Raw genomic sequence first — 57671 nt, 5'->3', positions numbered from 1 at the left:
CTCCGGCTCGACGGGCAGGGCGCTGCCCCCGACTTCGGGCGCGGCGGGCAGGGGGTGCTGCCCCGGACCCCTGCCGCGCGAGGCGGCCGGCTCCTCCCGGCCGCCCGTCAGCCCACCCCCTCCGCTCCCAACTGCCCGGCCAGATAAGTGAGTTTCTCCGGGTTCAGCACCGCCCGGATCTGCGTGATCCCCTCGGCCCCGCCCGAGATCTGCACGACCCCGGCGAGCCGTCCGTCCGCGAAGATCACCAGCGCCGCCTCCCCGTTGATCTCCGCGGGCCGGAACTCCGCGCCCACGAGCCCCTTCTCCAGCGCCTTCCGGAGCAGCCCCGTCACCCGCTCGCGGCCCACGACGATCTTCCGGGCCGCGGACACCCTGCCGCCACCGTCCGACCACCAGCTCACTTCCTCGGCGAGCAGCGACACCAGTTCCCGCACGTCGCCCGCGCGCGAGGCGGCGAGGAACGTCTCCACGAGGGCCCGCTGCCGCTCGCTCTCCACCGCGTACCTGGCCCGTTCCTCCGCGAGCCGCGCCCGCGCGCGCCGCAGGTGCTGGCGGGCGCCCGGCTCGGAGAGCCCGAGCATGCCGGCGATCTCGCGGTGCCCGTACCCGAAGGCGTGGCGCAGCACGTACACCGCGCGCTCCGGAGGGCTCAGCCGTTCGAGCAGGAGCAGCAGCGCCGAGGACACCTCCTCGCGCTGTTCCGAGCTCTCCATCGGCCCGAGCGCCCCGCCCGAGGTCAGCACAGGTTCCGGCAGCCACGGACCCACGTACCGCTCCCGCCGCGCCCGCGCCGAGTCGAGGACCGTCAGGCACAGGCGCGTCACCGTCGTGGTGAGCCAGGCCGCGGGCGTACGCACCGCCGCCCGGTCGGTGCCCGCCCAGCGCAGGTACGCCTCCTGCACCACGTCCTCGGCCTCCTGCGCCGACCCCAGCATCCGGTAGGCGAGCCCGAACAACCGCGGCCGCTCCGTCTCGAACTCCCGTACAGAATCCGTGATCACGCGCTCAGCGTGCCACCGCGCGCCCTCGCGTCGCGTCATCCCGCCCTCGCTGTGAGTCATCCCACCCCGCGCCCCCCTTCCCGGCGTGGCACACTGGTGCGCGTACCAGCAACAGCGCACTCCGGGGTCGGTGTAATTCCGAACCGGCGGTAACAGTCCGCGACCCGCTCGCTTCCAGTGAGCGGTTGACCAGGTGGAACTCCTGGACCGACGGTGAAAGTCCGGATGGGAGGCAGTGCGCGGCGGGTCGCACGCAGCAGTGCGCCGCCGTAGGCCGGGCCGTCGTCTTTCGGCGTCGCCCGGTCCGCGTCCGGCGCTCCCCGCGTCCGTGTGCGTCCGTACCAAGCCTGTCCTCGCGACAGCGCCCCGGAGTCCGTGCCCGAGAGGCAGGAGGACCCGGTGGCCACCGCAGCCGAAACCGCCGCCATGTGCGAGGCGATCGCCCTCGCCGCCCGCGGCCTCGGCCGCACCCGCCCCAACCCCGTCGTCGGCTGCGTCGTGCTCGACGCCTCCGGCGAGGTCGCCGGAGGCGGGTGGCACCAGCGCGCGGGCGGCCCCCACGCGGAGATCCACGCGCTGCGCGCGGCGGGGGAGCGGGCCAGGGGCGGCACCGCGCTCGTCACCCTCGAACCCTGCGACCACACCGGGCGTACGGGGCCCTGCTCCCGCGCCCTGATCGCGGCCGGTGTCCGCCGCGTCGTCTACGCGGTCGCCGACCCCACGGCCCAGGCCACCGGCGGCGCCGACACCCTCCGGGCCGCGGGCGTCGACGTCGAGCACGGACTCCTGGAGGCCGAGGCCGCCGACGTCAACGCCGCCTGGCTCACCGCGGCCCGCCTCGGCCGCCCGCACGTCACCTGGAAGTACGCCGCGAGCCTCGACGGCCGCATCGCCGCGCGGGACGGCACGAGCCGCTGGATCACCTCGCCCGAGGCCCGCGCCGACGTCCACCGCCTGCGCGCCACGTGCGACGCCGTCCTCGTCGGCTCCGGCACCGCCCGCACCGACGACCCCCACCTCGCCGTCCGCGGCGTTCCCGGGGCGCCCCAGCCGCTGCGCGTCGTCCTCGACACCGAGGGCACGGCGGTACGGAACGGGGCACGCGTCCTCGACGCCGCCGCCCCGACCCTCGTCGCCCTCGCCGAGGACGCCCCGGCCCCCGCGCACGACGCCGAACTGCTGCGCCTGCCGCGCGCCGCGCACGGCGGGCTGGATCTCACCGCCCTCCTCGCCGCGCTGTACGCCCGCGACGTGCGCGGCGTCCTCCTGGAGGGCGGCGCCCGCCTCGCCGGCTCCTTCGTCGCCGCCGGGTACACCGACCGCGTCGTCGGCTACCTCGCCCCCGTCCTGCTCGGCGCCGGGCCCGCGGCCCTCACCGAAGCGGGAATTGCCACCCTCACCGCCGCGTTGCGGCTCGACGTGCGCGAGACCACGCGGCTCGGACCCGACCTGCGGATCACCGCCGTCCCCACCACCGCACCCAAGGAGCGCTGAAGTGTTCACCGGAATCGTCGAAGAACTGGGTGAGGTCGTCGCGGTCGAGGAACTCGCCGACGCCTCCCGCTTCCGGCTGCGCGGCCCCGTCGTCACCGAGGGTGCCCGCCACGGCGACTCCATCGCCGTCAACGGCGTCTGTCTCACCGTCGTCGAGCACGAGGGCGCCGAGTTCACCGCCGACGTCATGGCCGAGACACTCAAGCGCTCCAGCCTCGGCGCCCTCGCCCCCGGCTCCCGCGTCAACCTCGAACGCCCCACCCCGGTCGGCGGTCGCCTCGGCGGCCACATCGTCCAGGGCCACGTCGACGGCACCGGCACGATCCTGCGCCGCGAGCCCTCCGCGCACTGGGAACTCGTCACCGTGTCCCTGCCGGGCGACCTCGCGCGCTACGTCGTGGAGAAGGGCTCCATCACCGTCGACGGCATCAGCCTCACCGTCGTGGACGTCACCGAGGACACCTTCAGCGTGAGCCTCATCCCGACCACGCTCGCCCTCACCACGCTCGGCCACAAGCAGCCCGGCGCTCCCGTCAACCTGGAGGTCGACGTCCTCGCGAAGTACGTCGAGCGGATGCTCCGGTACGGGACGGCCCCCGAACAGCCCGCACAGGAGGGGTGATGTTCGACCAGCTCAACACCGAGGCGTTCACCGTCTTCGGACAGCACGTCATCTGGTCCGACGCGGTCGGCAACACGATCGGGCTGCTCGCCCTCGCCCTCGGCTGGCGCCGCTCGGTGTGGACCTGGCCCGCCCAGTTCCTCTCCGGTGTCGTCCTCGTCGCCGCCTACCTCTCCGCGCACCTCAGCGGAGGCGTCGGCAAACAACTCCTCGTCATCGTCGTCGCCCTGTGGGGCTGGCGGCAGTGGACCAGGGGCAGCAGAGCCGCGCAGGACGGCAGCCTCGCCGTGCGCTTCGCCACCTGGCGCGAACGCGGACTGCTCCTCGGCGGCACCGCGCTCGGCACCCTCGCGGTCGGCGGCCTCTTCGCCGCCGTGCCCGGCCTCTCGTGGAACCCCTGGCCGGACGCCTACATCTTCGTGGGCACCCTGGCCGCGATGGTCGCCCAGGCGAAGGGACTCGTCGAGTTCTGGGCCGCCTGGCTGCTCGTCGATGTCGTCGGCGTCCCGCTCGCCTTCACCAGCGGGCTCGCCTTCTCCGGCCTCGTCTACGTGATCTACCTCGCGCTCGTCCTGTGGGGCCTGCGCGACTGGTGGCTGCGCTCGCGCCCGAACGCGGCCCCGGAAGTCGCCCCGGAAGGAGCCCCCGCATGAGCGGCAGCCACGAACCCACGCCCGGCAGCACACCCCGGACCCCCCACGAGGGCCCCTGGCCGCACGAGGAGGAACTCTCCCTCGCCCTGGACCCCGTCGTCCGGGCCGTCGCCGACATCGCCGCGGGCCGCCCCGTCGTCGTCGTGGACGACGAGGACCGCGAGAACGAGGGCGACCTCGTGATCGCCGCCGAGAAGGCGACCCCGGAGATCGTCGCCTTCATGATGAGCGAGTGCCGCGGTCTCATCTGCGCCCCCCTCGAAGGCCCCGAACTCGACCGCCTCGACCTGCCCCAGATGGTGCGCCGCAACACCGAGTCCATGGGCACCGCCTTCACCGTCTCCGTCGACGCGAGTCGCGAGCACGGCGTCACCACCGGCATCTCCGCCGCCGACCGCGCCACGACCCTGCGCCTCCTCGCCACCGCGAGCAGCGAGCCCGACGACTTCGTGCGCCCCGGGCACGTCTTCCCGCTGCGCGCCCGCCCCGGCGGTGTCCTCGCGCGCAACGGCCACACCGAGGCCGCCGTCGACCTCGCCCGTCTCGCCGGACTGCGCCCCGCGGGCGCCATCGTCGAGATCGCGGGCGAGGACGGCGTCATGCTGCGCCTGCCCGAACTCGTCCCCTTCGCCCGTAAGCACGGCCTGAGCATCATCTCGATCGCGGACCTCGTCGCCTACCGCCGCGCCGTCGAGGCCGCGCCCCTGGAGGCCGGGCCCGCCGTGCGCCGCGAGGCCGAGGTGCGCCTGCCCACCGCGTACGGCGACTTCACCGCGTACGGCTACCGCTCCGGCGCCGACGGCGTCGAGCACGTGGCCCTCGTCCACGGGGACATCGGCGACGGCGAGAACATCCTCGTCCGCGTCCACTCCGAGTGCCTCACGGGGGACGTCTTCGGCTCGCTGCGCTGCGACTGCGGCCCCCAGCTCGAAGCCTCCATGCGGCGCGTCACCGAGGAGGGCCGCGGCGTCGTCGTCTACCTGCGCGGCCACGAGGGGCGCGGCATCGGGCTGCTCTCCAAGCTGCGCGCCTACGAGCTCCAGGAGCGCGGTCGCGACACCCTGGACGCCAACCTCGAACTCGGCCTGCCCGCCGACGCCCGCGACTACGGCGCGGGGGCGCGCATCCTCGCCGACCTCGGCGTCCGCTCGCTGCGGCTGCTCACCAACAACCCGGACAAGAGCGAGGCCCTCACCCACGACGGCCTCTCCGTCCTCGCCCGCGAACCCATGCCCGTCCAGGCCGGCGAGTACAACCTCCGCTACCTGCGCACCAAGCGCGACCGCATGGGCCACGACCTGCCCTGGCTCGACCCGGCCCCGGCCACCTGCGCCCAGCAGTGACCGGGTACCCGAACCCCGTACACCCCATGGACCCCATCTACCGAGGAGCAGCGCGTGAGCGGTAAAGGCGCACCCGAGCTGAACGTCAAGAACTGCGGCGACCTCCGCGTCGCCGTCATCGCCTCGCAGTGGCACGAGCAGATCATGAAGGGCCTCACGGACGGCGCCCTGCGCGCCCTCGCCGAACTCGGCATCAGCGAGCCGACCCTGATCCGCGTCCCCGGCAGCTTCGAACTCCCCGTCGCCGCCAAGGCGATGGCCGCGCGCGGCTACGACGCCGTGGTGGCACTCGGCGTCGTGCTGCGCGGCGGCACCCCGCACTTCGAGTACGTGTGCCAGGGCGTCACCCAGGGCCTCACGCAGGTCGCCGTCGACACCGGCGTGCCCGTCGGCTTCGGCGTCCTCACCGTCGACACCGAGGAGCAGGCGCTCGACCGCGCGGGCCTGCCCGGGTCCACCGAGGACAAGGGCCACGAGGCCGTCACCGCCGCCGTCGCCACCGCGACGGTGCTGCGCGGCGTCGTCGAGCCCTGGCGCTGAGCCCCCGCGCCCCCGGCACGGGCGGACGCGTCCGCATGATGAGAGACGGCGGCCCCGGCTTCGCTCCGGGGCCGCCGCGGCGCGTATGGTGAGGAAACCATGTCCCAGAAGACCTTCGAAGAGCTGTTCTCCGAGCTCCAGCACAAGGCCGCGCACGCCGACCCGGCCACCTCCCGCACCGCCGAACTGGTGGAGAAGGGGGTCCATGCCATCGGCAAGAAGGTCGTCGAGGAGGCCGCCGAGGTCTGGATGGCCGCCGAGCACGAGAGCAAGGACGCCGCCGCCGAGGAGATCTCCCAACTCCTCTACCACGTGCAGGTCATGATGGTCGCGCGCGGCATCTCCCTCGACGAGGTCTACGCGCACCTCTGAGCCGTGCCCACGCTCCCCTTTCCCCGCACGGCCCCCGCGCCCCCGCGCGAAGCGCGCCCGCCCGGCGCGGGCCCAACCCCTTTGTCACCCACAGAAGGACGTCACCGTCATGCTGCGCATCGCCCTGCCCAACAAGGGTTCCCTCGCCGGACCTGCGTCGGCGATGCTCCATGAGGCCGGCTACCGCCAGCGCACCGAGCAGAAGGAACTCGTCCTGGTCGACCCGGCCAACGAGGTCGAGTTCTTCTACCTGCGCCCCCGCGACATCGCCCTCTACGTGAGTGCGGGCCGGCTGGACATCGGCATCACCGGGCGCGACCTCCTCCTCGACTCGGGCGCCGACGCCGAGGAGATCCTGCCGCTCGGCTTCGCCCGCTCCACCTTCCGCTTCGCGACCCGTCCCGGCACCGCCGAGGGCCCCGAGGACTTCCCCGGGCTCACCATCGCGACCTCCTACGAGGGCATCGTCGCCAGGCACCTCGAAGAGGCCGGGATCGACGCCTCCGTCGTCCACCTCGACGGCGCCGTCGAGACCGCCATCGAACTCGGCGTCGCCCAGGTCATCGCCGACGTCGTCGAGACGGGCACGTCGCTGCGCAACGCGGGCCTCGAAGTCATCGGCGAACCGATCCTCACCTCCGAGGCCGTCGTCATCCGCCGCACCGGCGCGGAGAGCGACGACGCCCGCGTGCAACGCTTCCTGCGCCGCCTCCAGGGCGTCCTCGTCGCCCGCGGCTACGTGATGATGGACTACGACTGCCGCGTCGAGCACCTGGAGCAGGCCGTCGCGCTCACCCCCGGCCTGGAGTCGCCCACCGTCTCGCCGCTCCACCACGAGGGCTGGGTCGCCGTACGGGCCATGGTGCCGACGAAGGGCGCCCAGCAGGTGATGGACGACCTGTACGGGCTCGGCGCGCGCGCCATCCTGACGACGGCGATCCACGCCTGCCGGCTGTGACCGGAGCGTGGGGCTCCGCCCCGCGCCCCGCTCCTCGAACGCCGCAGGGGGCTGGATTTCCGGTGCCGTATGCTCGCAGCGCCAGTCCCTCCGCGAAAGACGAGTGCCCCGCATGAGCGCCCCCGCCGACCTCCCCCCGCTCCCGGCGACCTTCCGTCCTTCCCTCACCCGGGCCATCCTCATCGGGTGCGGAATCGGGATCTTCGTCGTCATCACGACGATCGCCTGCCTGCTCGGGATCGGCGGCGGGGAGGCGGCGAGCTTCGTGCTCACCGCCGTGCTGCTCGCCGGGGTGTGCTTCCTGCTCGCGCGGCCCAAGGTCGTCGCGACCACCGAGGGCGTCACCGTCGTGAACCTCACCACCCGCCGTACCCTCGGCTGGGCGCAGATCGTCCGGGTGACGCTGCGCGGCGGCGACCCCTGGGCCTTCCTCGACCTCAGCGACGGCACCAGCCTGCCCGTCCTCGGCATCCAGCCCGGTCTCGCCCGGGAGAAGGCCGTCTCCGACGCCAGGGCCCTCAGCGCGCTCGTCGACGCGCACACCCCCGTACACGACTGAACGCCCCGACCGCACGCCCCGCGGCCGCCCGGTGCGATCCGGGCCCCCGGGCCTGCCCGTCAGGACGGAATCGTGATTAATCTGGTAGGGCGGCACACGCCGAGTGCCGCCGCCGCCCGCGCCCTCTTCCGGCGCGGGTGACCCATCGAATAGAGGAGTGAACCTCTCCGGCAATGGACGGATCGTCCGGTAGTACGTGCGCCGCCCCCTTCCCTCACGGCACGGAGGCGGCGGCATGACCACATCGCTGCTGCTCCTCGGGGCGGCTTTCCTGCTCATTCTCGCCAACGGCTTCTTCGTCGCCGCCGAGTTCGGGCTCGTGACCGTGGAACGCGCGGAGGCCGAGCGCGCCGCCGAGGCCGGGGACCGCCGGGCCGGCGCCGTCGCCCGCTCCCTGAAGGAACTCTCCTTCCAGCTCTCCGGCACCCAGCTCGGCATCACCGTCACGTCGCTCGTCGTCGGCATGCTCGCCGAACCGGCGCTCGCCGACCTCCTCGAAGAGCCCCTCACGGCCCTCGGCCTGCCCGAGGCCGCCGCGCCGGGCGTCTGCGTCGTGCTCGGGATGCTCCTCGCCTCGGCCGTGCAGATGGTCGTCGGCGAACTGGTCCCGAAGAACTGGGCCGTCGCCAAGCCGCTCCAGGTCGCGCGCTTCGTCGCCGGGCCGCAGTACGCCTTCGCGCGGCTGCTCCGGCCCGTGATCGCGCTCCTGAACACCGCCGCGAACGCCCTGGTACGGCGCTTCGGCGTCGAGCCCGCCGACGAGATGGCCTCCGCCCGCACCCCGGGCGAACTCGTCTCCCTCGCCCGCCACTCGGCGCTCGCCGGAGCCTTGGAGAAGGACACCGCCGACCTCTTCGTGCGCACCCTCTCGCTGGAGGACCTCGCCGCCCAGCAGGTGATGACCCCGCGCGTGAGGCTGAGCACCCTCCAGTCCTCCGCCACCGCGGAGGACGTCGTCAACCTCACCCGGGCCACCGGCCTCTCGCGCTTCCCGGTCTACCGCGAGCGCATCGACGAGATCACCGGCACCGTGCACCTCAAGGACGCGCTCGCCGTGCCCCCGCACGAGCGGCTGCGCACCCCCGTCAGCCGCATCAGCCGGACCCCGCTGCGCGTCCCCGAGACGATGCCCGTGCGCACGCTGCTCGCCCTGCTGCGCACCGAGCAGCCCATGGCCGTCGTCATCGACGAGTACGGCGGCACCGCCGGGGTCGTCACCCTGGAGGACATCATCGAGGAGGTCGTCGGCGAGGTGCGCGACGAGCACGACGGGCAGGACCTGCCCGAGCTCGCCCCGCTCCCCGCCGAGGAGGGGCGCCCCGCCTGGGAGGCGGACGGCGGCATCCGCGTCGACCAGCTCCGCGCGATCGGCCTCGACGTCCCCGAGGGCCCGTACGAGACCGTCGCGGGCCTCGTCGCCGACCTCCTCGGCCGCATCCCCGCCCCCGGCGACCGCGCCGAGCTGCCCGGCTGGCGGCTCGACGTGCGCCAGGTCGGCCACTACCGCGCCGAGCGCGTCCGCCTCGTGCGCACCGCGCCCGTCCTGGAGGCGGCCCGATGAGCGTGCTGCAACTCCTCCTCGCCGCCGTGCTGATCCTCGCCAACGGTTTCTTCGTCGGCGCCGAGTTCGCCCTCGTCTCCGTACGGCGCAGCCAGATCGAGCCCCTCGCGGCGGACTCCGCGCGCGCCCGCCGGGTCCTGCACGGCCTCGAACACCTGCCGAAGATGATGGCGGCGGCCCAGTTCGGGATCACCCTGTGCTCCCTGACCCTCGGCGCCGTCGCCGAGCCGACCGTCGCGCACCTCCTGGAGCCCGTCTTCACGGCCGCGCACCTGCCCGAAGGGCTCGTGCACCCGCTCGGTTACGTCATCGCGCTGCTCCTCGTCGTCTTCCTCCACCTCGTCATCGGCGAGATGGTCCCGAAGAACCTCGCGATGGCGGCGCCCGAGAAGGCCGCGCTGTGGTTCGGGCCGGGGCTCATCGCCTTCGCCCGCGTCTGCGGCCCCGTCACCGTCTTCCTCGCCGCGTGCGCCCGGCTCGTCCTGCGCGCCTTCCGCGTCGAGCCGAAGGACGAGGTCGAGGCCGTCTTCACGAGCGACCAGCTCAGCCACCTCGTCGAGGACGCCGGCCAGGCGGGGCTGCTCGACGCGGAGGCCCAGGAACGGCTGGAGGACGCGCTCGAACTCGGCACCCGCCCCGTCACCGACGTCCTCCTCGACCGCGGCCAGCTCGTCACCGTCGATCCCGCCGTCACCCCGCGCCGCATCGAGGAGCTGACCGTCGCCACCGGCTACAGCCGCTTCCCCGTCCTCGGCGCGGGCGGCGTCTTCATGGGGTATCTGCACGTCAAGGACGTCCTCGACCTCGACGAGCCCGACCGCGCCGTCCCGCAGCGCCTGTGGCACCGCATGATCACGCTGCGCGCGGAGCTGCCGCTCGACGACGCCCTCACCGTGATGCGCCGCGCCGCGACGCACCTCGCGCAGGTCGCCGACGCGAGCGGCCGCGTCCTCGGGCTCGTCACGCTGGAGGACGCCCTCGAACTCCTCGTCGGCGAGGTCACCGACCCGGCCCACCGTCTCCCCGAGCCCGCGCGGGGAACCGCCCCCGTGCGCGCCCGCGTGAAGGCCGAGCCCCTCACGGTCCAGCCGCGCCCCGGGGAAGAGGCCCTCACCGGCTAGGGACCGCCCGGCGACCCCGTGCGCCGCCGCCCCGCACGACCGGGCGGCGGCACACGGGGGTCCGCGGTCTCAGAAGTCGTCCTCGGCCGTCGGTTCGTGCGGCCCCGGGGTGCGCCCCGACAGGACCTCCCCGTACGCCTGCATGAGGTCCGGCAGGCGCAGCGTCGCGAGGTCGTCGCGGCTCGGCGGGTCCGGGTAGCCCATCAGGCGCAGGTCGCGGTAGGCGCAGGACTTCTCGTAGAGCGTGCGCAGGAAGCGGCCGTTGCCCAGCTCGTCGATCCAGCCCTCCTCGACGACGTGCCCCGCGATCGACGCCAGCTCCTCGCGCGCCTCCTCGTCCCAGTGGTCCCCGTTGGCGTGCGCGAGCACCTCCCCGATGCGGGTCAGCTCCGCCGGGCGGTACGAGGGGAAGTCGACGCGGCTCGTGAAGCGCGAGCCGAGGCCGGGGTTGGCGGCGAGGAGCCGGTCCATGCCCTCCGGGTAGCCCGCGAGGATCACCACGAGGTGTCCGCGGTTGTCCTCCGCGCGCTTGAGGAGCACCTGGAGGGCCTCGTCCCCGTACGCGTCCCCGCGCCCGTACCCGGAGTTGGAGAGGCTGTACGCCTCGTCGACGAAGAGCACCCCGCCGAGCGCGGAGTCGATCAGCTCGTTCGCCTTGACCGCCGTCTGCCCCAGGTACTCGCCCACGAGGTCCGAGCGCTGCGCCTCCACGAGATGGTCCCCGCCGAGCAGTCCCAGCGCGTAGAAGACCCGCCCCAGGATGCGCGCGACCGTCGTCTTCCCCGTGCCCGAGGGGCCCGAGAAGATGAAGTGCCGCTTCGGCGGCTGCACCGGCAGGCCCTGCTCCGCGCGCAGCCGCGCCATGTTCAACTGCGCCGACAGCGCCCGGACCTGACGCTTGACCGGGTCCAGGCCGACCATCTGCTCCAGCTCGGCGAGCGCCGCCTCCAGGAGCGCGGGATCGGCCGGACCGGTCGGCATCCGCTGCGGTCCCGGCTGCGCGGGCAGGACGGCCTTCTCGCGTACGTCGTCGGCGGGCCCGCCCGCCGGAGGCTCCCCGCCCAGGTGCGGCGGCTCGGCCGCGGCCGGGTCCGGGCCGAAGAGCGGCTCGCCGCCGTCCCGCGCCGCCGCCGTGTCCTGGCCCCCGCCGCCGAGGCTCACGGCCGCGTAGTCGAGGGGGGAGGCGAGGTCCTGGTAGCCGTCGCCCTCGGAGATCGCCGCGAGCCGCGCCGCCGTGTCCATGAAACCCGCGTCGACCCGGTGCACCGCCCGGTACAGCGGCAGCGCCGCCGCGCTGCGCCCGCTGCCCTCGCGGGCCCGCGCCAGCCAGTACCGCAGCTCCTTGCGCTGCGGCTGCTCGCTGCGGCAGCGCATGAGCGCCGCCGAGAGCAGCGGCTCCGCCTGCCCGTACATCTCCAGGCGGACCCGCGCCATCCCGCCGAAGAGTCCGGCCTCGATGCCGAGGAGCGGATCGTCGAGCAAGGGGTCTGTGTGCCGGGCCAGTTGCTCCCAGTCCTTGACGAGGTAGGCGCGGCACGCGTGCAGGAAGCGCACCTGCCGGTCGCTCTCCGAGGGCGGGAGCGCGCCGAGCGCCCGGTCGAGGTCGGGGACATGGCGCCCGTCGAGCCAGTGCGAGGCGTGGGCGAGCAGCAGGTCGCGCGTCGTCTCCAGCACCGGCTGCACCCACCAGCCCAGCCAGTACCAGGAGTTGAGCGGTCTGCGGTGCCGGGCCCGCTGCTCGCCGAAACGGTCGCGGTGCTGGAACATGCGCAGCAGCGCGGCCGGAGTGTCGATGCGCAGCGCGTGCAGGCCGAGCCAGCCGTCCGCCATACCCGGATCGAGGCGCACCGCCGTGCGGAACTCCTCCTCCGCCTGCGGGTACGCGCCCATCGTGTAGGCGTCGACGCCGCGCAACCAGGCGAGATCGGCCGGGCCCGGTGCGCCGTGCGTGCCGAAGTCCATCACGTCCCCCACAAACCCTGCCCCCGTGGCCCTGCCGCCGGACCCGTCGTCGGCCGCGCGGCCGAACCGCCGCGCCGCGAGCGGCTCTTGCTCCCCCGTGCGGATGCCGCCCGCCAGGGGACGGGCCGCACTGCGGCATCGTACCTGCGAAGACGTGCCCCGCCGAAGGGTGTCGCGGGCACCGCGGAGGCAGCGCCGGGCGCACGGGGCGCACGCGGAGGCGTCCACGCATGATCACCCACCGTGAGAGTGCGAATGCGTCAAGTAGGGTGAAAGTGGGGGGTGCGGGACAGAACGAAGCCCCCGGTCACGGGGGAACAACCGGGGGCTTCGTGTCGGAGGTGCGGCCCGCAGGCCGCACCTCGTGAACGTAAGACCGAGGCGGGCCCCGGGTCAAGACGCTTCGGGGAAGTCGCGGGGGCCTCTTTTCGGCTCCTTTCCGCTTCGTCGGCGGAGGTTGACGCTCCGTCACCGCGGAGCGGGCCGCCCGCTCCGTCCCGGCTCACTCGCGCAGCACGTACCCCTCGCCGCACTGCCGTACCAGGGCGTCCGCGAAGGGGCGGGAGGGATCGGCGCGGAAGTGCGCGGCCTCGGCCCGTTCCCAGTCGTCCCAGAAGTCCGCGAGGCCGGAGCCGTCCCTTTCGCGCCCGCGTTCCCAGGCGGCCTCACCGGCCAGATCCATCCACCACAGCAGCGAGAGCGACGGCCGCAGCGCCCGGCGCCCCACCCCAACGCCCTCGACGAGCACGACGGGGGCCGCCGCGACGGTGCGGGTGCGCCCCGGGCGGCGCGCGTCCCAGTCGTACGGCCGGAAGACGGCGGGCTCCCCGCGCGCGAACGGCGCGAGCACGTGCGCGGCGAAGCACTCCGTCCAGCCGAAGAAGCGCTCGTGCGAGGCGAAGTCGTCCAGGTGAAGCACGGGCGCCCCGCCGAGGGCCGCGGCGAGCGCGCGCGCGAGCGTCGACTTGCCCGAGCCCGCATGCCCGTCGATCCCGACGAGCCGCACCGGGCCGCAGGAGGGAGCGAGGCCACGCAGGCGCTCCGCGAGCACGGCCGCGCCGACGGCGTCGCCGACGGCCGGGGGCGGGGGGCCGGGGGGCTCAGCCGTCTCGTCCTGGGCGTTCACGGCGGCAAGCCTACGGGGAGCGTGCGCCGGGAGCGCACGGGCCCGCCCCGCACCTCGTGCCCCTCGCGCACCACCGCCCGCCGCCCCCGCGCGGCCCGTCCGTTCCGCCGCTCGGAGCAGTCCCGTACCTCTCAGAGGTCCAGGCCAATATTGGTGCCCGCCCCCGACCCGGAAAAGCTGGTCCCTGAGGGCCCCGGGGGCGATAGTGGCCCGGACGCGCACCTGTCCGTCCGGGCTCTCCCCAGCACCGCGCCCGTACGGCGGGGCCGCACCGCCGACCGAGATGGACCCACACAGAGGGGGGACCCCCGCCCATGACCGGCTCCACATCCCGTCGCACCGTCCTCACCGCCGCCGTCGCCGTCGCGGCGGGCGTCGCCGCCTCCGGGCCCGCTCTCGCGGCACCCCGCCCCACCACCGGCCCCCACGCCGCCCCGCCGCGGACGGCCGAGTACCACGGCTTCACGAGCGCCGCCGACTGGCGCTCCGGCCGCGCCGAGGGCGTCCGCGTCCTCGCCGGCCGCCGCCCCGGCCTCACCCTCGCCCGCGCCGTCGGGGAGCGCGACTACGCCGACCCGCACCTCGGGACCACGACGCGCTACGAGTACGCGCGCTGGACCTCGCCGCGCCACCGCCTCACGGTCCCCGCGACCGAGGTCATCGCCTCCTGGAACGCCCACACCCCCACCGGGACCTGGATCGAGGTGGAGCTCTCGGGCACGTACTCGGACGGCGCCGAGACCCCCTGGTACGTCATGGGCCGCTGGACCGCCGGCGACGACCCGGAGCGGGACATCCGCCGCACCTCCGTCGACGACCAGGGCGACGGCCGCAGCAGCGTGTGGACCGACACCTTCGCCATCGACGACGCCGCCTCCGGGCTCCGCCTCGCCTCGTACCGCCTGCGCCTGAGCCTCTACCGCCGCCCCGGCACCCGGCGCGCGCCCACCGTATGGCGGCTCGGCGCGATGGGCTCCGACGTGCCGGACCGCTACACCGTGCCCGCCTCGACGCCCGGCCTCGTCGCCGAACTCCCCGTGCCGCGCTACTCCCAGGAGATCCATTCCGGGCAGTACCCGCAGTACGACAACGGCGGCGAGGCGTGGTGCAGCCCCACCTCCTCGCAGATGATCATCGAGTACTGGGGCCGCGAGCCGAGCGCCGCGCAACTCGCCTGGGTCGACCCCTCCTACGCCGACCCCCAGGTCTGCCACGCGGCCAGGTACACCTTCGACTACCAGTACGACGGCTGCGGCAACTGGCCCTTCAACGCCGCCTACGCCGCGACGTACCCCGATCTCCAGGGCGTCGTGACCCGCCTCGGCTCGCTCACCGACATCGAGACCCTCATCCGCGCGGGCATCCCGGTCATCACCTCGCAGTCCTTCCTGAAGACCGAGCTGACCGGTGCCGGGTACGGCACGGCGGGCCACCTCATGACGGTCATCGGCTTCACCGCCGAGGGCGACGTCATCGCCAACGACCCCGCCTCCCCGGACGACCCCGCCGTGCGCCGCGTCTACCGACGAGCCGAGTGGGAGACGATCTGGTTGCGCACCAAGCGCAAGACCGCCTCGGGAGCCGACGCGAGCGGCACGGGGGGCGTCTGCTACCTGTACTTCCCCGCCGAGCCGAGCCCGCGCCAGCGCAGGGCGCTCGCGGCGGTGGGGGTGCGCTGAGCCGCCCCCGGCGGGCGCGCCCGCACGCGCGGCGCGGGGTGAGGCGCGCCCGGCGGTTCCGGGCGCGCCTCACCCCGCACGCGCCCGAACCGCCCGCGCCCGTACGGCCGCACGAGCGACTTCCCCGTCGAGCGCTACCTGCGCGAGGCGAAGGTGCTCCAGATCGTCGAGGGCACCAACCAGGTGCAGCGCATGGTCATCGGCCGCCACCTGCTCGGTCCTGAGGGCCGCTGAACCAGGGCACGGGCGGGGCGGCGAGGCGCTCCCACTCCGGGTCCCCGCGCAGCGGGAGCGTCGCGCCGCGCTCCGTCCAGCGGGCGAGCAGGGCGCGGTAGAGGGGCGGGTCCTGGCCGTCCCCAGGCCCGGCGCCCCGCCCCGGGGACCGGAGGCCGGCGCGCCGCCAAGGGCCCTGCGGGTACGTGGCGTGCCGAACCGGAGCCTCACGGTGCGGCGGGGACGTCTCGGCACGCCCCCACGCGCTCGCGCGCGGGGGCGGCGGGACATCGGCGCGGGTCGGCCCGGGCGCGCTCGTCCGCACGCTCTCACGCGGCGCGGCGAGCGGCGCGTGGCCGTGGGCCGGTGCCTCCGGCTGACGGGGCCGCCCGGTGGACTGCTCCAGGCGCGGGTGTGGGGACGTCATGCCCGGCCCAACGCGGGGCGCGCGGACCGGTCACCGAAGGAGCGGTTCGCGCATGTGTTCCGGCCGTGCCCGGGGCACCCCACGGGGTGCCCCGGGCAGGACATCCCGTCCGGCGGTGCGGCGCCGGGGTCCTGGAGCGGGGGTGCGGCGGTGCGAGGTGAGGAGGGCTCAGGCGGCCCGGTGGTACGTGCTCAGCGGGCGGCGGGGCGCCTTGATGGGGCGTGAGCCGGGGCCGCCGACGTGCGAGAAGGGCTGGGTGCGCCAGTCCAGGCCCTGCGGGAGCGTCAGGAGCACGCCGATCTCCTGCTCCTCGGCGCCGCCCTCGTCGGCCGGACGGGCACTGGCGGCGGCGCGTCCCGTACCGGCGCAGACGGTGAGCCCGAAGGGGTCCCACGGCGAGGCGCACAGCGCGTGCTCGGGCAGGACGTCCTCGTCCGCGAGCAGCGCGATGGGCTGGGCGCAGTCCGGGCACACGACCCGGTAGATCTCGAAGGTGTCGTACGCGTCGAACTCCTCGTCCTCGACGGGTTCGACGCCCTCCGGGGCCGGCGGCTCGGCGAGCTGGCGGCGGGCGGCACGGGCGCGGCTGGACCGCTTGGGATTCTGCATTCGGGTTTCTCCCCCTCGGGTGGGCCGACAAGGCACTGCGGCCTCGACCACAGCAAGCACTTCCCCCCGGCCCCGCCCGGTAATCGCGACACCTGTGCGGACACGGCTCCCCGGGTGTGGTATTCGTCACACGAGGGTGTGAAAGTGGGGGTGAGGAGGCGTCCGGGGGGCGTACGGGGGCACGCGCGCCCGAGCTGTCCACGGTGCGAGACGGGGCACCCGCGCCTGTCCAGGGCCCGCGCCGGGCGGTAGGTTCAGCGGCATGGAGGACCTCGACCGGCAGATCGTGCGGTTGCTCGTCGCCGACGGGCGGATGAGCTACACCGACCTGGGCAAGGCCACGGGCCTGTCCACCTCGGCGGTGCACCAGCGGGTGCGGCGGCTCGAACAGCGGGGTGTCATCCGGGGGTACGCGGCCGTCGTCGACCCGGAGGCCGTCGGCCTCGCCATGACGGCGTTCATCTCCGTCAAGCCCTTCGACCCCTCCGCCCCCGACGACATCGCCGAACGCCTCGCCCCCGTCGAGGAGATCGAGGCGTGCCACAGCGTCGCCGGCGACGAGAACTACATCCTCAAGGTCCGCGTGCAGAGCCCCCACGACCTGGAGAACCTCCTCGCCAGGGTCCGCTCCCTGGCCGGGGTCTCCACCCGCACGACGGTCGTCCTCTCCACGCCGTACGAGTCCAGGCCCCCGCACATCTGAGGGGCGCGCCCCTCCGAGGGCGCGCCGCCCGGGGGTTCGCCGTCCGAGGCCCCGCGTACCCGGCAGGGCCCGCCCCCTCCGCGCGCGCCCCCTCGTACCGGCGCCCCCGCCGCACGCGCCACACTGGGTCCATGAACCGCACGACACCCCCGCCGCCCCCTACCGTCCTGCTCCGCGGTGGCGAGGTGCACAGCCCCGCCGATCCCTTCGCGACCGCCATGGTCGTCGAACGCGGTCACGTCGCCTGGGTCGGCTCCGAAGGCGCGGCGGACGCCTTCGCGGACGGCGTCGACGAGGTCGTCCACCTCGAAGGCGCCCTCGTCACCCCGGCGTTCGTGGACGCGCACGTGCACGCGACCGGCACCGGACTCGCCCTCACCGGGCTCGACCTGAGTGAGGCCGCGAGCCTGGAGGAGGCACTCGACCGCGTCGCCGCGCACGCCCGCGACCGCGCCGGGGACCGCGTCCTGCTCGGCCACGGCTGGGACGCGGCGCGCTGGCCCGCTGGCCGCCCCCCGACCCGTGCCGAACTCGACCGCGCCACGGGGGGGCGCCCGCTCTACCTCTCGCGCATCGACGTGCACTCGGCGCAGGTCACGACCGCGCTCCTCGACCTCGTCCCCCGCGCCGCGAGCCTGCGCGGCTACGACCCCGAGGCCCCGCTCACCGCCGACGCCCACCACGCCGTCCGCGCCGCCGCGTACGGTGCCGTGACGCCCGCGCTGCGCGAGGAGGCCCAGCGCACCGCGCTCGCGCACGCCGCCTCGCGCGGCATCGGGCAGGTCCACGAGTGCGGGGGCGCGGAGATCTCCGACGAGGAGGACTTCACGGGCCTGCTGCGCCTCGCGGAGGAGGAGAGCGGGCCGCGCGTCGTCGGCTACTGGGCCGAGGCGGTCGCGGGGGAGCGGGACGCGGAGCGCGTCCGCGCCCTCGGCGCGCGCGGCGCCGCGGGCGACCTCTTCGCAGACGGCGCGCTCGGCTCGCACACCGCGTGCCTGCACGCCCCGTACGAGGACGCGGCGAGCGGCCACCGGGGCACGCCCTACCTCGACGCCGAGGCCGTCGCCGAGCACGTCACGGCGTGCACCGAGGCCGGGCTCCAGGCCGGCTTCCACGCGATCGGGGACGCGGCGATCGGCGCGGTCGTCGCGGGCTTCCGCGCGGCGGCCGAGAAGACGGGCCTGGACCGGGTGCGCGCGCTGCGCCACCGCGTGGAGCACGCCGAGATGCTCGACGCCGGGTCGATCGCCGCCTTCGCCGAACTCGGCCTCACCGCCTCGGTGCAGCCCGCCTTCGACGCGCTGTGGGGCGGCGAGGACGGCATGTACGCGGCGCGGCTCGGTGTCGAGCGGGCCCGGACCCTCAACCCCTTCGCCGCCCTCCTGCGGGCCGGTGTCCCGCTCGCCCTCGGCTCGGACGCCCCGGTGACCCCGCTCGACCCCTGGGGCGCGGTGCGGGCCGCCGCCTTCCACCACACGCCCGCGCACCGCGTCTCGGTGCGGGCCGCCTTCACCGCCCACACGCGCGGCGGCTGGCGCGCCGCCGGCCGCGACGACGCGGGCACCCTCGTCCCCGGCGCTCCCGCCGACTACGCCGTCTGGCGCACGGGCGCCCTCGTCGTGCAGGCCCCCGACGACCGGGTCGCCCGCTGGTCCACCGACCCCCGCTCCGGCACCCCCGGCCTGCCCGACCTCACCCCTGGAACCCCGCTTCCCGAGTGCCTCGTGACGGTCGTCGGCGGCCGGGAGGTCTTCCGGGCCGGAGCCTGAGGGCACGGCGGGGCCGTCCGGGTGGACCCGGGGCGGCGCGTACGGCCGCTGGGGTGATGTGCCCCCGTGCCCGTACGCGCCCGGGCCGGCGGGGCGCGGCGGCCCCGGGGCTCGCCGCTGACCTGCGGGATCGGGCGACACTCCGTCCCGGGCCACGGGCCACGGGTGTTGACAGGGTGCGGCGGTCGGCGGGTAGGTTCGGCCGGGTCCACCACCGGACAACCGATCGGCGACGTCCCGCGCATCCGCTGGGCGCGACTGGGCCACGGGGGGAACGCGCCGGAGTTCCTCCCCACGCGAACCAGGTCCAGCGTCCGCGTCCACCGGACACGGGAACGCTTCGTACGAGGAAGGGGTCCCTCCCCGCCAGCGGCGTGGGGGACGGTGTGACCCGGGTGGGGCCCGGCCGCTCAGTAGACAACGGTTCACGGTCGATCCGCAGCCAGCGGGTCCCTGGCCGGCCCGAAGGGCGCCGGGCCCTCATCCGCAGCTCCCGCGCGCCCCGCGTCAGCCTCTCCGCGCGCATCCCCCGGACGTGTGGTCGTCGTATCCCGCCCCCGTCTCCCCGTGTCGCCGCCGTGGCCACGCCCGCCCGTGTGGGCAACTAGGGTGGTCACTCGCACGATCGGCACGTAAGGGGCAGCAGTGAACGCAGGCGAGGGTCTGCCGGGCAGCCGGGACGGTCAGCGCCCGCCGCTGGGCGAGGCGCTGGTGATCATCCCGACGTACAACGAGGCGGAGAACGTCCGTACGATCGTCGGCCGCGTCCGCAAAGCGGTGCCCGAGGCGCACGTCCTCGTCGCGGACGACAACAGCCCGGACGGCACGGGCGCCCTCGCCGACGCGCTCGCCGCCGAGGACGACCACGTCAAGGTGCTGCACCGCGAGGGCAAGGAAGGGCTCGGCGCCGCCTACCTCGCCGGTTTCGCCTGGGGCCTCGACCACGGCTTCGATGTCCTCGTGGAGATGGACGCCGACGGTTCGCACCAGCCCGAGGAGCTTCCCCGGCTCCTCACCGCCCTGCGCGACGCCGACCTCGTCCTCGGCTCCCGCTGGATCGCGGGGGGCCGCGTGGTCAACTGGCCCAAGTCCCGCGAGATCCTCTCGCGCGGCGGCTCCACCTACTCCCGCTTCCTCCTCGGCGTCCCCCTGCGCGACGTCACCGGAGGCTTCCGCGCCTTCCGCGCCGCGACCCTGCGCGGCCTCGGCCTCGCGGACGTCGAGTCCCAGGGGTACTGCTTCCAGGTCGACCTGGCCCGCCGTGCCGTGCGCAGCGGCTACCGCGTCGTCGAGGTCCCCATCACCTTCGTGGAACGCGCGCTCGGCAGCAGCAAGATGAGCCGCGCCATCGTCGCCGAGGCCCTGTGGCGCGTCACCTCCTGGGGAGTCACCTCGCGCGTCGACAAGGTCCTGGGCCGTCCCCGCGACCCGTCCCCCGCCGCGGACCCCTCGCCGTCCGCCACACCCCTCCCGGCCCCACCGCAGTCCAGCCGCTCCGGCGAGTGAGGAGCGGGGGCCGGTGCCGGGGAGCCTCCCGGGGCCGGCCCCGGCGCGAGGCGCCCCACGGCGAGGGCCGACCCCCCGCCCGCGCCCCGTCAAGGGCACACTGGACGTATGACGACCAGCACACCCCCGCCCCCCGTCACACGCCGCGGTTCGCGCAGATGGCTCCCCCTGGGGATCGCCGCCTGGATCGTGATCGAGATCTGGCTGCTGATCCTCGTCGGCGAGACGGCCGGCGGCCTCGTGGTCGTCGCGCTGCTCGCCGCCGGGATCATCGGCGGCGGCGCGGTCGTCAAGCGCGCGGGCCGCCGCGCCTTCGGCGCGCTCACCCGGACCCTCCAGCAACCCCCCACCGCCGCGGCCCCCCAGGACCGCCGCGAGGGGAACGGCTTCCTCATGCTCGCCGGGCTGCTCCTCATGATCCCCGGGCTGCTCTCGGACGTCGCCGGGCTCGTCCTCCTCGTGCCCGGCATACGGGGCGCGCTCTCGCGCCGCGTCGAGCGCGCGATGCAGCGCAGGCTCGACGCCGCCACGGGCGGTGCCTTCGGCGCCGCGTACACCCGGGCCCGCACCCAGCGCCCCGACGGCAAGGTCGTCCAGGGCGAGGTCGTCCGCGAGGACACCCCCGCGAAGCCGCACGACGAGGACGAGGGCCCGCGCCCGCCCCTCACTCCTTGAGAGCCCCGCACGGGCTCGAGAAAGGCCGTGGGCCGAACACCGAGAAGGTGTCCGGCCCACGGCCTTACGTGCTGCGCACCCGCCGACCGAGGACTCAGGCGGACTTACGGCTGTCGCGGGGGTGCACCGCGATGTTCATCGCACCGGAGCGCAGGACGGCCAGGCGCTCGGCCAGGACCTCCTCCAGCTCCTCCCGCGTACGCCGCTCCATGAGCATGTCCCAGTGCGTGCGCGCGGGCTTGGTCTTCTTCTCCTCCGGCCCGTCCCCGTCGACCAGGAGTGCCTGTGCGCCGCACACCTTGCACTCCCACTCCGCGGGGATCTCCGCCTCGACCGAGAACGGCATCTCGAAGCGGTGTCCGTTCTGGCATGCGTATTCGACGGCCTGGCGCGGGGCCAGGTCGATGCCGCGGTCCGTCTCGTAGCTGGTCACCACAAGGCGTGTGCCGCGAAGCGCTCGCTCACTCATGAATCGTGCCTCCCGGGCTTGCTCGCCCACAGGACAGCCGTCGCTGTCGTCGTCATCCGGTCAACGTCCGGTCGGCGGTGAAGATTCCCGTGCAGGGTCAAAGCGTCGCCGTCGTAGCCGCCCCATTTCTACCCACCAGTGCCCGCTTTGTCACATCTGGCGATGTACGCACCGAAAATCTCGGGCTGTCTTCGCTGTTCAGAGGCGCACGAACGGTACATCCGGATGGTCAAACGCGTACACTACCGCCCTTCGTGCCCGCGTGCGAAATCCGCGCGGCCCGTCCGGAGCGTGCGGGGCGCGGAGCGGGCCACGGCCCGCCCGGCCGGTCACCGCCGGTCAGACGAGGGAGCGCACCCGGCCCTCCACGCCCTCGGGAATGGTGTTCCCCGCCTCGCGCATCCCACGCGCGAGCGGCACCCGCAGCAGCACGCCGAAACCGAGCACGAAGAAGACCACCAGCGAGATGATCGCGTCCCGGTAGCTCCCCGTGACCTGGTAGGTGAGCCCGAAGAGCAGCGGCCCGAGCCAGCTCATGCCGCGGTCGCTCATCTCGTAGGCGGAGAAGTACTCGGCCTCCTTGCCCGCGGGCACCAGGTGGGAGAAGAGCGAGCGCGAGAGCGCCTGGCTGCCGCCCATGATCAGCCCGATCCCGGCGGCGAGCACGAAGAACCACACGGGGGCCCCGGCGGGCAGGAAGTAGCCGCAGGCGACGAGGACCGTCCAGGCGCCGAGCGAGGCGAGCACCGTCCGTTTCGTCCCGTACCGCAGCGCGAGTCGTCCCATCCCGAGCGCGCCGGCCACGGCGAGCACCTGCACGAGCAGGATCGCCACGATCAGCGTCGACTGGCTCAGGCCCAGCTCCTCGGAGCCGAAGACGGACGCCTGCGAGATGACCGTTTGGATGCCGTCGTTGTAGAGGAGGTACGCGAGCAGGAACCACAGCGTCACCGGGCGGCGGCGCATGTCCTTGAGCGTGGCGCCGAGCTGGCGCCAGCTCCCGCCGACGAGGCCGCCGCCCGCCTCCGGGGCGGGCCGTTCGCGCAGCCGCCGCAGCGGGACGAGCGTGAAGACGCCCCACCACAGGCCCGCCGACGCCAGGCAGATACGCACCGCCGTCGACTCGCTGACGCCGAAGGAGCCGTGCCCGAGATAGAGGACGAGGTTGAGGACGAGGACGAGCGCGCCCGCCGCGTAGCCGAAGGCCCAGCCCCGCGAGGAGACCGCGTCGCGTTCCTCCGGCGCGGCTATCTGCGGCAGGAAGGCGTTGTAGACGACCGTCGAGACCGCGATCGAGGCGTTCGCGACGACGAGCAGCACACCGCCGAGGAGATAGCGGTCCCCGCCGAGGAAGAACATCCCCGCCGTGGCCGTCGCGCCGAGATAGGCCGCGGCCCCGAGCAGCGGCTTCTTGCGCCCCGTGCGGTCGGCGAGCGCGCCCGCGAGCGGCATCACCAGGACCGAGACGACCACCGAGAGCGAGACGCTGTACGCGAAGAAGGAACCCGCCCGCACCGGCAGCCCCAGCGGGTGCACGTACCCGTCCGCGTCCGCCGCGCTCTTCGCCACCTCGGTCAGGTACGGGCCGAGAAACACGGTGAGCACGCTCGTCGAGTACACGGAGCAGGCCCAGTCGTAGAAGTACCAGCCGCGCTGCTCCCGCCTGCGCGCCCCCGCCTCGTCCGCCGCCCCCGGGGCGATCGCCGCCCCCGCGGTCTCCGCGCCCATCCCGCTCCCTCGCCTCGTCCCGCGCGCCGCTCAGGCCCCCGGCCACTGCCCCCGGGTCCGCAGCACCGTGCGCAGCGTCTCGATGTGGTCGGTCATGATGCCATCAACGCCGAGGTCCAGGAGCCGTTCCATCTCCGCCTCCTCGTTCACCGTCCATACGTGCACCTGGAGTCCCCGGGCGTGCGCGGTCCGCACGAAGGCGCGGTCGACGACCGTGAGCCGCCCGTGCCGCACGGGCACCTGCGCGGCGAGCGCGCCGCGCGGCGGGACGCAGGGCAGGCCCCAGGAGCGCAGGCGCACCGCGAGCGCGCCCGCGGTGCCGAGCGAGGTGGCGAGCCGGGGGCCCGCGAGCCGCCGCGCCCGCGCGACCCGACGCTCACTGAACGAGCCGAGGCAGACCCGGTCCCAGGCGTCCCGGCGCCGGATCAGCTCGATGAGCGGCCGGAGCGCGGCCTCGGCCTTGACGTCCACGTTCCAGCGCGCTCGCGGGAAGGCGTCCAGGAGGTCCGCGAAGCGCGGCACCCGCTCCGTACCGCCCACGCGCGCCTCGCGCACCGCCGCCCACGGCAGTTCCGCGAGCGCTCCGCGGCGGTCCGTCACGCGGTCGAGCGTCGCGTCGTGGAAGGCGAGCAGTTCCCCGTCGGCCGTCGTGTGCACGTCCGTCTCCAGGTACGTGTACCCGAGGCCGACCGCCCGCCGGAACGCCGTCTCCGTGTTCTCCAGGCCGTCCGCCGCGCCGCCGCGATGGGCGAAGGCGAGGGGGAGCGGGTGGTCCAGGAACGGGTGCGGGGGAGGGGCCGGGGTGCTCACGCGCGCAGTATGGCACCGCGCGTGATCATGCCCGCGCGGGGTCCGGAGGCGGGACGGGGCGGAGCGCGGGGAGGGCGAACACGCCGAGGAAGAACTGCGCCAGGGGGCCGATCGCCAGCGCGTACAGGAGGGTGCCGACGCCCAGTGTCCCGCCGAGCGCGATGCCGACGAGGCCCACCACCACCTCCACGAAGGTCCGGCACAGCCGCAGCGAGCGGCCCGTGCGGCGGTGCAGCCCGGTCATCAGGCCGTCGCGCGGGCCCGCGCCGAACCGCGCCGAGAGGTAGAGGCCGGTCGCCGCGCCGTTGAGCACGACCCCGGCGAGCAGCAGGCCGCCGCGCGCGGGCCAGGAGTGCGCGGAGGGCAGGAGGGCGAGCGTCGCGTCCATCGAGAGGCCCACCAGGAAGACGTTCGACACGGTGCCGAGCCCCGGGCGCTGGCGCAGCGGCCACCACAGCAGCAGCACGAGCGCTCCGGCGATGATCGCGACCGTCCCGATGCTCAGCCCGGTGTGCCGGGATATCCCCTGGTGGAAGAGGTTCCACGGCTCGACACCGAGGCCCGCCCGCAGCAGGAGGCCGTCGCTGAAGCCGTAGAGGAGCAGCCCCGCGTAGAGATGGACGAGGCGGCGCGGCAAGGAGGCGGCGGCCCGTGGCGGGGAAGCGGTGGTCATGAGGCCCCCGGGAGGTCGGAGTGGACTGGTACGTGCCACCCTGGAAGCCGTGGAGCGGCCCTCGACAGGGCCAATCGAGGAGAAGTGGACTGATTTCGATGGCGGAGCGAGGTATCGCGGTCATCCGCCCGGCCCAGTTGGCCCGGTTGCTCGGCTCGCAGCGGGCCACGGAGGGCGCGGACGGCGCCGGAACGGGAGACGCGGCCGGGACCGCCGGAGGCGCCGGGGTCGCCCGGAAGAGCGGAGCGGCCAGCGGGAGCGGGCCCGCTGGGGGGAGCGGGTTCGCCGGGGGGCGCGGCCGTGAGCGTGCCCGGCACACTCCCGCCTACCAGGCACTGGCCGACGGCATCCGGGTCCTCGTCCTGGAGGGCAGGGTCCCGGTCGGCGCCCGGCTGCCCGCCGAGCGGGAACTCGCGACGGCGCTCGCCGTCAGCCGCACCACCGTCGCCACCGCCTTCGAGGCGCTGCGTGCGGCGGGCTTCCTGGAGTCCCGCCGCGGCGCGGGCAGCTGGATCGCCTTCCCCGCCGGTGCCCCCCTCCCCGCTCGGGGCCTCGGCCCCCTGCCCCCCGAGCGCGCCGGGCAGCTCATCGACCTCGGGTACGCGTCCCTGCCGGCCCCCGAGCCCTGGCTCACCCGGGCCGTGCGCGGCGCCACGGAGGCGCTGCCGCCGTACGCCCTGACCCACGGCGACTACCCGGCGGGGCTGCCCGCGCTGCGCCAGACGATCGCCGAGCGCTACACCGCGCGCGGCGTCCCGACGATGCCCGAGCAGATCATGGTCACGACCGGGGCGATGGGCGCGACCGACGCGATCATCAGCCTCTTCGCGCCGCGCGGCGAACGCGTCGCCGTCGAGTCCCCGAGCTACGCCAACATCCTCCAGCTCCTGCGCGACGCCGGCGCCCGCCTCGTCCCCGTCGCGATGGCCGAGGGAACCGGCGGCTGGGACGTGGCGCGCTGGCGGCAGGTGCTGCGCGAGGCGGTGCCCCGGCTCGCTTACGTCGTCGCCGACTTCCACAACCCGACGGGCGCGCTCGCCGACGAGGAGAGCCGCCGCGCGCTCACCACGGCGGCGCGCGCGGCGGGCACGGTGCTGCTCGTCGACGAGACGATGGCCGAGCTGCGGCTCGACGCGGACCTCGACGCGCCGAGCGCGATGCCCCGGCCCGTGTGCGCCTTCGACCCGGCGGGTTCGACGGTCATCACGGTGGGCTCGGCGAGCAAGGCGTTCTGGGCCGGGTTGCGGGTCGGCTGGGTACGGGCGGCGCCCGAGACGATCCGCCGGCTCGTCGCGGCGCGCGCGTACGCCGACCTCGGGACCCCCGTGCTCGAACAGCTCGCCCTCAACTGGCTCCTCACGACCGGCGGCTGGGAGGAAGCGGTCGCGCTGCGCCGCGCCCAGGCGGCGGCGAACCGCGCCGCGCTCGTGGCGGCGATCCGCGCGCGGCTGCCCGACTGGGAGTTCACGGTCCCGCGCGGCGGCCTCACCCTGTGGGTGCGGGCGGGCGGCCTCTCCGGCTCGCGCATCGCCGCGGCGGGCGAGGAGGCGGGCGTACGAGTCCCCTCGGGGCCGCGCTTCGGCGTCGACGGGGCCTTCGAGGGCTACCTGCGCCTCCCCTTCACCGTCGGCGGCTCACTGGCTGAGGAGGCCGCCGACCGCCTGGCCCACGCGACGGCCCTCGTCCGGGCGGGGGCGGGGGCGCACACGGCGGCGCAGCGGGGCCTGATCGCCTGAGCGGGAGCCCTGGGCCGGGACGGGCGCGCCCGCGGGCTCAGGCCTCCGCCACCGACACCCGCACCGGCCGCGTCGTCGGCTCCTTTTCGGGCTCCGCGCTCGCCGTCACGGCCTGGGGCGCGTCCTCCGCCGGTCCCGCCTGCTTCGCGAGGTTCGAGCCGCCGCGCTGCGGCAGGAGCGCGAGCACCGCCTCGCGGAGTGTGTCGGCCGCCGAGTCGTCGTACGGATCGGGCGTGGCGGGGACCTGGAGGCGCAGGACGGGGCCCGTGCCGAGGCGGGCGTAGCCGCGCCCCGGGGGCAGCTCGCCCGCCGGGGCGGACTGCGGGGCCGCGCCGAGGATCTCCGCGGCCTGGCGCGCGCTCGTCGGGGCGAGCGCGACCCGCGCCTTCGCGTACTGGGCGACCACCGGGTCGAGCCCGTCGACGCACTCGTACTGCTCTGCCACGACGACCGTCACCCGCGCCGCCCTGCCGTGCCGCAGCGGTACGCGCAGGTGGCTCTGCGGGTCGGCGAGCCCTTCCGCGCGGGCCAGGTGCCCGAGCACGGCGGGCCGGTCCACGAGCACCCACAGCGGCCGGACCACGTCCTCCGGCGGCGCCTCGCCCCCCTGCCGCGCCCGGTCCGCCGCGACGAGCCTGCGCTCCGTCTCGCGCGCCGCCCACTCCAGGGCCCCCAGCGCCCCCATGAGCCCGCACTCGACCCCGAGCACCCCGGCACGCCCGACGAAGCACGTGTAGTCGCCCGTGCCGCCACCGTCCACGACGAGCACGTCGCCGCCGCGCAGCGCCTGGAGCGCGATGGCGCGCAGCAGCGTGCTCGTCCCGCTGCCGGGGCGCCCGGCGACCAGGAGGTGCGGCTCCGGCGAGCGATTACCGGTGCGCCACACCACGGGCGGCACGTCGCGCGCCGCGCCCGCCGCGTCCACGAGCGGCACCGTGCGCGGCACCGCGAGGGCGTCGGTGAGCCCGAGCACCACCTCGCCCGGGCTCGTCACGAACGGCTGGGCGGGGATGTCGGTGGGCAGCGGCGGGAGCGCCGTGAGAGTGAGCCGGTTGGCCTCCTCGTCCCACGCGAAGTGGTACTCGCGGCCCCGCCCGCACTTCGCGTGCAGCAACCGCTCGATCCGCGCGCGCGAGTCCGCGTCCCCGTCCGCGAAGTACGCCGGGTAGGCGACGGTGAGCGCCGTGAGCCGTCCCCGCTCGTCGAAGCCGAAATCGCCGAGCGCCCGCTGCCAGTCGCCGCCGTGCGCGTAGAGCGGCTCGGGGTCCTCGGGCACGGCGAAGTACGGGACGAGGGCCTCGTACAGCGTCGCGAGCCGTGCCGACTGCTCCTCGCCCGGCCCGCTCTCCCCGGGCGCGGGCGCCCGGTCGCGGCCCAGCCACGCCGCGGCGGCGAGCACGGCGACGAGCGCGGAGACCGGCCCGTACGGCGCGAGGGCCACGGCGAGGACGGCCGCGGCGGCGAGCAGGAACAGCGCCCCGCGCCGCTCCTTGGGCGTCGCGGTCCACCGGCGCCGCCCCGCGGCGAGGAGCCGGACCAGGCCCCGGCACAGGACGATCAGGGGGCGCAGCACGTCGGAGGCGCCGTCCGCCGCCGAACGTGCCAGGTCCCGGCCGCGCGCGAGGGACGCGCCGCCGTCGCGGAGGATGCGGGGGAGTGGTCGCCGTGCCACGTCGGTCTCCTGGGGAGTCGTACGGAGGACTGCCGGCCCCGCAGGCCGGAGCCGGGCCGTGCGCGGCGCCGCGCACGGGGAACACGCCGGGACCCGGGCCCCGGCGTGCGGGAGCGGGCGCGGCGCCTCAGAACTTCAGGCCGCCGAGGAGCGAGGCGAGGCTCGCGCCCCCGGCCTTGATGCTCGGGGCGATCGCCGTACCGGCGAGGTAGAAGCCGAAGAGGGCGCACACGACCATGTGCATCGGCTTCAGGCCGTCCTTCCGGCAGAAGAGGAAGACGATGATGCCGAGGAGGATGACGCCGGAGATGGACAGGATCATGAGGTTCTCCTGGTTGAGGGGACAGTCACCATGAGTTCTTCCAGGCTCACAGCATGTATCTATACGACAAAAGGTGCAAATGAGTGATCAAGTGCTCATTTCCTCTTCATGTCCTGCCGGGCTCCCCTCGCCCCGGACATCACGAAACCCCTCCCCGCCGCTTGATTGCGCGCCTCGCCGGTTCGTGTCGATCTTTGCCCGGCGCCCCTCGGCCCGTGTACGCCTGAGCGCAGTACGCTGGCGATTCACCCGGACGGCGGCAGGGCCCGCCGGGACGGGTGAGCTGCCCTGTCCCCCTCCCCCTCCCGCAAGGCGGCCATCCCGTGAACCCCACTCCCGGAACAACCCAGGACGAGCACCCCGAGCCCCACCCCGCGAGCACCCCCGAGGCTCCGGACCCGGAGGTCGTGGAACTCGCCACGCGCCTCTTCGGCCTCGCCCGCTCCGGCGGGACGGAAGCGCTCGCCGCCTACGTGGACGCGGGCGTCCCTGTGAACCTCGCCAACGACAAGGGCGACACGCTGCTCATGCTCGCCGCCTACCACGGCCACGCCGGGACCGTCCGCGCGCTCCTGGAGCGCGGCGCCGAGCCCGACCGCGCCAACGACCGCCACCAGACCCCGCTCGCCGGGGCGGTCTTCAAGGGCGAGGACGAGGTGATGGAGGCGCTCCTCGCGGCCGGCGCCGACCCCCGCGCCGGCAGCCCCTCGGCCGTCGACACGGCCAGGATCTTCGAGAAGCACGCGCTCCTCAGCCGCTTCGGAGCGGCGTAGGGCCTGTCCTCGCTCCCGCCTCTGCCGCGCGCCCCCGTCGTCACGGACGGGGCCGGCGTGACACATGAGACGCCGGACCGCCCCCGCGCCGTCCCCGCCCCGCCCCGCGCACGGCCCCGTGTCAACGGCCGCCCACCGCTCCCACCTGCGCGAACACCGGGAATCGGCGGGGGTTTCCACGCGTTTTGTCCCCCCGCCGTAAATGCGCTCGCCTGAGCATCGACGCCTGCGCCATCATGGCCCCATGGTTCGGGTCCGGACGCCACGGGAAGAAGTGGCCCACCGCCCGGGCCGTGCAAAGGCCCGCCCCGGGCCACCGATCGAGAGGCAGAGGAAGATGGCTGAGCGCAAGCGGCACACGACGGGTCCACGGACGTGTCGGCGCCCCAGGTGACCGTCCGCCCCCCGTTCGTACCCACAGCTTGATGTGAGGCCCCTGTCATGTTCGATCCGGTCATAGCGCCCAGCGGCACCCTGCTCGGCCTGCTCCAGCGAGGGCGCGGCGACGGCACTCTGCACGCCCTCACCGCCCCCCGCGAGGAAGCGCTCGCGGCCCTTGACACGTGCGTCCGCCAGGACCCGCGCGGCGACTGGCACGTGGAGAACCGCTCCCTCTACTACGCACGCCTCTACCGCGAACTCGACGGCCCGCTCGACGGCATCGAGGACCACCTCTTCGGCGCCGACGACCTCCTCGACCCCGAGGAGTCGCGCACCGGCCTCGCCCTCGCCGTCCTCGGCCATCTCGGCTCCTACGGCCGCCCCGAGGCCCTCGCCCTGCTGCGCCGCTACGTGGCGAGCGGCGCCAACTGGGCCTGGGCGCTCGACGAACTCGCCGTCCGCGAGGACGACCGCGCCCTGCGCGCCCTCGCCGCACCTGTGCTCGCCCGCTTCCCCGAGACCCCCGAGGGCGAGGCCGAGCTGACCGCCGCCGCGCGCGGCGCCTACGAGCCACGCCCGTGGCACCTGTGGGCCTCCGACCCCGCCTCCCCGCACGCCGCGCGCGTGCGTGCCGCCCTCGAACGCGACTCCTTCGACCGCTGGCAGCGGCAACTGACCCCCACCGGGCCCCGGCCCGGCTGGAGCGTCCCCGAGATCCTCGACTGGGCCCGGCGCGGCCTGGAGGAGGACGGGAACGACCTGCACGCCCCGGCCGCCCGCTGCCTCGCCGCCGTCGCGGGGCCCGAGGACCGCGAGCTGCTCCTCGCCACGGCACGCGAGGGCGCCGACGCCCCCCGTCTCGCCGCGCTGCGCCACCTGCGCGACAGCGGCGAGCCGCTCGCCCTCGACCTGCTCGCCGAAGCCACCGCGAGCACGTCCTCGCTCGTCGCCGACACGGCGGCGGCCCTCTTCGAGGGCACCCTCTCCGTCGCCGCAGTCGAGCGCGCCCGCGACTTCGCCCGCGCCCCGGGCAGGCTCGGCGCCGCCGCGGGCCGGCTGCTCGCCCTGCGCGGCGCGACCCGCGACACACACCTCGTCCTCACCTCCCTGCGCACCGCCGTACGCGACCAGGGCACCGCCGACCCCGCCCTCGCCCCCCTCCTCGACGGCACCGGCCGGCTCGGCATCGTCTGCGCCGCCCCCGTCGTCCGCCACGTCTACCGCGAGACCTCCTCCTCGCACCTGCGAGGCCGCGCCGCTCGCGCGCTGGCCGCCATCGACCCCCGTTTCGCGGCGGGCTTCGCCGTCGAATGCCTGTGGGACTGCGAGGAGTCCACCCGCGAACTCGGCGCGCTGCACGCCGAGACCGCCGACAGCCGCGTCGTCACCCAGCTCCGCCGCCTCGCCGCCGACCCGGCCGAGGAGGACGAAGTGCAGACAGCCGTACGCGGCCGCATCGGCCCGGACACGGCCGCTGCCTGAACATCGCGGGGCTCGCTTTCGCCGCGGCCGCCCCCGCCGACGCGGCGAAGGCCCCGCGCGTGCTCGACGGGACGCCTGCCCGGCCCGGGACCAGGACCGTCGAGCAGCGACCCCCGCGCCGCGCACCGGAGCGACCCGCCCGGGACATCGCGCGCGGCGGGACCCGGCCCGCCACCCGCGCGGTTCCTCCCCTCGCCCCGTCACCCGGACGAGCCGCCTCGCACCCCCGCCCACCCCGTCAACTCCCGCACCAGCCCGTGCGCGTCCCGCGTCACGCTGATCTCCGGACCGCCCCGTACCCGTTCGCGCCGCACCACCTCGTAGCGCCCGTCCCCGAGCCGGCTCACGGCCGCCCACCACCGCGGATCGGGCTCCTCGGGCGCGAGCACGACGAAGCCGCCGCGCCCCCCGTCGAGACCGCTGACCAAACGGAACAGCGCCTCCTCCGACGGATCGTCGACCCGCCCGCTCCCACTGACAGCCCGGTACCGGCGCACACCCATGACAACCCCCTACGACCCGCTCGACCTGATCGCGCCGAGCATGGCACGGGGGTCCGACAGCGAGGACCGGCGCGCGAGGCGCCCCACGGGCCGGGGCCGCACGCCGCCGGACGGACCGCCGCTGACAGGCCCGCCGCCACCCGCTCGCCTCGCGTTCCCCACCCGCCGCCGCGCCCCTCCCCGGCCGCCCGCCACCACCTCGCTCACCCCTCGCCTTCCCCGCACGGCCCACGCCCGTACGGGTGATCCGCCCCCCGCCCCCCAGCGTCGTTGCCGCGCCCCGCGCCGCCCACGCGCCAGGGTGACGGCGATCGGAGCGGAAGGGGTGGTCGGCGGTGGCGCAGATGCCGGAGGACGGTGGGGGAGCGGGGGCGCGGCCGGTGCCGCCCGGTGTTCCGGCCGCGCTGGTCAACGACGGTGAGGGGCTGGAGATCGAGGCGCGCGGGCTGCGGGCGCGGGGGCCGCTCGGGACCGTCTTCACGGGCGTGAACCTCCTCGCACGGCCCGCCGGACTCACCGTCGTCTCCGGTCAGGGCGGCACGGGCCGCACGAGCCTGCTCCTCGCGCTCGGCGGCCGGTTCCGCACCAGCGGCGGCACCGTCACGGCCCGGCTCGGCGACACGCCCGTGGACCCGCTCCGGCACTCGTCCCTCGCCCGCGCCACCCCCGGCGTCGACCTCGTCCCGCAGTGGACGGCCCAGGAGCACCGGGCCGAACGCGCGGCGACCACACGGACGTTCAGCGAGGAGACCCTCGAAGCGGCCGGTGAACTCCTCGCCTGCGCACCGCCCGCCCGTACCGCCGTGGGACGGCTCCCCGCCCGCGACCGGCTGCTCTTCGCCGTCGCCCTCGCAGTCGCCGAACGCCGCCCCGCCGTCCTCGTGGACAACGTCGACGCCGGGCTCGGCGGCGCCGACCTCCGCGAGGTCTGGCTGCGGCTCGCCCGCCTCGCCGAGGCCGGGATCACCGTGCTCGCCACCGCCGCCGCGCCCCCGCCGCCCGACTGGGCCGTCCCGCTCGCCGCGTACGCCACCCTGTCCCCGAGGACCGCCGCCACCGATGCCGCGAGGAGGCCGTGATGCGCGTCCTGCGCCTCGCCCAGCTCGAATTCCGCCGCTTCCGGGGGCCTCTCTCGCGCCTCGTGCCGTGGGTGCTCGCGCTCGTCCCGCTGCTCTACGGCTCGCTCTACCTGTGGTCGAACTGGGACCCGTACGGACTCCTGCACCGCGTCCCCGTCGCGATCGTCAACGAGGACAAGCCCGTCGAGGTCGAGGGCCGCACCGTCGACGGAGGCGCGCGCCTCGTCCGCGCCGTGCGCGAGAGCGGGAGCTTCGACTGGCACACGAGCGATGCCGCCACCGCCCACGACAAGCTCAGGAACGGCGACTACTTCTTCACCGTCACCGTCCCGCGCGACTTCAGCGCCGCCCTCTCCAGCAGCCTGAGCCAGAAACCGCGCCGCGCCACCGTCCACCTCGAACTCAACGACGCCAACGGCTTCATCATCGGCAAAGCCGCCGACCAGGCGCGCCTGGAACTGCAGAACCAGCTCTCCGCCGCCGCCCAGGAGGTCGAACTGCGACAGGTCTTCGGACAGGGCAAGGAACTCAAGGACGGACTCGACGAGTCGGCCGCGTCCGCGAAGCGACTCGCCGGCCGGGCGGACGACCCGGCCGCGACCGGCCCCGGCCTCCAGAAGCTCTCCCAGCAACTCGCCCACCTCTCCTCCGCCGTCCCCCACGCGCCCGAGGGCCAGGCCGCCAAGGACCAGGCACGGCTCCTCGCCTCGCCCGTCGACGTCACCTCCGCCAACCTCCACCCCGCCCACCTCTACGGGCGCGGCATGACACCGTTCTTCTTCTCGATCGCCCTGTGGGTCTTCGGCCTCGTCGGCTACCTCGTGCTGCGGCCCTACAACCCGCGCGCCGTCGACGAGGGCAGACCGGCCACAGCGACTCTCGCCGGCTGGCTGCCCACCGCCCTCCTCGGCGTCCTCGGGGCCCTCGTCCTGTACGCGGTCGTCCAGCTCGGCCTGGATCTCGACGCCGAGCACCCCTGGCTCCTGGTCGCCCTCGTGTGCCTCGCGGCGCTCTCCTTCGTCGCCCTCGCCCAGTTCTTCCGCGCCCTCCTGGGCTCCACGGGCGACCTGATCCTGCTGATCCTGCTGATGCTCCAGCTCACCTCCTGCGGCGGCCTCTACCCCGTCGAGACCACCCCCGCCTTCTTCCGCGCCCTGCACCCCGTCATGCCCATGACCTACCTCGTCGACGGTCTCCGCGTCACCATCTCCGGCGGGCAGGGCTCCACGCTGGGCCTCTCCTTCGGAGTCCTCGCCGCGTACGGAGCGGCGGCGCTGCTCGCCACGGGCCTGGTCCTGGCACGCAGGCGGCGCTGGAGCATGCAACGGCTGAAGCCGGAGATCCAGTTCTGAGACCGCGGGCCGCACACGCCACGCGGGCCGAAGGACGCGGCCCCCGAGGCGTGCGGGCTGCGGGCGCCGGAGCGGAGCACCGCGGGGCCCACCGGGCGAAACGGCACCTTCTGCGCAAGACCCCGCGATACACCGTTGTCCCTCCCACCCTCTACGCTGTCCCCCGTGACCTCGCCCGCCCTCCCGGAACCCGCTGCCGCGCAGCTCAGCGCGGGCCCGCGCCCCGCTCCGGGCCCCGCAGCCGACGAAGGACTCGCCCGCCGCCTGCGCGCCCTCGCCTGCACCGCGCCGCTGCACGACCTCGACACCCGCAAGGCCAACCTGGCGGGCGAGTACACGCGGTACGCGATGGCCGAGGTCGCCCTCGCCGCGATCGACCTCGTCACCCTCCACATGGACTTCGACACGGGCGCGGACCACGAGCAGATAGTGGCCAGACTCCTGCCGCGGGTCGGCGCGCAGGCCCCCGGACGCCCCGTCGCCGAGCACGAACGGGTCGCCCGCTGGGTCCTGGAGAACCTCATCAACGTCGGCAGCGCCGACCGCGGCTTCCGCGCCGTCTACGGCACCTTCGCGACCGACGGCAGCTACGTGCGCCGCGACTACGACTTCAAGCTCATCGAGGAAGTCCCCGCGGCCGGCGGCACCGTCTTCCTGCGCGCCACCGACGAGGCGGTCAACGTGCTCGTCGGCGCGCTCGACACGGACGTCACGAGCGCGCAGATCGCCGCGGAGGTGAAGCTGGAGGTCCTCATCAGCCGGGGCCGCCTCGCCGACGCGCAACTCGCCGCCGAACAGGCCCGCTACCGCACCGTCCAGTACGCCGAATCGCTGCGCCGCGCCCTGGAGTCCACGCGTCGCGACGTCCGCGCCGTCGACTGGCTGCACACCGTCCCCGACCTCATCGACGAAGCGCTCGGCCACGTCGCCGACCGCTACCGGCACGAGAACGCGATCCTCACCAACATCCGCAAGGCCAGGGACGAGTCCGAGGAGCCGGAGAACAAGCGCCGCGCGGCCGAACTCGTCGACATCGTCAAGGACTGCATCCGCCGCCACACCCAGCTCCAGTCCCGCCTCCTCGAAGCCGGCCCGCTCTTCCGCGCCGAGCAGGACCGGCAAGCCTTCGCCGACCACTCGGGGCGCCCGGGGCTCGACCTGTACGGCCAGCTCCTCTCGCCCGTCATCGCCCTGCCCGTCGAGGACGCGCTGCGCGTCACGGACGCGTGGTTCGCACGCGGTACCGGGCTGCGCACCCCGGGCGCGGTACGTGTCGGCGACCTCGTCGACCTGCTGCTCACCCCTCCCGCCGAGCGCGAGCACCTCGGCGCCGAACTGCCCGAGCCCGACCTCGTGGCGACGCCGGACGACAGCCGCTTCAGCGAGGAGCAACTCGCCGTCGCCACCGAACTGCTCCGCCTGGAGCCGGAGGCCCCGCGCCGCCTCTCCGGGCTGCTCGCCGAGGCTCGCAGGAGGGCTCGCGAGAGAGGCGGCGACGACCACGAGGCACGCGAACTCGCCCGCCTCGTCACCCTCCTCGCCTTCCACGCCGCGAGCCCCCCGGTCGGCACCGCGCATCGCCAGGGCGAGCCGAGCGTCCTCTTCGCCGTGGACGACGGCACCGAACTCGACGACCCCGATTTCGGCGGCGCCGACCTCATCCTGGGCACGGCCCTCCTGGAGGCCGTGGGCGCCGTGCCGGAGGCAGCGTCATGAGTGGTGTCTCCCGCACGAGCCGCGCCGCGACGGAGGCCCGCCCCGGCACCACCACGGCGTACGGGGACGTGACGCCGCTCCGCTCCCGCGAGGGCGCGGCGGCGGCCCGCTCCCGTACCTCTCCCGCACACCGCGCCCCCGCGCGCCCCGCCGACCCGTCCCCGAAGGAAGCCCGACCGTGACCGAGTACGCCGCAGAACCCCCGTACGGCGAGGAGCAGGCAGCCGAACCGCGCTCCGCGGCGGCGGCACCGGTCACCCCGGCCGACGCCGCGGACGCCGCCCGGCTCGTCGCCTTCGGCCTCCAGCCCAAGCTCCAGCCCGCCCGCGACGGCGAGTACACGGGCCTGCTGCGGCGCTACCGCGAGGACCCCGCCTTCGCGCGCCTGGCCGACGCCGTCGCCACCGGACTCGGGCTCGTCGTCCTCGAAGTCTCCGAACGCGCGGGAATGGCCACCGCCGCGGCCGAGGACTCCGTCTTCGCCGTCCGCATGGGCGAGTACGCGCGCCGCGCCTCCACCGACACCGCCGACCGCTTCCTGCACGGCCTCGCCCACCTCAGCGTCGCCGCGCTCGCCTTCCCGCGCCCCGAGGACCTCGCCGACGACGGCTACATCGGGCGGATCAGCGTCAACGGCGTCGACGCGTTCGTCCGCCAGGCGTGCCGCCGCATCGAGGAACGCGCCGAGATCGCGGGCGAGAACACCGACCCCGCCACCGAGGCGCCCGGCCTCGAAGCCGCCTGGCGGGTCTGGGCCCGGCGCAGCGCCACGGGTGCCACCAAGGACGCCCGCCGCCTCGCGGGGTCCACGACCGGCATCGTCGCCAAGGCCGTCGGCTTCCTCACCGACTCCGGCTTCCTCCAGCGCACCGGGGACGACGGCGGCGGCACCTACCGCACGACGCCCCGCTACCAGCTCCAGGTGCGCGACCTCGCGGGCGGCGCCGCGATGGGCGAACTCCTCGCACTCGGCGTCGTCCCGGTCGGCGACGGCAGCCCGAGCCTCGTCCCCGCCGAGGACACGGACGACCTCGACCTCGTCGCGGACGCGGGACTCCCCTTCCACGGATGACCCGGCCGCACCGGCGTCCACGGCCCGCCGTCCTGTCCCTCCCGCCGGGCCGCCCCCTGACCGAGATGTGCACGACCGCCTGATCCCGGCCGATACTTCCCCTTGCCGTCCCTCCACCGCTGCCGAAAGTCCGCACCATGTACGAGCTGTCCCGGGTCCGCCTCTACTCGATCGGCCCCGCCGGGGCCCGGTACGCCGACACCGTGCTCGATCTGCGCTCGGTCGGCGCGCCCGTCCCCGAACCCGCGCCGACCCAGACGGAGTTCTTCGCGGACGAGCCCAGCGGACCGCCCCGCAGGCCCGCCCCCGCCGGGGTCCTCTTCCTGGAGAACGGCGGCGGCAAGTCCGTCCTGCTCAAGCTGATCTTCTCGGTCATGCTCCCCGGCCACCGCAACACGCTCGGCGGCGCGAGTTCCGGCGTGCTCCGCAAGTTCCTGCTCGCCGAGGACTGCGGTCACGTCGTCCTGGAGTGGCAGCACACGCGGACCGGCGAGTGCGTCGTCGTCGGCAAGGTCAGCGAGTGGCGCGGGCGCCAGGTCTCCAACGACCCGCGCAAGTTCGCCGAGGCGTGGTACTCCTTCCGGCCGGGCCCGGGACTCAGCCTCGACTCGCTGCCCGTCGCCGAGTCCAACGCCGTCCGCCCGATCGCCGAGGGCATCTCCGCCGCGCGCGGCCGCCGCCGCACCATGAAGGGCTTCCGGGACGCGCTCGTCGAGGCCGGGAAGTTCTACACCCACCTCGACGTGCACTGGGAGGAGACCCACGAGCGCTGGACCGAGCACCTCGGCGAACTCGGCCTCGACCCCGAACTGTTCCGCTACCAGCGCGAGATGAACGCCGACGAGGGTGAGGCCGCCGGGCTCTTCGCCGTCAAGAAGGACTCCGATTTCACGGACCTCCTGCTGCGCGCCGTCACGGACACCCGCGACACGGACGGACTCGCCGACCTCGTCCACAACTTCGGCGGCAAACTCGGCCGCCGCTCCGAACTCCTCGCCGAACGCGACTTCACCGCGGGCTCCGTCGACCTCCTCGGCCGCATCGTCGACGCCACCGCGCAGCGCGAACGCGCCCGCGACATCCACGCCGCCGCCGCCCGCCGCGCCCGCGCGCTCGGCCGCCGCCTCGCGGCGCGGGCCGCCGGCGAACGCACCCGCTCCGCCGAGCTGTCCGGCCGGCTCGGCACCGCCGCGGAAGCCGTCACCGAGGCCGGCACAGCCCGCGACCGCGCCGCCCTCGTCGCCGCCGAACTCGCCTACCGGCACGCCTCGCTCGCCCTCGCCGCGGGCGAGAAGGCCGCCACGGCGCAGCGCCGCGAACTCACCGAGGCCAGGACCCTGCACTCCGCGTGGCAGGCCGCCGAGACGGTGCTGCGCGCCCGCGCCGCCGCCGACCGCTCGGCGCGCGTCGCCACCGCCATCCGCGAGGCCGAGCGCGATGCCGCGCCCGCGCTCGCCGCCCGCTCGGCAGCCGCCGCCGACCTCGTCCGCGCGCTCCAGGACGCCGCCGAACGCGCGGAGAACCACGCGGCCGAGGAGGAGGAGCGCTCCGCGCACCTCCAGGCCGCGGGCGAGAGCGCCCACCGCGACGCCACAGCGGCGGCCACCGACGCCCAGCGCGCCCGCAGCGACGCGGGGCACCTGCGCCAGCGGCTCACCGAGGTCGAGCAGGAGACGGAGGAGGCCGTACGGGCCGGCTGGCTCGACGGCTCCTCGCCCGACGCCGACCCGGCCCGCGCGGCGCTCGCCGCGAGCGACGCCGAGAAGGAGGCCACCGCCGCCTGGGCCGAGGCCCGTCGGCGCGCGGCCGGAGCCTCCGACGAGGCGGCCGAAGCGGCCCGTACCGCGTCCCGCGCCGAACTCACCGCCGCACGCGCCGCCGACGCGGCGCGCGCCGCCGAACTCGCCCACCAGGCCGAGTACGCCACCGCCGCGAGCCTCGCCCGCGAGGACCGCCTCGCCGCCCTCCTCGGCCTCCCCACCCCGAGCGGCACAGCGGTGCCCCAGCAGCGCGGCCCCGGCAGCGGCGGCACGGGCACGGGCAGCGGCGCGGGAGCGGACGGCGAGACGGGCGCGGAGGGCGGCACGGGTGACGGTGCGGAGCCAGGCGCCGCCCCCGCCCCCGCCGGTCTCGACGCCGAGACCCTCGACCAGAGCGCCGAGACCCTCCGCACCCTCCTCGACGACGCCGTCGCCGAGGCCGAACGCCGCCTCTTCGCCCTTCGCACCGCGGCCCAGGACGACGCCCGCATCCTCGGCGCCCTCGGTGACGGCGGCCTCCTGCCCCCGGGCCCCGATGTCCTCGCCACCGTCGAGTACCTCGGCGAACAGGGCATCCCCGCGCTGCCCGGCTGGCGCTACCTCGCCCAGTCCGTCGACCCCGCCGAGCACAACCGCGTCCTCGCGGCCCGCCCCGAACTCGTGGACGGCGTCGTCATCACCGACCCCGCCACCCACCGCCGCGCCCGCGAAGTCCTCGCCCAGGCCGCCCTGCTGCCCCGTTCCACCGTCGCCGTCGGCACCGCCTCGGCCCTCCTCGCCCCCGCGCCGGAGCATGCGGACGCGGAGGAGTCCGTCTTCCTCGTCCCGCCGAACCCGGCGATGCACGACGAACACGCGGCCGACGAGGAACGGCAGCAGTTGCGCGCCCGCGCCACCGCCCGCGAGGAGGAGATCCGCGCGCTCGCCGCCCGCCTCGGCAAGGACCGCGAACTCGGCGCCCGCCTGGCCTCCTGGCGTTCCGGCTGCCCCGCCGGCCGGCTCGCCGAACTCGGCGCGGCTGCGGCCGAGGCCCGTACGGCGGCGGCCGAGGCGGCCGCCGCCCTCGACGAGGCCCGCGCCCACCGGACCGAGGCCGAGGAGACCGCGAGCGCCGCCGCCCTCGCACGCGAGGAACGGGGCGAGGCCGCGCAGCGCGCCCGCCGTGCCGCCGACGCCCTCGCGGGGCTCGCCCACCGCCTGCGCGAACGCGGCCGGTGGACCAGCCGCCTGCGCGAACTCGCCGAGGAGGCCGCCGAGGCCGAGGCCCGCGCCCAGACCTGCCTCGAACGCGCCCGCGCCGCCGACGAGGACCGCCGCGCCGCCCAGCGCGCCGCCGACGACGCCCGCCGCACCGCCCGGGCCCTGCGCGCCGAACGTGCCGAGATCGCCGGTGCCCCCGAGGAGTTGCCCCCGCCCTCCGACGAGGCCCGCAGCGCCGCCCTGCCCACCCTGCGCGAGGCGTACCGCGCGGCCTCCCAGCTCTACGAGAAGGTCGGCGTCGGCGCCGACCTGCGCGCCGAACAGGCCCGCGCCGAGAGCGAGGAGACCTCCGCCCTCGCCGAACTCGAACGCCTCAGCAACAAGGTCCGCACCCGCGCCGCCGGCCTGCTCCAAGGCCCCGACGGTGCCGACGGGCCCTCGCGGCAGGCCGCCGCCGGGCGCGCCGAGCAACTCGTGCAGATGCTGGAGGCCCGCGCCAACGCCGCGAGCGAACAGCTCGGCCGGCTGCGCGGCGAGGCCGAACGCCTCGCCCCCGAGGAGGGCGAGGCCCACACGGCGCTCCCCGAGGATCTCGTCCCCGCCGACGCCGAACAGGCCCAGGCCCTCCTGCGCACCGCGAGCGCCGACCTCGCCGCCCGCACCGAGGCCCTGGACGCCGCCCGCGCGACCCACACCGCCCTCGGCCACGACCACCGCGCGGCCGAAGAGGCGGCAGCGGGCTTCGAGGAGACGACGGCGCTCCTGCGCGACCTGCTCCGCGACAATCTCGCCCGTGACACCGAACCCGAGACCGGGACGCCGGCACCGGAGGAGCCCGAGCCGTTCGCGGGGACGCTCACCGAGGCCCGTACCGCCACGGCGGAGGCCCGCCGATCACTGCGCGGCTGCGCCGCCGATCTGGCGGCGGCCGAAGCCGCCGTGCGCGAGGCGAGCGACATCCTCGTCCGGCACGCCAACTCCACGCGCTACGAGCAGGTGCGCACCCCCGCCCGCCAGCAGATCAGGGAACTGCCCGCCGCCGCGCTGCCCGAGCACGCGGCCCGCTGGGCCGAGGCGTTCGCGCCCCGCCTGCGGGTGCTCACCGACGAGCTGGAGCAGCTCGAACGCAACCGCGACTCGATCGTCGACCGCCTGCGCGGACTCGTCGAGTCCTCGCTCGCCACGCTCCGCGCCGCCCAGCGCCTCTCCCGCCTCCCCGAAGGACTGGGAGAGTGGTCGGGGCAGGAGTTCCTGCGCATCCGCTTCGACGAACCCGACCACGCGAGCCTCACCGAACGGCTCGGCGAGGTCATCGACGAGGCCACCCGCGCCGCCGTCCGCAAGAACGCCGACCTGCGCCGCGACGGCATGAGCCTGCTCCTGCGCGGCGTACAGGCGGCCCTCCAGCCGCGCGGCATCGCCGTCGAGATCCTCAAGCCGGACGCGGTGCTGCGCGCCGAACGCGTGCCGGTGGGGCAGATGGGCGACGTCTTCTCGGGCGGTCAGCTGCTCACCGCCGCGATCGCCCTGTACTGCACGATGGCGGCGCTGCGCTCCAACGACCGGGGCCACGACAGGCGCCGCCACGCGGGCACGCTCTTCCTGGACAACCCGATCGGGCGCGCCAACGCCACGTACCTCCTCGAACTCCAGCGGGCCGTGGCCGACGCCCTCGGCGTCCAGCTCCTCTACACGACCGGGCTGTTCGACACGACGGCGCTCTCCGAGTTCCCGCTCGTCATCCGGCTGCGCAACGACGCGGACCTGCGGGCCGGGCTGAAGTACATCAGCGTCGAGGAGCACCTGCGCCCCGGCCTGCCCAAGGAGCCGGACGCCGAGGGAGTGCACGCCCAGATCCAGGCCACGCGCTTCTTCGAGCGCCCCCAGGAACCGGCCGGGCAGGGCTCCGGTACGCGTCCCCAGGACCCCGCCCGGGGCTCGCGGGAGCCCGCCGAAGGGGAGGGCCGCGCCGAAGGGCAGGGCCCCGCCGGACGGCCCTCTCAGGCCGCCGCCGCGTCCGTCCCGCGCCCGGCCGGGCCGGAGGCGGAACGGGGGGAGCGGCCCGTCTCCTGAGCGGGGACGCCCGCACCGGGCGGCGTCATGGTCGCGGGACGGGGGGAGGGGGCCTCGGTGACGGAGCGCCGCTCCGCCCGCTCCGCCCGCACCGCGCGCTTCGCGGCCTTCACCGCCTGGCGGCGCTCCCTGCGCAACTCCCGCGCGGTGCTGCCCGGCTGGGACAGGACCCCGTTGCGCTGGATCCACACCTGCCGGGTGATCCACACGTCGAGGACGCCCCACGTCGCCACCACCGTGCTCGCCACGCTGCTCAGCACCATCGGGAAGGCGAGCCAGGAACCGGCGAGCGTGCACAGGAAGGCCGTCACCGCCTGGCACAGCGTGAGCGCGACGATGATGACGGCCCGGACCGCCGAGGTGCGCACCGCGTCGGGCAGCCGGCGCCGTACCGCGGGCTCCTCCTTCCACAGGGAGTCCCGCCGTGCCGCCTCGCGCCGCCGCCGCGCGAAGTCGGCGTCCTCGACCGCCTCCTCGCCGTACTCCTCGATGCTCCACTGCGGCAGCGGGGTCTCCCAGCCGGCCGGCCCCCCGGCGGCGGTGCCTTCCGCCTTCCGCCTCTCCTGCTCGGTACCGCGCTCCACGGTGCTCATCACACAGCCAACTCCCCACCACTCGCCGAACGGACCACCACCCGGGGGCGCGAGCGGCTCTTCGTTTCGCTGCCCGCCCCACGCCGCTTTAGTCGGCCCCGGACAGCCGCACACGCGCGCGGGACCGTACGGACACCGGGCCGCCTCCCACCTGTACAGACGAAGAAGAACCCGTCAAGGTTTCCTCCCCTCGCCCCCGATTGACCCCCCATCCGCCGGAATCCACCGGCCCGTCCCGCGATGTTCCCCACGCGTACCGACCGCGGCGCCCCCGCACCGAGAGGGAAAGCCGCCCCGTACCCGCTCAACAAGAAAACTATCCGGACAAGTCTTCGGGTTGTAGCTGAGGCAGTAGTAGAGTCACGCCGATTCACGAGGTACGCGCGTACCCCGCGGGGGCCACCCGCGGACGCTCGCGCCGACCGGCGCGCACGGCCCCGGGAGCACGCGCCGGCCCGTCCACCGGCGGTGGGCGCGCCTCGGGACCGGGCCGACGGGGACACCACAGGGGGACGACACCATGCGCTTTCGCGGGAAATCCATCCGCCGGAAGATCGTGGCCCTGCTGCTCGTCCCCCTCCTCTCGCTCGGCGTGGTCTGGGCCTACGCGACCGTCATCAGCGGCCAGGAGGCGTACCAGGTCCTCGGCGTGAGCCGGCTCATCGACCGCGCGGGCCAGCCCGTCAAGGAAGCGACCCGCGCCCTCCAGCAGGAGCGCACCCGCACCCTCGTCTACCTCGCCGACCCGCGCGGCTCCGACGTGTCCTCCGCGATGCGCCGCAGCTACGCCCACACCGACGAAGCGATCGAGAAAGTCCGCGACGTCGCCCGCGACCGCGGCCTCCGCAGCCGCATGAACGCCACCTCACGCCGCGAACTCGACGCCCTCGTCGACTCCTTCACCGACCTGACCGCGCTGCGCCGCAGCGCCGAGGACAACCGCCTCTCGCGCACCTCCGCGCTCAAGCTCTACTCCGACCTCGTCGAGCCCTGCTTCGGTTTCCTCACCGACCTGCGCTCCGTCAAGGACGTCGCGCTCGACAAGCGAGGGCGCGGCGTCGTCGGCGTCGACCGGGCCCGTGAACTCCTCACGCAGGAGGACGCCGTGGTCAGCGCCGCCCTCACCGGGCACCGCCTCGGCCGCGACGAGATCCAGAAGGTCTCCGATCTCATCGCCCAGCGCGAACTGCTCTACGACACCAACCTCGCCCTCCTGCCCGACAGCGAGCGCGAGGACTTCGAGGCGTACTGGAAGAGGCCCGGCACCGCCGTCCTCACCGACGCCGAGTACGGCGTCAGCCAGTCGACGCCGAGCGCCGTGGCCGTCGTCGACGCGGCGACGTGGTCCAAGGCCGCCACGAAGGTCCTCGCCGACCTCGCGGCGCGCGACGACGCGCTCGACAGCGCCTACCGCGACGCCGTGACCCCGTACGCGCACGGTGTCCTGCTCCGCACCGGCGGCGCCGGCTTCCTCGGCCTCGTCGCCCTGCTCCTCTCCCTCTACCTCTCAGTGCGCATCGGCCGCTCCCTCGTCCGCGACCTCTCCGCACTGCGCCGCCGCGCCAACGAGACCGCCGGGGTCCGCCTGCCCGAGGTCATGCGCAGGCTCGCCGCGGGGGAGGACATCGACATCGAGACCGAGGCGCCGCGCCTCGTCCACGAACGCGACGAGATGGGACAGGTCGCCCAGGCCCTGGAGACCCTCCAGCGCGCCGCCGTCGAGGCCGCCGTGCGCCAGGCCGACATGCGCAAGGGCGTCTCCGAGGTCTTCGTCAACCTCGCCCGCCGCAGCCAGGTCCTGCTCCACAAGCAGCTCACCCTGCTCGACACGATGGAACGCCGCACCGAGGACGCCGACGAACTCGCCGACCTCTTCCGCCTCGACCACCTCACGACCCGCATGCGCCGCCACGCCGAGGGCCTCGTCATCCTCTCCGGCGCCGCCCCGGCCCGCCAGTGGCGCCGTCCCGTGCCGCTCATGGACGTCGTGCGCGCCGCGGTCTCCGAGGTGGAGGACTACGAACGCGTCGAGGTGCGCCGCCTGCCCCGCGTCGCCGTCACGGGCGCGGCCGTCGGTGACCTCACCCACCTGCTCGCCGAACTCATGGAGAACGCCGCCGTGTTCTCGCCGCCGCACACCGCCGTGCAGGTGCTCGGCGAACGCGTCGGCCAGGGCTTCCTCCTGGAGATCCACGACCGCGGCCTCGGCATGACCAAGGAAGCACTCCTCGCGGCGAACCAACGCCTCGCCGAGACCCCCGAGTTCGAGCTCTCCGACACCGACAGGCTCGGCCTCTTCGTCGTGAGCCGCATCGCCCGCCGTCAGGGCGTCAAGGTCTCGCTCCAGCCCTCCCCGTACGGCGGCACGACCGCCGTCGTCGTGCTGCCCGAGAAGCTCCTCACGGAGGTGCCGGGGGGAACGGACGGCGCGGGCTTCCCCGCCGTCTCCCCGGACGGGCCCGTCGAACTGGAGGCCCCCGTCGCGGCACGCGGGCGCTCCGCGGCACGGGAGCCGGTGCCCGCGGGCGCCGACGAGGGCCCGCGCGGCCCGCTCACCCAACTCGGTGCGCTGCCCCGCCGCCCGGTGCCCAAGCTCGTCACCTCGCACGGCCGCCCGGTCGGCGACCACCCGCACGCGGACGAGGCGCCCGAGCCCGACGCCGAGCACAGCCGCCCCACCACCGCCCCCGGCCCCCTCCCGGCCCGCCGCCCCCGCACACGGGCCGGCGACAGGCCCGGCGCCAAGTCCGGCGCGAGGCCCGATGACAGGCCCGGCACGAGGCCCGGCGACACGTCCGGTGACAGGCCCGGCGCGAGGACGGCACCGGTGGGCGGCCCGGCATCCGCGCGCGCGGAAACACAGGACGGACCGAAGGCGCCGGAAGCGACAGGTGGTGCACCGGGCACGCCGCGCGCCGATCGCGGCGCGGCCGGTACGGGGGCGCAGGCGGCTCCCGCGACGGGCCCCGCGGGGCTGCCCCGCCGCGTACGACAGGCAAGCCTCGCCCGCCAGTTGCGCGAGCAGCCCGAACCGAGCGAGCCCACCGGGCCCGAACCGGAGCGGGACGCGGACGCCGTACGGGCCCGGATGGCCTCGCTCCAGCGGGGCTGGATCCGGGGCCGCGAGGAGGAAGCCGCGGCGGACGCACGGCCCAGCGGGGCCCGCGCCACCGAGGACGAGGGCGGACCGGAAGCCACCGGGACCGCCCCGCACAGCACAGTGCAAGGAAACACTCCGGAAAGGGACGGTCGATGACTGCTCCAAGGACCGCCGCGTCAACTCCGGGAGCCCCTGACGGCACCCACGAACTCAACTGGCTGCTCGACGAACTCGTCGCCCGCGTCGCCAGCATCCGCAAGGCGATCATCCTCTCCAGCGACGGCCTGCCCACCGGGATCTCGGAGGACATCAGCCGTGAGGACAGCGAACACCTCGCGGCCGTCGCCTCCGGCTTCCACAGCCTCGCCAAGGGCGTCGGACGCCACTTCGACGCCGGCAGCGTCCGGCAGACACTCGTCGAACTCGACGACGCCTTCCTCTTCGTCTCGGCGGCGGGCGACGGAAGCTGCCTCGCCGTCCTCGCCGGACCCGACGCGGACATCGGTCAGATCGCCTACGAGATGACGCTCCTCGTCAAGCGGGTCGGCGTCCACCTCGGCCAGGCCCCGCGCACCGATATCCCCGCCGGGGGATAGAGGCAGGCCATGATGAGCGACGCCGGTCACGAGACAGCCCGCTGGTACGACGACGAAGCGGGACCCGTCGTACGCCCGTACGCCATGACCCGGGGCCGCACGAGCGCCACCGGCGGCCACCGGCTCGACCTCATCGCCCTCGTCGCCGCCGTTCCGCCCCCCGGCGACCCCGGCCCGGGCGGACCGGCCACGGCAGGCGACCCCGCCGCACCCCGTGAAGCGGCGGCGGACCCAGGCGGCGGCGCCAGCACGGGCGGAGACAGGGGGACGCCCGGCGCCGGCCCGGGCGTGACCGAGGGGACGGGCGGCGCCCGTACGGGCGGGGACGCGGGAGCGGGCGGCACGGGAGCGGGTGGGGACGCAGGAGCGGCCGCCGCGGGTACGGGCGCCGCCTTCACGTCCGCCACCGCGCCCTGGCCCCTCCCGCCCGACCAGGACGCGCTGCTGACCCCCGAGCACGTCGAGATCCTCGCCCTGTGCGGCGGCGCCCCGCAGTCCGTCGCCGAGATCGCGGCGGGACTGGACCTCGCCATCGGTGTCGTCCGGGTCCTCGTCAGCGACCTCGCCGAAGCCGAACTCGTCACGGTCACCCGCCCCGTGCCCCCCGCCGAACTCCCCGACGAGAGCGTGCTGCGCGACGTCATCGAAGGACTGCGCGCCCTGTGAGGGAGCGGCGCCCCCCGCCGCCTCGCGCACCCCCCGTCCACACCGCCACGCCCGCCACCGGCGGGGCCGCAGGAGAAGAGACCGAATGAACGCCCTCAGTGGCCGGCCCGAGCGGCCGCTCACCCTCAAACTCCTGGTCGCCGGGGGCTTCGGCGTCGGCAAGACCACTTTCGTCGGCGCGGTCAGCGAGATCAGGCCGCTGCGCACCGAGGAGATGCTCACCGAGGCGTCCCGCCCGGTGGACGACATGCGCGGCGTCGAGCAGAAGCGCACCACCACGGTCGCCATGGACTTCGGCCGCATCACGCTGCGCGAGGAACTCGTCCTCTACCTCTTCGGGACCCCCGGCCAGGACCGCTTCTGGTTCCTGTGGGACGAACTCGCCCAGGGGGCGCTCGGCGCCGTCGTCCTGCTCGACACCCGTCGGTTCGCGGACTCCTTCGCAGCGATCGACTACTTCGAGCGGCGCGGCATCCCCTTCGTCGTCGCCGTCAACCGCTTCGACGGAGCGGAGGACCACCCGCTCGCCGAGCTCCGCGGCGCCCTCGATCTCGACCCGGACGTCCCCCTCGTGCCCTGCGACGCTCGTCGGCGCGACTCCGTCAAAGCCGTCCTCATCGAGGTCGTCGAACACGCCCGCCGCTACGCCATGACAGGCCGCGAGAGCCGCACCGCTCACTGAACGGGCGCCGGGCGCGACCCTCCCGCCGCCGCCACGGCAGTGCTTCAGGAACCGGACGTACGGTGCTCCGCGAGCCACTTCTCGGCGATCTCGCCGAGTTCGGCGTCCCGCCCGGCGAGCATCATCCGGATCATCGCCGCATCGCCCCGCAGCGACCACGCCGGCTGCCCGAAGGTCGCCGGGTTGTTCCGCTCGATGAGGAAGTGCGCCGGCCACGCGGTCCCGTAGCCGATCACGGGCAGCGCGGCGAGGTACTTGGCCCGCCCCCGCGCCAGCCCGTAGGCACTCACCGCGAGCCCCGTCAGGGTGCCCGCCAGGTGTACCCAACGGGTCGCCGCCTTGGAATGCATGGCCACGTAGTACGGCCAGAACTCCTCGTAGCTCGCGAACTCCCGCGCCTCCTCGCTCATACCGGGCACGGTAACGGCTCCCCGAGCCGTACGGAACGCCCCCGCCGGGACGCGATCCGCGAGCGCCCCCTGGGAAACCCCGCCGCGCACTGCTAAACCCGTACCCCATGAGACGACGCACCCCCACCGCGCTCCGCCCCCTTCTCCTCGCCGTCCTCCTCTCCCTCACCTTCGCGAGTGCCACCGCGACCGCGAGCGCCCACACGACCGCGAGCGCCACCCCCACGGCGAGCGACACCGCGACCGCCACCGCCACGGCGAGCGCCCCGGCCACCGCGACCCCGACCGCCCAGGTGTCCCAGGCCCCCCGCACCACCCACCACGACCGCAAGGCCCCCGCCTCCTTCGTGGAACTCCGCGACATCGATCCCACGATCATCGAAGACATCCGCTACGCCACCCCCCACAACTTCACCGGCGTCCCCGTCACCGGCTACACCCAGCCGCTGTGCCTGCTCACCCGCTCCACGGCCAAGGCCCTCCACCGCGCCCAGCGCCAACTCCTGCGCCGGGGTTACTCGCTGAAGGTGTACGACTGCTTCCGCCCCCAGCGCGCCGTGGACCATTTCGTCCGCTGGGCCGAGGACCTCTCGGACCAGCGCATGAAGGCGGAGTTCTACCCTCGCGTCGACAAGACCCGCCTCTTCGCCGACGGCTACATCGCGGAGAAGTCCGGCCACAGCCGCGGCTCCACCCTCGACCTCAGCTTCGTCCGCCTCCCCGCGCGCCCCACCCGTCCCTACGTCCCCGGCGAGGCCCTCACCTCCTGCTACAGCCCCAAGGCCGAGCGCTTCCCCGACATGGCCGTCGACACCGGCACCGGCTTCGACTGCTTCGACACCCTCGCCCACACCGAGGATCCCCGGATCACCGGCAGCCAGCGCGCCCACCGCGAACTCCTCACCACCACTCTGGAACGCGAGGGCTTCACCAATCTCCCCGAGGAGTGGTGGCACTTCACCCACCAGCCCGAGCAGTACCCGGACACCTACTTCGACTTCCCTGTCTCCCGTCACTCCCTGACCTCCCGCCACTGACGTCCCCTCACCTTCCCGGCCCACCGGACCCCTCCCCCTGTCACCCTCACCCCAGAGATCGGATAAAGTCCGCGCGTGTCCCGGACCCACTCCCACCCCGACGGCTCCGCCGATGCCCCGGCCCCCGCCGGTCCGCAGCCGTACTCGCACTGTTCGAGCTGCGGAGCCCCCTACGCCGAGGCCCGCTCCTGGCCGCGTACCTGCGCTGTCTGCGGAACCACCGCCTACGGAAACCCGCTGCCGGTCGCGGTCGCCCTCCAGCCCGTCTACGACCGCGCCGGTACCGGACTCGTCGTCATCACGCGTGCCATCGAGCCCGCCAAGGGCACAGTCGCCCTCCCCGGCGGCTTCGTCGACCACGCCGAGGACTGGCGCCACGCCGTCGTACGCGAACTCCGCGAGGAGACCGGCATCGACGCGGAACCACGGGACGTCCGCCTCGCCGACGCCCTCAGCTCCCCCGACGGCCACCTCCTCCTCTTCGGCGTCCTGCCGACCCGTCCCGCCGCCGAACTCCCGAGCTCCGTCCCCACCGACGAGACCGACGGCCGCCACATCCTGCGCGAACCGGCCCGCCTCGGCTTCCCTCTCCACACCCTCGCCGTCAGAGCGTGGTTCGAGGGCCGCTACCAGTAACACCCCCGCTCACGCCGGTCCCACCGGCTCCGTGGCCTCCAAACCCCGCACTCGCACCGGCCGTTCCACGTCCGCCGTCCCCTGCGGCCCCGCACCCGGCCCTCCGCTCCGCTCCACGACCACGGCTCCGTCCGCACCTCTTCTGCTCGTGTACCGCTCGACGAGGGGAGGCGACCACCCCTCGCCCTCGTCGGGGATGTACAGCCCCGTCCCCGGCCCGCTCTCCGGCAGCGGCGCCCACACTTCGAGAACCGTCCCGCCCGCCTCCCGCACCGGGACCACCGCTCCCGCGCGCACCAGGACCGGGACCCGGTCGAAGGGTGCCGCTATCTCGACCGTGCGTTCCCCCTCGTACACCACCTCCGTCACCGTGTCGTACCACTGTCCCCTCGGCAGCCGCACCCGCCTGCTGCGCGCTCCCGGCGCGCAGACCGGCGCCACCAACAGCGCCTCGCCCACCAGGAAGGCATCACCCACCCCGCGCAGCGCCCGGTCCTCCGGCGTGAACCACCACACCGGGCGCACCCATGGGCCGCCCCACAGACCCGCATGCCGCGCCAGCGTCGTCCAATAAGGCGCCCACCGCTCGCGCCCACCCGACCTGGCCCCTCCCGTATCACCTCCCCCCGTCTCAGCACTCCACGGCAACCACCCCGTCAGCTGCTCCCACCGCACCCCCCACTCCTCGTCCTCGGCCGAGGCCCGCACCTCGGACGCCCGCGCCTCCTCTCCACGCCGACCCGGCGCGCCCCCGGCCACCTCCGGCGCTCCCGGCCCGCAGAACGGCACCCCGCACAGACCCAGCCCCAGCACTCGCCCCACCACACGCGGCAACTCCGCCCAGTCGCCCGCCGCAGGGCCCGGCAAGCACACCCCGCCGTACCGCTGCTGCCCGGCCCACACACCCGCCGCGAGCTGCAAGGGCCGCTCGCCGGGAAAGGCCCCGCGCAATGAGTTGAACACGGCCCGGGCCCTGCACAGTTCCAGAACGCCCCCCATTCCTTCGAACGAGTGAACGAAGCCGTGCCGCCCCTGACGGGCGAACTCCACGTACCGCTCGCCCTCCCGCGCCCGCACCTCTCTATCCCTCCACTGCGGCACCCCGGGACCCGCATCCCGGCCCGCGCCACCGCCCAGCCGCCGCGGTCGCCCCACGGCCGGGAGCTCCTCCACCGCAGCGGGCCCGCCGCCGCCCCGGACCAGCACGGTGTCCCGCCCCCGGCCTCCGAGCACGTCCCCGGGCGGCGGCACCGGAGCCCCCGTCAACGAGGCCCACCCATAGGCAAGCCGCTGCGGCGAACCGACCACCACCCAGGACCGCACCGGGCCCCCGCTCATCCGCAGCTCCGCGACCCCCGCCCGGTCGTGCCCCGAACCCGCGCCTTCCTGGCCGGGCCGCAGCCGCCATTCCCCCTCCTCCTCCGCGTCGTGGAAGACGAGATGGCACCCCGCGTCCGCCTGCACCACCTGCACGGGCATCCGCAGACCGGGCCGCACCCCGCCGACCGTGTACGCGCCCTCCGCCAGGACGGCCCCGTCGCGCCCCGCGCCCAGGAACACGGCATCGGCGGCCACCTCGGCCCGCGACACCCATCGCCCCCCGCCCCGTACGGACCCCGTCGCCTCCCACCACCGGGGCGGCGACTGCCTGCGCAACACCACACCGCCGGGCGTCCGCACCTCCACGGTGCCGTCCCGCGCCACCGTCAGACCGAGCCGCTCCGAGACCAGCCGCACCCCGCCCTCGGTGTCCGGCTCCAGCACGACCCGCGCGTCCGGCGCCACCGCCTCCGCACCCGACAAGGCGTACGAAGGCAGCGGCGCGGCACTGTCCCAGCCCAGGAAGAGCGCCCCACGCGCCGTCACCCGTACGCTCAACTCCGAGCGCGCGAACCGCAGCAGACCGCCACCCGGAGCGGGCTCCAGCGCCGTCAGAGGCCCCGGCACGCGCGCCCGCACCGGGGCCACCCCGTCCCCGCGCCACGCTCCGCGCCCGCCTCCCGGCCGCCGCGGCGCGGCGCCCCCCGGCACCGCGCCGGGCCGGCCGCCACCGGCACCGTCTCCCCGCGCAGCCGTCAGCCAACGCACCAGGTCCCGAGCGATCATGACGCAAGAGTGTCATCCACCCGGCCACCCGGTGACCTCGTTCGACGGCCGTTCACCCAGGTGTCCACCCCACGTCACCCAGCACCTCCGAAGCCCCCGCACGACCCCCCGGCGCCCCGCATCCCACGAAGGGGCAGGCGTCCGCGCGCACAGAGACCTCCCGTGCGCAGGCACCCTCGACCCGCCTTGCCCGCGTCCCCCGGCACCCCTTACCACCAGCACCTCAACCCTCGGCCACCCTGGTGCCGGGGCCGCGTCCGTGGCATCGTCCTTCGCAGCGCCCGGTCCGCCGGCCCGGCGGCAGTCCGCCGAGGTCAGCACCGGGACCCTCACCGACCCCGACGCGGCACAGTCGCCGCGTACCGCCCCTTGGAGCCGCCCGTGAGCACCGCAGCCCAGCCGCCCCAGCCCCTGTGGGAACCAGGACAGGACCGCGCGCCGAGCGCCGCCGTCACCCGGTTCCAGACCTGGGCGGCCGAGCACCACGGAGCCCCCGCCGAGGGGGGCTATCCGGCCCTGCACCGCTGGTCGGTCGAACACCTCGATACCTTCTGGCGGGCCCTCGCCGAGTGGTTCGACGTCCGCTTCTCGACGCCGTACGAGGAAGTGCTCGCCGACCGCTCGATGCCCGGCGCCCGCTGGTTCACCGGCTCCCGCCTCAACTACGCCGAACACGCCCTGCGCACCGCCGAGGACCCCTTCCTGGCGGGCGAGGCCGCCCTCCTGCACGTCGACGAGACCCACGGCCCTGAGCCGATGACCTGGGCCGAACTGCGCCGCCAGGTCGGCTCCCTCGCCGCGGCGCTGCGCGCGCGAGGCGTCCGCCCGGGCGACCGCGTCAGCGGCTACCTGCCGAACATCCCGCAGGCGATCGTCTCCGTCCTCGCCACCGCCGCCGTCGGCGCCGTGTGGACCTCCTGCGCCCCCGACTTCGGCGCCCGCAGCGTCCTCGACCGCTTCCGCCAGGTCGAACCCGTCGTCCTGATCGCCGTCGACGGCTACCGCTACGGGGGCAAGGAGCATGACCGCACGGACGTCGTCGCCGAACTGCGCGCCGAACTCCCCACCGTTCGCACCTTCGTCCACGTCCCGCTCCTCGGCACACCCGCCCCCGAAGGCGCCGAGACCTGGGTCGGCCTCGTCGCGGGCGACGAGGCCCCCGTCTTCGAACAGGTCCCCTTCGACCACCCCCTGTGGGTCCTCTACTCCTCCGGCACCACTGGACTTCCCAAGGCGATCGTCCAGTCCCAGGGCGGCATCCTCGTCGAGCACCTCAAGCAGCTCGGACTGCACTGCGACCTCGGCACAGGCGACCGCTTCTTCTGGTACACCTCCACCGGCTGGATGATGTGGAACTTCCTCGTCTCCGGCCTCCTGACCGGCTCGACCCTGGTCCTGTACGACGGCAGCCCGGGCTTCCCGGACACGGCCGCCCAGTGGCGCGTCGCCGAGACCACGGGCGCGACCCTCTTCGGGACCTCGGCGGCCTACGTGATGGCCTCGCGCAAAGCGGACCTGCACCCCGCCCGCGACTTCGACCTCAGCCGCGTCCGCTGCGTCGCCACCACCGGCTCCCCGCTGCCCCCGGACGGCTTCCGCTGGCTCCACGACGAGGCCGGTGAGGACGTCTGGATCGCCTCCGTCAGCGGCGGCACCGACGTGTGCAGCTGCTTCGCCGGAGCCGTCCCCACCCTCCCCGTCCATACCGGGGAACTCCAGGCCCCCGCGCTCGGCGTCGACCTCCAGGCCTGGGACCCCGCGGGCAGGCCGCTCGTCGACGAGGTCGGAGAACTCGTCGTCACCCGCCCCATGCCCTCCATGCCGATCCGCTTCTGGAACGACCCGGACGGCAGCCGCTACCACGAGAGCTACTTCGACACCTACCCCGGCGTCTGGCGGCACGGCGACTGGATCACCCTGACCGGACGCGGCTCCGTGATCATCCACGGCCGTTCGGACTCGACCCTCAACCGCGGCGGCGTCCGCATGGGCTCCGCCGACATCTACGAGGTCGTCGAGCGCCTCCCGGAGATCCGCGAATCGCTCGTCGTCGGCGTCGAACAGCCCGACGGCGGCTACTGGATGCCGCTCTTCGTCCACGTCGCCGACGGCGCCGTACTCGACGACGCGCTGCGCATCCGTCTCGCCACCGCCCTGCGCACCGCACTCTCCCCGCGCCACGTACCGGACGAGGTCATCGCGGTACGGGCGATCCCGCACACCCTCACCGGCAAGCGCCTGGAGGTCCCCGTCAAGCGACTGCTCCAGGGAACCCCTCTGGAGAAGGCAGTGAACCCCGGCTCGGTTGACGATGTGGAACTCCTGCGCGATTACGCACGTTGGGGGCGCACACACTCCTGAACCACGTGCCGCCGCCCCGGAACCTCTCCGGGGCGGCGGCACCGCGAGGTCACCGAGGAGGCGTTGTCAGTGCCGCCACCTACGGTTGGTCATCAAGTGAGAGCGCTCCGTGAGGGAGGCCTCGATGACACACCAGGAGACCCCATGGCCCGCCAGCGCACCGCCCCCCGCCCCGACCGCCACAGCTCGCGGCTCGACCGCGTCGACCGCGAACTCGTCGGAGCCCTCGCCCTCCTGGCCGAGGAAGAGGACTACCACCGCATGACCCGCTACGGCGCGCCCCGCTTCCGCGACCACGCGCAGTACCTCGACTCCGCCGACACCGTCCTCAGATCCCGTGCGACCCGGGGCCGCCGCACCCGCATCGGTCTCCTCGACCCCGAGGAGTACGTGGCTTTCTGTGCCGGCTCAGGGCTCGACCCGGGCCGGCCCGAGAGCCGACAGCGCTTCACCGAGCACCTCGTCGAGACCGGCGCGACCCTCCCGTACGAGGACCGCCCCCTCGCCGACCTCCTGCCCGGCCTCGCCCAGCTCGCCCTGCGCCGGGCGACCTTCGCCTACGCGGGCGAACTCCTCGACCTCGCGGGGCGCTGCGAGGAATGCGGCGAGAGCCTCGCGAGAGCCGCCTTCGACCGCGCCTCGGAACTCCTCACGGCGGCCTGCCACGCCCTCGGCGCGGGCCGTCACCACCTGGTGTGCAGTACGAGCACGGAAGCAGGCCCCCTGCTCGCCGAGTTCGACATCGACACGAGCCCGGGCACCTCGCCGCACCCCGAGGAGTCCGCGGCCCTGGACCTCGTCACCGTCCTCGCGGCGGCACTCGTGGCGCGGCTGCCCTGCGGGCTGGTCGTCCGGACCAGCGGACCGGACACCAGTGACGCGGTGCGGGGGTGGCGACTGCGCGAGCACACCCTGCGCCCCCTCACCGCCGCCGAGGTCTTCGACGCCTACTGCACGGACACGGAGTCCGGCGATCCCATCCCGCCGGAGCCGGGCGTCGACTACCGCGCGGCGCCCGTCCTGACACCCCCGCGAACCCCCCACCACGACCACGGCCAGGAAGGGGAGGACGCACAGGGGTGAACCACCGCGGCGGGCACGAATGAGGCACGGCTCTCCGGTGACGGCCGGTTACTCGCCGGAGAGCACGGCCCCCGCCGCCCGTCGCGCCTCCTCGGCCCCGTCCTCGGCCCGCGCCGCACCCGCCGCCCGCTCGCACTGGGCACGCGTGTACTTGGCGAGTGTGGAACGGACGTAGGGGAGCGCGGTAGGGCTCATCGACAAGGAGGTGACACCGAGCCCGGTCAGCACACAAGCGAGAAGCGGATCGGCCGCGGCCTCGCCGCACACCCCGCACGTCTTCCCCGCCTCGGCCGCCGCCCGGGCGGAGGAGGCGATCAGATCGAGCAGCGCAGGCTGCCACGGGTCCTGCCAGCGGGCCACCGCGCCCACCTGCCGGTCCGCGGCGAAGGTGTACTGGGCGAGATCGTTGGTGCCGAGCGAGACGAACTCGACCTCCCGCAGGAGTGCCCCGGTCCGCAGCGCGGCGGCGGGGATCTCCACCATGGCCCCGTACTTGGCGTGCAGCCCGGCCGCCCGGCACGCTTCGGCGAAGGCCCGAGCGTCCGCACGGTCGGCCACCATCGGAGCCATGACCTCCAGGTGCACGGGGAGACCGTCGGCCGCGCGCGCGAGCGCGGTCAGCTGGTCCCGCAGCACGCCGGGACTGTCGAGGAGCGCCCGGAGCCCCCGCACACCCAGCGCGGGATTCGGCTCCTCCGAGGGATTCAGGAAGGCCAGCGGCTTGTCCGCACCCGCGTCCAGGACCCGGACCACGACGCGCCGGTCGGGGAACGCCTCCAGCACGGAGCGGTAGACCGCCGTCTGCTGCTCCACGGAGGGTGCCCGTTCGCTGTCGTCGAGGTAGAGGAACTCGGTACGGAACAGACCCACCCCCTCGGCACCCGCCTCGACAGCGGTCGCGATGTCCGAGGGACCGCCGATATTGGCGAGCAGCGGCACCCGGTGGCCGTCCGAGGTGACACCGGGGCCCGTGCTCGCGGCCAGGGCCGCCTTGCGCTCTGCGGCGAGCGCCTCCAGCTCCTCGCGCTTGCGCGCGTCGGGGGAGACGAACACCTCCCCGGCGCTTCCGTCCACTGCGACGGTGGTGCCTTCGGCGAGTTCCGTCGCGCCGGAGAGCGCCACGACCGCCGGTACGCGGAGGGCACGGGCCAGGATGGCGCTGTGACTCGTGGGCCCGCCCTCCTCGGTGATGAAGCCGAGTACGAGAGCGGGGTCGAGCAACGCCGTATCGGCGGGCGCGAGGTCCCGGGCGACGAGCACGTAGGGCTCGTCGCTGTCGGGAACCCCCGGCATCGGCACACCGAGAAGTCGCGCCACGATGCGATTGCGTACGTCGTCGAGGTCGGCGACGCGCCCCGCGAGGTATTCCCCGGCTCCGGCGAGCAGGGCGCGATAGGAGGCGAAGGCGTCGTAGACGGCGCGTTCCGCCGTGGAGCCGACGGCGATCCTGCGCTCGACGTCGGCGAGGAGTTCGGGGTCCTGCGCCATGAGCGACTGGGCCTCCAGGACGTCCTGTGCCTCGCCTCCTGCGAGTTGCCCGCGTGCTGTCAGGTCTGCGGCCACGGCGTCCATGGCCTGCCGGGCCCGGCCCTGCTCGCGTTCGGCTTCCTGCTCGGGGATCTGTTTCGCCGGCGGTTCGAGTACCGCCGTGCCCATGTGCCGTACCGCGCCGATCGCCACCCCGTGGCTCACCCCGACGCCCCGCAGCCTCGTCTCCATGCCCACCGTCTCCGCTCGCTCGGGTTCCGTGCCCGTCCCCTGCCGTACCGCCGTGCGCCCGTCACTCCCAGCCGAAGAGCGTGTCGCCGGGCTGTACGGTGTCGCTCTCCCGCACAGCGGAGAGCGCGTCCATCGTGGCCTCCAGGGCGATGACGGGACAGACCGGGGACTTCCCCTTCGCCTCGACGGCCGAGGGGTCCCACCGCACGAGCGCCTGCCCGCGCCGCACGGTGTCCCCCTTGCTGACGAGCAGTTCGAAGCCCTCCCCGTTGAGCTGCACGGTGTCGATGCCGAGGTGGGTCAGGACGCCGTGGCCCTGCTCGTCGACCACGACATAGGCGTGCGGGTGGAGCGAGACGAGCACCCCGTCGACAGGGGCGACGGCCTCCATCGGCTTCCGCTCGGGGTCGACGGCCGTGCCTGGGCCGACCATGGCACCGGAGAAAACCGGGTCGGGCACGTTCGCGAGTCCGATGGCGGTACCAGCAAGCGGTGAGGTCACGACGGTCATGACTTGCCTCCCTGGGCGGCGGGGTCCTGGGCCGCCCCACTGGGCGGGAACGGCACGGAGATCGTCAGACTAAGTCACCTTCTGTGCCGTTTTGAGCGGGCCGTGCCGAGGCGGGCGCGTGGGGGCACCGCGGAATCGATTTGCACCCGTAGGGAGCAGAGCTGTAGAGTCGTCATCCTGCCTGGGACCGGGTACGCCTCACGAGGTGGCAGTCCTGGGTAATCCGACGAAGTCGAATCCCTTTCTTTCTGCAGGGAACCCTCATGTCCGAGGGCCTGGTCAGAACAGAGAAAAGGACCTGCTAGAGTCGGAAACGCCGAAAGGGAAACGGAAAGGCCGGAAGGCCGGAACGGGAACCGGAAAGGCGCCGAGGACATCGGGCCCGAGAGAGTCTGATAGAGTCGGGAAAACGAAATACCGAAGGGAAAACGCCCGGAGGAAAGCCCGAGAGGGTGAGTACGAAGGAAGCGTCCG

General features: G+C 74.8%; 49 protein-coding genes, 2 pseudogenes and 1 riboswitch. Of the genes and pseudogenes, 34 read left to right on the top strand and 17 right to left on the bottom strand.

Going from position 1 to position 57671, the window contains the following annotated elements; genetic code table 11:
* Positions 1-107 precede the first annotated feature (107 nt).
* Positions 108-1004 (bottom strand): RNA polymerase sigma-70 factor, encoded by an 897-nt coding sequence (locus tag IF99_RS0113060; protein WP_030996604.1) that lies wholly within the window; start codon positions 1002-1004, stop codon positions 108-110.
* 112 nt (positions 1005-1116) lie between these two features.
* A riboswitch (FMN riboswitch) is annotated at positions 1117-1247 on the top strand.
* A 156-nt stretch (positions 1248-1403) separates the two neighbouring features.
* Between IF99_RS0113060 and ribD the strand changes: the two genes are divergently transcribed.
* From ribD to IF99_RS0113010, 10 genes are all read left to right on the top strand, one after another.
* On the top strand, positions 1404-2498 hold the full coding sequence (gene ribD / locus IF99_RS0113055; RefSeq protein ID WP_030996603.1) for a bifunctional diaminohydroxyphosphoribosylaminopyrimidine deaminase/5-amino-6-(5-phosphoribosylamino)uracil reductase RibD: 1095 nt from the start codon (positions 1404-1406) through the stop codon (positions 2496-2498).
* A gap of 1 nt (position 2499) precedes the next feature.
* Positions 2500-3120: a riboflavin synthase gene (locus IF99_RS0113050; protein ID WP_030996602.1), complete on the top strand. Its 621-nt coding sequence runs from the start codon at positions 2500-2502 to the stop codon at positions 3118-3120.
* On the top strand, positions 3120-3773 hold the full coding sequence (locus IF99_RS0113045; RefSeq protein WP_030996601.1) for a nicotinamide mononucleotide transporter family protein: 654 nt from the start codon (positions 3120-3122) through the stop codon (positions 3771-3773). The genes IF99_RS0113050 and IF99_RS0113045 overlap by 1 nt, the downstream gene beginning before the upstream one ends.
* Complete coding sequence (locus IF99_RS0113040; RefSeq protein WP_030996600.1) at positions 3770-5116, top strand: bifunctional 3,4-dihydroxy-2-butanone-4-phosphate synthase/GTP cyclohydrolase II; 1347 nt, start codon at positions 3770-3772, stop codon at positions 5114-5116. Before IF99_RS0113045 ends, IF99_RS0113040 begins: the two co-directional genes overlap by 4 nt.
* Positions 5117-5170: 54 nt before the next feature.
* Complete coding sequence (gene ribH / locus IF99_RS0113035; protein WP_030996599.1) at positions 5171-5656, top strand: 6,7-dimethyl-8-ribityllumazine synthase; 486 nt, start codon at positions 5171-5173, stop codon at positions 5654-5656.
* A 99-nt stretch (positions 5657-5755) separates the two neighbouring features.
* Entirely contained in the window at positions 5756-6028 is a 273-nt protein-coding gene (locus IF99_RS0113030; protein WP_008749003.1) for a phosphoribosyl-ATP diphosphatase, read from the top strand.
* A gap of 109 nt (positions 6029-6137) precedes the next feature.
* Complete coding sequence (gene hisG, locus IF99_RS0113025; protein ID WP_030996598.1) at positions 6138-6986, top strand: ATP phosphoribosyltransferase; 849 nt, start codon at positions 6138-6140, stop codon at positions 6984-6986.
* A 112-nt stretch (positions 6987-7098) separates the two neighbouring features.
* On the top strand, positions 7099-7545 hold the full coding sequence (locus IF99_RS0113020; protein ID WP_030996597.1) for a PH domain-containing protein: 447 nt from the start codon (positions 7099-7101) through the stop codon (positions 7543-7545).
* Positions 7546-7780: 235 nt separating this feature from the next.
* Positions 7781-9106, top strand: coding sequence for a hemolysin family protein (locus tag IF99_RS0113015; protein WP_030996596.1), 1326 nt, complete (start codon positions 7781-7783; stop codon positions 9104-9106).
* Positions 9103-10227, top strand: coding sequence for a hemolysin family protein (locus IF99_RS0113010; protein ID WP_030996595.1), 1125 nt, complete (start codon positions 9103-9105; stop codon positions 10225-10227). The genes IF99_RS0113015 and IF99_RS0113010 overlap by 4 nt, the downstream gene beginning before the upstream one ends.
* Before the next feature lie 69 nt (positions 10228-10296).
* Here the strand turns inward: IF99_RS0113010 and IF99_RS0113005 are convergent, their stop codons facing one another.
* Together IF99_RS0113005 and IF99_RS0113000 are read right to left on the bottom strand one after the other, a co-directional pair.
* Entirely contained in the window at positions 10297-12189 is a 1893-nt protein-coding gene (locus tag IF99_RS0113005; RefSeq protein WP_030996594.1) for an AAA family ATPase, read from the bottom strand.
* 502 nt (positions 12190-12691) lie between these two features.
* Positions 12692-13240, bottom strand: a complete 549-nt coding sequence (locus tag IF99_RS0113000) for a hypothetical protein (RefSeq protein ID WP_030996593.1) — start codon at positions 13238-13240, stop codon at positions 12692-12694.
* 389 nt (positions 13241-13629) lie between these two features.
* On the opposite strand from IF99_RS0113000, the gene IF99_RS0112995 reads away from it, so the two are divergent.
* Positions 13630-14994 (top strand): peptidase C39 family protein, encoded by a 1365-nt coding sequence (locus tag IF99_RS0112995; RefSeq protein ID WP_030996592.1) that lies wholly within the window; start codon positions 13630-13632, stop codon positions 14992-14994.
* A 102-nt stretch (positions 14995-15096) separates the two neighbouring features.
* Positions 15097-15228, top strand: a pseudogene (locus IF99_RS32260) (acyl-CoA dehydrogenase family protein); the annotation flags it as partial.
* Here the strand turns inward: IF99_RS32260 and IF99_RS32255 are convergent.
* Both IF99_RS32255 and IF99_RS0112985 read right to left on the bottom strand, forming a co-directional pair.
* Positions 15191-15634, bottom strand: coding sequence for a hypothetical protein (locus IF99_RS32255; protein WP_078655071.1), 444 nt, complete (start codon positions 15632-15634; stop codon positions 15191-15193). The pseudogene IF99_RS32260 and the gene IF99_RS32255 sit on opposite strands and share 38 nt — an antisense overlap.
* A 168-nt stretch (positions 15635-15802) precedes the next feature.
* Positions 15803-16243, bottom strand: a complete 441-nt coding sequence (locus tag IF99_RS0112985) for a hypothetical protein (protein ID WP_030996591.1) — start codon at positions 16241-16243, stop codon at positions 15803-15805.
* 262 nt (positions 16244-16505) lie between these two features.
* Between IF99_RS0112985 and IF99_RS0112980 the strand changes: the two genes are divergently transcribed.
* From IF99_RS0112980 to fxsA, 4 genes are all read left to right on the top strand, one after another.
* Positions 16506-16946: an Lrp/AsnC family transcriptional regulator gene (locus tag IF99_RS0112980; RefSeq protein WP_030996590.1), complete on the top strand. Its 441-nt coding sequence runs from the start codon at positions 16506-16508 to the stop codon at positions 16944-16946.
* A 131-nt stretch (positions 16947-17077) separates the two neighbouring features.
* Positions 17078-18715 carry an amidohydrolase gene (locus tag IF99_RS0112975; protein ID WP_030996589.1) on the top strand — a complete coding sequence of 546 codons (1638 nt, stop codon included), beginning with the start codon at positions 17078-17080 and terminating at the stop codon, positions 18713-18715.
* A gap of 645 nt (positions 18716-19360) precedes the next feature.
* On the top strand, positions 19361-20221 hold the full coding sequence (locus IF99_RS0112970; RefSeq protein WP_051703472.1) for a polyprenol monophosphomannose synthase: 861 nt from the start codon (positions 19361-19363) through the stop codon (positions 20219-20221).
* Between the two features lie 108 nt (positions 20222-20329).
* The gene (gene fxsA, locus IF99_RS0112965; protein WP_030996587.1) at positions 20330-20896 is read left to right on the top strand and encodes an FxsA family membrane protein; all 567 of its coding nucleotides are present in this window, start codon (positions 20330-20332) and stop codon (positions 20894-20896) included.
* Between the two features lie 94 nt (positions 20897-20990).
* On the opposite strand, the gene IF99_RS0112960 is transcribed toward fxsA, so the two are convergent.
* From IF99_RS0112960 to IF99_RS0112945, 4 genes are all read right to left on the bottom strand, one after another.
* The gene (locus IF99_RS0112960; protein WP_008749015.1) at positions 20991-21365 is read right to left on the bottom strand and encodes an RNA polymerase-binding protein RbpA; all 375 of its coding nucleotides are present in this window, start codon (positions 21363-21365) and stop codon (positions 20991-20993) included.
* Between the two features lie 339 nt (positions 21366-21704).
* Positions 21705-23093 (bottom strand): MFS transporter, encoded by a 1389-nt coding sequence (locus tag IF99_RS0112955; RefSeq protein WP_030996586.1) that lies wholly within the window; start codon positions 23091-23093, stop codon positions 21705-21707.
* Positions 23094-23123: 30 nt separating this feature from the next.
* The gene (locus IF99_RS0112950) at positions 23124-23903 is read right to left on the bottom strand and encodes a glycerophosphodiester phosphodiesterase (RefSeq protein WP_030996585.1); all 780 of its coding nucleotides are present in this window, start codon (positions 23901-23903) and stop codon (positions 23124-23126) included.
* Positions 23904-23928: 25 nt separating this feature from the next.
* Entirely contained in the window at positions 23929-24576 is a 648-nt protein-coding gene (locus IF99_RS0112945) for a YczE/YyaS/YitT family protein (RefSeq protein ID WP_030996584.1), read from the bottom strand.
* 98 nt (positions 24577-24674) lie between these two features.
* Here IF99_RS0112945 and IF99_RS0112940 point away from each other — a divergent pair, with 98 nt between their 5' ends.
* Positions 24675-26312: a PLP-dependent aminotransferase family protein gene (locus tag IF99_RS0112940; protein WP_030996583.1), complete on the top strand. Its 1638-nt coding sequence runs from the start codon at positions 24675-24677 to the stop codon at positions 26310-26312.
* Between the two features lie 37 nt (positions 26313-26349).
* Here the strand turns inward: IF99_RS0112940 and IF99_RS0112935 are convergent, their stop codons facing one another.
* Positions 26350-27984, bottom strand: a complete 1635-nt coding sequence (locus IF99_RS0112935; protein WP_030996582.1) for an ATP-binding protein — start codon at positions 27982-27984, stop codon at positions 26350-26352.
* A 127-nt stretch (positions 27985-28111) separates the two neighbouring features.
* Complete coding sequence (locus tag IF99_RS0112930; protein ID WP_009063303.1) at positions 28112-28306, bottom strand: hypothetical protein; 195 nt, start codon at positions 28304-28306, stop codon at positions 28112-28114.
* 407 nt (positions 28307-28713) lie between these two features.
* Here IF99_RS0112930 and IF99_RS0112925 point away from each other — a divergent pair, with 407 nt between their 5' ends.
* Positions 28714-29079 (top strand): ankyrin repeat domain-containing protein, encoded by a 366-nt coding sequence (locus IF99_RS0112925; RefSeq protein WP_030996581.1) that lies wholly within the window; start codon positions 28714-28716, stop codon positions 29077-29079.
* A 441-nt stretch (positions 29080-29520) separates the two neighbouring features.
* Positions 29521-30942 carry a hypothetical protein gene (locus tag IF99_RS0112920; RefSeq protein ID WP_030996580.1) on the top strand — a complete coding sequence of 474 codons (1422 nt, stop codon included), beginning with the start codon at positions 29521-29523 and terminating at the stop codon, positions 30940-30942.
* 200 nt (positions 30943-31142) lie between these two features.
* Here the strand turns inward: IF99_RS0112920 and IF99_RS0112915 are convergent, their stop codons facing one another.
* The gene (locus IF99_RS0112915; RefSeq protein ID WP_030996579.1) at positions 31143-31445 is read right to left on the bottom strand and encodes a hypothetical protein; all 303 of its coding nucleotides are present in this window, start codon (positions 31443-31445) and stop codon (positions 31143-31145) included.
* A 335-nt stretch (positions 31446-31780) separates the two neighbouring features.
* On the opposite strand from IF99_RS0112915, the gene IF99_RS30775 reads away from it, so the two are divergent.
* The 6 genes from IF99_RS30775 to IF99_RS0112885 all read left to right on the top strand — a co-directional run bounded on the left by IF99_RS30775 (position 31781) and on the right by IF99_RS0112885 (position 41697).
* The gene (locus IF99_RS30775) at positions 31781-32524 is read left to right on the top strand and encodes an ABC transporter ATP-binding protein (protein WP_234340680.1); all 744 of its coding nucleotides are present in this window, start codon (positions 31781-31783) and stop codon (positions 32522-32524) included.
* On the top strand, positions 32524-33876 hold the full coding sequence (locus tag IF99_RS0112905) for a YhgE/Pip domain-containing protein (RefSeq protein ID WP_030996578.1): 1353 nt from the start codon (positions 32524-32526) through the stop codon (positions 33874-33876). The genes IF99_RS30775 and IF99_RS0112905 overlap by 1 nt, the downstream gene beginning before the upstream one ends.
* A gap of 165 nt (positions 33877-34041) precedes the next feature.
* Positions 34042-35592: a hypothetical protein gene (locus tag IF99_RS0112900; protein WP_030996577.1), complete on the top strand. Its 1551-nt coding sequence runs from the start codon at positions 34042-34044 to the stop codon at positions 35590-35592.
* Positions 35589-35774 carry a hypothetical protein gene (locus IF99_RS0112895; RefSeq protein WP_030996576.1) on the top strand — a complete coding sequence of 62 codons (186 nt, stop codon included), beginning with the start codon at positions 35589-35591 and terminating at the stop codon, positions 35772-35774. Before IF99_RS0112900 ends, IF99_RS0112895 begins: the two co-directional genes overlap by 4 nt.
* Entirely contained in the window at positions 35771-36664 is an 894-nt protein-coding gene (locus tag IF99_RS0112890) for a hypothetical protein (protein WP_030996575.1), read from the top strand. The genes IF99_RS0112895 and IF99_RS0112890 overlap by 4 nt, the downstream gene beginning before the upstream one ends.
* A gap of 137 nt (positions 36665-36801) precedes the next feature.
* Positions 36802-41697 (top strand): hypothetical protein, encoded by a 4896-nt coding sequence (locus IF99_RS0112885; RefSeq protein ID WP_030996574.1) that lies wholly within the window; start codon positions 36802-36804, stop codon positions 41695-41697.
* On the opposite strand, the gene IF99_RS0112880 is transcribed toward IF99_RS0112885, so the two are convergent.
* Positions 41625-42290 carry a hypothetical protein gene (locus IF99_RS0112880; RefSeq protein WP_030996573.1) on the bottom strand — a complete coding sequence of 222 codons (666 nt, stop codon included), beginning with the start codon at positions 42288-42290 and terminating at the stop codon, positions 41625-41627. The two genes, IF99_RS0112885 and IF99_RS0112880, sit on opposite strands and share 73 nt — an antisense overlap.
* 520 nt (positions 42291-42810) lie before the next feature.
* Here IF99_RS0112880 and IF99_RS0112875 point away from each other — a divergent pair.
* From IF99_RS0112875 to IF99_RS0112860, 5 genes and pseudogenes are all read left to right on the top strand, one after another.
* The gene (locus IF99_RS0112875) at positions 42811-45546 is read left to right on the top strand and encodes a nitrate- and nitrite sensing domain-containing protein (RefSeq protein WP_030996572.1); all 2736 of its coding nucleotides are present in this window, start codon (positions 42811-42813) and stop codon (positions 45544-45546) included.
* The gene (locus IF99_RS0112870; protein ID WP_030996571.1) at positions 45543-45986 is read left to right on the top strand and encodes a roadblock/LC7 domain-containing protein; all 444 of its coding nucleotides are present in this window, start codon (positions 45543-45545) and stop codon (positions 45984-45986) included. The genes IF99_RS0112875 and IF99_RS0112870 overlap by 4 nt, the downstream gene beginning before the upstream one ends.
* Positions 45987-45998: 12 nt before the next feature.
* Positions 45999-46223 (top strand): annotated as a pseudogene (locus tag IF99_RS35750) (DUF742 domain-containing protein); the annotation flags it as partial.
* A gap of 51 nt (positions 46224-46274) precedes the next feature.
* Positions 46275-46652 carry a DUF742 domain-containing protein gene (locus IF99_RS34880; protein WP_234340682.1) on the top strand — a complete coding sequence of 126 codons (378 nt, stop codon included), beginning with the start codon at positions 46275-46277 and terminating at the stop codon, positions 46650-46652.
* Between the two features lie 85 nt (positions 46653-46737).
* The gene (locus IF99_RS0112860; RefSeq protein ID WP_030996569.1) at positions 46738-47334 is read left to right on the top strand and encodes a GTP-binding protein; all 597 of its coding nucleotides are present in this window, start codon (positions 46738-46740) and stop codon (positions 47332-47334) included.
* A gap of 44 nt (positions 47335-47378) precedes the next feature.
* On the opposite strand, the gene IF99_RS0112855 is transcribed toward IF99_RS0112860, so the two are convergent.
* Positions 47379-47744 carry a DUF962 domain-containing protein gene (locus IF99_RS0112855; RefSeq protein WP_030996568.1) on the bottom strand — a complete coding sequence of 122 codons (366 nt, stop codon included), beginning with the start codon at positions 47742-47744 and terminating at the stop codon, positions 47379-47381.
* Positions 47745-47851: 107 nt separating this feature from the next.
* On the opposite strand from IF99_RS0112855, the gene IF99_RS0112850 reads away from it, so the two are divergent.
* Positions 47852-48781 (top strand): M15 family metallopeptidase, encoded by a 930-nt coding sequence (locus IF99_RS0112850; protein ID WP_030996567.1) that lies wholly within the window; start codon positions 47852-47854, stop codon positions 48779-48781.
* 75 nt (positions 48782-48856) lie between these two features.
* On the top strand, positions 48857-49417 hold the full coding sequence (locus IF99_RS0112845; RefSeq protein ID WP_030996566.1) for an NUDIX domain-containing protein: 561 nt from the start codon (positions 48857-48859) through the stop codon (positions 49415-49417).
* Positions 49418-49426: 9 nt separating this feature from the next.
* On the opposite strand, the gene IF99_RS0112840 is transcribed toward IF99_RS0112845, so the two are convergent.
* Positions 49427-51364, bottom strand: coding sequence for a TIM-barrel domain-containing protein (locus IF99_RS0112840; RefSeq protein ID WP_420705669.1), 1938 nt, complete (start codon positions 51362-51364; stop codon positions 49427-49429).
* A 540-nt stretch (positions 51365-51904) separates the two neighbouring features.
* Between IF99_RS0112840 and IF99_RS0112835 the strand changes: the two genes are divergently transcribed.
* Together IF99_RS0112835 and IF99_RS0112830 are read left to right on the top strand one after the other, a co-directional pair.
* Positions 51905-53884, top strand: a complete 1980-nt coding sequence (locus IF99_RS0112835; RefSeq protein ID WP_030996564.1) for an acetoacetate--CoA ligase — start codon at positions 51905-51907, stop codon at positions 53882-53884.
* Positions 53885-54028: 144 nt separating this feature from the next.
* Positions 54029-54967, top strand: a complete 939-nt coding sequence (locus IF99_RS0112830; protein WP_030996563.1) for a hypothetical protein — start codon at positions 54029-54031, stop codon at positions 54965-54967.
* A 48-nt stretch (positions 54968-55015) separates the two neighbouring features.
* Here IF99_RS0112830 and ptsP read toward each other — a convergent pair whose 3' ends face one another.
* On the bottom strand, positions 55016-56686 hold the full coding sequence (ptsP, locus tag IF99_RS0112825; protein WP_030996562.1) for a phosphoenolpyruvate--protein phosphotransferase: 1671 nt from the start codon (positions 56684-56686) through the stop codon (positions 55016-55018).
* A 61-nt stretch (positions 56687-56747) separates the two neighbouring features.
* Entirely contained in the window at positions 56748-57197 is a 450-nt protein-coding gene (locus tag IF99_RS0112820) for a PTS sugar transporter subunit IIA (protein ID WP_030996561.1), read from the bottom strand.
* Positions 57198-57671: the final 474 nt, after the last annotated feature.

The organism is Streptomyces sp. NRRL F-5630 (assembly GCF_000719475.1).
Lineage (GTDB): Bacteria > Actinomycetota > Actinomycetes > Streptomycetales > Streptomycetaceae > Streptomyces.
The sequence above is the reverse complement of the archived record's forward strand: the minus strand, read 5'-3'. Positions and strand labels throughout refer to the sequence as shown.

Coding starts and splice junctions, on each gene's coding strand:
- hisG (WP_030996598.1), top strand. CDS start 6,138: ATGCTGCGCATCGCCCTGCCCAACAAGGGTTCCCTCGCCGGACCTGCG.
- IF99_RS0112920 (WP_030996580.1), top strand. CDS start 29,521: ATGTTCGATCCGGTCATAGCGCCCAGCGGCACCCTGCTCGGCCTGCTC.
- IF99_RS0112980 (WP_030996590.1), top strand. CDS start 16,506: ATGGAGGACCTCGACCGGCAGATCGTGCGGTTGCTCGTCGCCGACGGG.
- ptsP (WP_030996562.1), bottom strand. CDS start 56,686: ATGGAGACGAGGCTGCGGGGCGTCGGGGTGAGCCACGGGGTGGCGATC.
- IF99_RS0112955 (WP_030996586.1), bottom strand. CDS start 23,093: ATGGGCGCGGAGACCGCGGGGGCGGCGATCGCCCCGGGGGCGGCGGAC.
- IF99_RS0112985 (WP_030996591.1), bottom strand. CDS start 16,243: ATGCAGAATCCCAAGCGGTCCAGCCGCGCCCGTGCCGCCCGCCGCCAG.
- IF99_RS0113040 (WP_030996600.1), top strand. CDS start 3,770: ATGAGCGGCAGCCACGAACCCACGCCCGGCAGCACACCCCGGACCCCC.
- IF99_RS0112820 (WP_030996561.1), bottom strand. CDS start 57,197: ATGACCGTCGTGACCTCACCGCTTGCTGGTACCGCCATCGGACTCGCG.
- IF99_RS0112975 (WP_030996589.1), top strand. CDS start 17,078: ATGAACCGCACGACACCCCCGCCGCCCCCTACCGTCCTGCTCCGCGGT.
- IF99_RS0112905 (WP_030996578.1), top strand. CDS start 32,524: ATGCGCGTCCTGCGCCTCGCCCAGCTCGAATTCCGCCGCTTCCGGGGG.
- IF99_RS0112860 (WP_030996569.1), top strand. CDS start 46,738: ATGAACGCCCTCAGTGGCCGGCCCGAGCGGCCGCTCACCCTCAAACTC.
- IF99_RS0112850 (WP_030996567.1), top strand. CDS start 47,852: ATGAGACGACGCACCCCCACCGCGCTCCGCCCCCTTCTCCTCGCCGTC.
- IF99_RS0113020 (WP_030996597.1), top strand. CDS start 7,099: ATGAGCGCCCCCGCCGACCTCCCCCCGCTCCCGGCGACCTTCCGTCCT.
- IF99_RS0113010 (WP_030996595.1), top strand. CDS start 9,103: ATGAGCGTGCTGCAACTCCTCCTCGCCGCCGTGCTGATCCTCGCCAAC.
- IF99_RS0113005 (WP_030996594.1), bottom strand. CDS start 12,189: ATGGACTTCGGCACGCACGGCGCACCGGGCCCGGCCGATCTCGCCTGG.
- IF99_RS0113015 (WP_030996596.1), top strand. CDS start 7,781: ATGACCACATCGCTGCTGCTCCTCGGGGCGGCTTTCCTGCTCATTCTC.
- IF99_RS0112885 (WP_030996574.1), top strand. CDS start 36,802: ATGTACGAGCTGTCCCGGGTCCGCCTCTACTCGATCGGCCCCGCCGGG.
- IF99_RS32255 (WP_078655071.1), bottom strand. CDS start 15,634: ATGACGTCCCCACACCCGCGCCTGGAGCAGTCCACCGGGCGGCCCCGT.
- fxsA (WP_030996587.1), top strand. CDS start 20,330: ATGACGACCAGCACACCCCCGCCCCCCGTCACACGCCGCGGTTCGCGC.
- IF99_RS0112915 (WP_030996579.1), bottom strand. CDS start 31,445: ATGGGTGTGCGCCGGTACCGGGCTGTCAGTGGGAGCGGGCGGGTCGAC.
- IF99_RS0113045 (WP_030996601.1), top strand. CDS start 3,120: ATGTTCGACCAGCTCAACACCGAGGCGTTCACCGTCTTCGGACAGCAC.
- IF99_RS0112895 (WP_030996576.1), top strand. CDS start 35,589: ATGAGTGGTGTCTCCCGCACGAGCCGCGCCGCGACGGAGGCCCGCCCC.
- IF99_RS0112830 (WP_030996563.1), top strand. CDS start 54,029: ATGGCCCGCCAGCGCACCGCCCCCCGCCCCGACCGCCACAGCTCGCGG.
- IF99_RS0112930 (WP_009063303.1), bottom strand. CDS start 28,306: ATGATCCTGTCCATCTCCGGCGTCATCCTCCTCGGCATCATCGTCTTC.
- IF99_RS0112960 (WP_008749015.1), bottom strand. CDS start 21,365: ATGAGTGAGCGAGCGCTTCGCGGCACACGCCTTGTGGTGACCAGCTAC.
- IF99_RS0112875 (WP_030996572.1), top strand. CDS start 42,811: ATGCGCTTTCGCGGGAAATCCATCCGCCGGAAGATCGTGGCCCTGCTG.
- IF99_RS0112940 (WP_030996583.1), top strand. CDS start 24,675: ATGGCGGAGCGAGGTATCGCGGTCATCCGCCCGGCCCAGTTGGCCCGG.
- IF99_RS0112945 (WP_030996584.1), bottom strand. CDS start 24,576: ATGACCACCGCTTCCCCGCCACGGGCCGCCGCCTCCTTGCCGCGCCGC.
- IF99_RS0112995 (WP_030996592.1), top strand. CDS start 13,630: ATGACCGGCTCCACATCCCGTCGCACCGTCCTCACCGCCGCCGTCGCC.
- IF99_RS0112880 (WP_030996573.1), bottom strand. CDS start 42,290: ATGAGCACCGTGGAGCGCGGTACCGAGCAGGAGAGGCGGAAGGCGGAA.
- IF99_RS0112870 (WP_030996571.1), top strand. CDS start 45,543: ATGACTGCTCCAAGGACCGCCGCGTCAACTCCGGGAGCCCCTGACGGC.
- IF99_RS0112855 (WP_030996568.1), bottom strand. CDS start 47,744: ATGAGCGAGGAGGCGCGGGAGTTCGCGAGCTACGAGGAGTTCTGGCCG.
- IF99_RS0113030 (WP_008749003.1), top strand. CDS start 5,756: ATGTCCCAGAAGACCTTCGAAGAGCTGTTCTCCGAGCTCCAGCACAAG.